This window comes from Noviluteimonas lactosilytica, from assembly GCF_020866925.1.
GTDB classification, from domain to species: domain Bacteria; phylum Pseudomonadota; class Gammaproteobacteria; order Xanthomonadales; family Xanthomonadaceae; genus Noviluteimonas; species Noviluteimonas lactosilytica.
Map to the genome: position 1 here is coordinate 302,966 of NZ_JAJGAK010000003.1, position 55,269 is coordinate 358,234.

The 55,269-nt window shown below is 68.3% G+C and carries 56 protein-coding genes and 1 pseudogene (1 of these 57 running past the window's edge); 22 read left to right on the forward strand and 35 right to left on the reverse strand.

The genetic code is table 11. From position 1 onward, the window contains the following. The 4 genes from LK996_RS13365 to LK996_RS13380 form a co-directional block, all read right to left on the reverse strand. On the reverse strand, positions 1-617 hold a 617-nt coding region (locus LK996_RS13365; RefSeq protein ID WP_230527855.1), incomplete at its 3' end, for a carboxypeptidase-like regulatory domain-containing protein. A 216-nt stretch (positions 618-833) separates the two neighbouring features. Beyond that, positions 834-3,677: a TonB-dependent receptor plug domain-containing protein gene (locus LK996_RS13370; RefSeq protein WP_230527856.1), complete on the reverse strand. Its 2,844-nt coding sequence runs from the start codon at positions 3,675-3,677 to the stop codon at positions 834-836. A 143-nt stretch (positions 3,678-3,820) separates the two neighbouring features. After that, positions 3,821-4,354: an alkylhydroperoxidase, AhpD family gene (ahpD, locus tag LK996_RS13375; protein ID WP_230527857.1), complete on the reverse strand. Its 534-nt coding sequence runs from the start codon at positions 4,352-4,354 to the stop codon at positions 3,821-3,823. Positions 4,355-4,438: 84 nt separating this feature from the next. Next, positions 4,439-4,975 carry a peroxiredoxin gene (locus LK996_RS13380; protein ID WP_230527858.1) on the reverse strand — a complete coding sequence of 179 codons (537 nt, stop codon included), beginning with the start codon at positions 4,973-4,975 and terminating at the stop codon, positions 4,439-4,441. 149 nt (positions 4,976-5,124) lie between these two features. Here LK996_RS13380 and oxyR point away from each other — a divergent pair, with 149 nt between their 5' ends. Together oxyR and LK996_RS13390 are read left to right on the forward strand one after the other, a co-directional pair. Continuing rightward, positions 5,125-6,087 (forward strand): DNA-binding transcriptional regulator OxyR, encoded by a 963-nt coding sequence (gene oxyR, locus LK996_RS13385; protein WP_230527859.1) that lies wholly within the window; start codon positions 5,125-5,127, stop codon positions 6,085-6,087. Then, entirely contained in the window at positions 6,084-6,716 is a 633-nt protein-coding gene (locus LK996_RS13390) for a hypothetical protein (protein ID WP_230527860.1), read from the forward strand. The genes oxyR and LK996_RS13390 overlap by 4 nt, the downstream gene beginning before the upstream one ends. Here LK996_RS13390 and LK996_RS13395 read toward each other — a convergent pair. From LK996_RS13395 to LK996_RS13410, 4 genes are all read right to left on the reverse strand, one after another. Continuing rightward, positions 6,689-7,609, reverse strand: coding sequence for a DMT family transporter (locus LK996_RS13395; protein ID WP_230527861.1), 921 nt, complete (start codon positions 7,607-7,609; stop codon positions 6,689-6,691). The two genes, LK996_RS13390 and LK996_RS13395, sit on opposite strands and share 28 nt — an antisense overlap. After that, positions 7,606-8,262 carry a glutathione S-transferase family protein gene (locus tag LK996_RS13400; RefSeq protein ID WP_255657058.1) on the reverse strand — a complete coding sequence of 219 codons (657 nt, stop codon included), beginning with the start codon at positions 8,260-8,262 and terminating at the stop codon, positions 7,606-7,608. The genes LK996_RS13395 and LK996_RS13400 overlap by 4 nt, the downstream gene beginning before the upstream one ends. A gap of 89 nt (positions 8,263-8,351) precedes the next feature. Then, positions 8,352-10,352 (reverse strand): GGDEF domain-containing protein, encoded by a 2,001-nt coding sequence (locus tag LK996_RS13405; RefSeq protein ID WP_230527862.1) that lies wholly within the window; start codon positions 10,350-10,352, stop codon positions 8,352-8,354. Between the two features lie 155 nt (positions 10,353-10,507). Continuing rightward, positions 10,508-10,777 carry a putative signal transducing protein gene (locus LK996_RS13410; RefSeq protein WP_230527863.1) on the reverse strand — a complete coding sequence of 90 codons (270 nt, stop codon included), beginning with the start codon at positions 10,775-10,777 and terminating at the stop codon, positions 10,508-10,510. 137 nt (positions 10,778-10,914) lie between these two features. Here LK996_RS13410 and LK996_RS13415 point away from each other — a divergent pair, with 137 nt between their 5' ends. The 5 genes from LK996_RS13415 to LK996_RS13435 all read left to right on the forward strand — a co-directional run bounded on the left by LK996_RS13415 (position 10,915) and on the right by LK996_RS13435 (position 15,314). Further along, positions 10,915-12,669, forward strand: coding sequence for a glutamine--tRNA ligase/YqeY domain fusion protein (locus tag LK996_RS13415; RefSeq protein WP_230527864.1), 1,755 nt, complete (start codon positions 10,915-10,917; stop codon positions 12,667-12,669). Beyond that, a complete protein-coding gene (locus LK996_RS13420) occupies positions 12,669-13,007 on the forward strand; it encodes a hypothetical protein (protein ID WP_230527865.1) in 339 nt (112 codons plus the stop codon). The genes LK996_RS13415 and LK996_RS13420 overlap by 1 nt, the downstream gene beginning before the upstream one ends. Beyond that, entirely contained in the window at positions 13,007-13,582 is a 576-nt protein-coding gene (locus LK996_RS13425) for a nucleoside deaminase (RefSeq protein WP_230527866.1), read from the forward strand. Before LK996_RS13420 ends, LK996_RS13425 begins: the two co-directional genes overlap by 1 nt. Before the next feature lie 13 nt (positions 13,583-13,595). Then, on the forward strand, positions 13,596-14,666 hold the full coding sequence (gene rlmM, locus LK996_RS13430; protein WP_230527867.1) for a 23S rRNA (cytidine(2498)-2'-O)-methyltransferase RlmM: 1,071 nt from the start codon (positions 13,596-13,598) through the stop codon (positions 14,664-14,666). 93 nt (positions 14,667-14,759) lie between these two features. Next, entirely contained in the window at positions 14,760-15,314 is a 555-nt protein-coding gene (locus LK996_RS13435; RefSeq protein ID WP_230527868.1) for an EF-hand domain-containing protein, read from the forward strand. An 86-nt stretch (positions 15,315-15,400) separates the two neighbouring features. Here LK996_RS13435 and LK996_RS13440 read toward each other — a convergent pair whose 3' ends face one another. The 4 genes from LK996_RS13440 to ubiH are packed head-to-tail and all read right to left on the reverse strand — an operon-like array spanning position 15,401 to position 18,517. Further along, the gene (locus tag LK996_RS13440; protein ID WP_230527869.1) at positions 15,401-15,757 is read right to left on the reverse strand and encodes a hypothetical protein; all 357 of its coding nucleotides are present in this window, start codon (positions 15,755-15,757) and stop codon (positions 15,401-15,403) included. A gap of 33 nt (positions 15,758-15,790) precedes the next feature. Further along, complete coding sequence (locus LK996_RS13445; RefSeq protein WP_230527870.1) at positions 15,791-16,117, reverse strand: hypothetical protein; 327 nt, start codon at positions 16,115-16,117, stop codon at positions 15,791-15,793. A 1-nt stretch (position 16,118) separates the two neighbouring features. Then, positions 16,119-17,312 (reverse strand): FAD-dependent oxidoreductase, encoded by a 1,194-nt coding sequence (locus LK996_RS13450; RefSeq protein WP_230527871.1) that lies wholly within the window; start codon positions 17,310-17,312, stop codon positions 16,119-16,121. Then, on the reverse strand, positions 17,309-18,517 hold the full coding sequence (gene ubiH, locus LK996_RS13455; RefSeq protein WP_230527872.1) for a 2-octaprenyl-6-methoxyphenyl hydroxylase: 1,209 nt from the start codon (positions 18,515-18,517) through the stop codon (positions 17,309-17,311). Before ubiH ends, LK996_RS13450 begins: the two co-directional genes overlap by 4 nt. A 70-nt stretch (positions 18,518-18,587) precedes the next feature. Here ubiH and LK996_RS13460 point away from each other — a divergent pair, with 70 nt between their 5' ends. From LK996_RS13460 to LK996_RS13470, 3 genes are read left to right on the forward strand one after another with little or no spacing between them, the layout of a single operon-like run. After that, on the forward strand, positions 18,588-19,187 hold the full coding sequence (locus LK996_RS13460; RefSeq protein ID WP_230527873.1) for a DUF6580 family putative transport protein: 600 nt from the start codon (positions 18,588-18,590) through the stop codon (positions 19,185-19,187). Between the two features lie 15 nt (positions 19,188-19,202). Beyond that, positions 19,203-19,769, forward strand: coding sequence for a cob(I)yrinic acid a,c-diamide adenosyltransferase (locus tag LK996_RS13465; protein WP_230527874.1), 567 nt, complete (start codon positions 19,203-19,205; stop codon positions 19,767-19,769). Beyond that, positions 19,769-20,695, forward strand: coding sequence for a histone deacetylase family protein (locus LK996_RS13470; RefSeq protein WP_230527875.1), 927 nt, complete (start codon positions 19,769-19,771; stop codon positions 20,693-20,695). Before LK996_RS13465 ends, LK996_RS13470 begins: the two co-directional genes overlap by 1 nt. On the opposite strand, the gene msrB is transcribed toward LK996_RS13470, so the two are convergent. After that, entirely contained in the window at positions 20,692-21,123 is a 432-nt protein-coding gene (gene msrB, locus LK996_RS13475) for a peptide-methionine (R)-S-oxide reductase MsrB (RefSeq protein WP_230527876.1), read from the reverse strand. The two genes, LK996_RS13470 and msrB, sit on opposite strands and share 4 nt — an antisense overlap. A 207-nt stretch (positions 21,124-21,330) precedes the next feature. Between msrB and lptD the strand changes: the two genes are divergently transcribed. The 6 genes and pseudogenes from lptD to LK996_RS13505 form a co-directional block, all read left to right on the forward strand. Further along, the gene (lptD, locus tag LK996_RS13480) at positions 21,331-23,694 is read left to right on the forward strand and encodes an LPS-assembly protein LptD (RefSeq protein WP_230527877.1); all 2,364 of its coding nucleotides are present in this window, start codon (positions 21,331-21,333) and stop codon (positions 23,692-23,694) included. Next, on the forward strand, positions 23,691-25,091 hold the full coding sequence (locus LK996_RS13485; RefSeq protein WP_230527878.1) for a peptidylprolyl isomerase: 1,401 nt from the start codon (positions 23,691-23,693) through the stop codon (positions 25,089-25,091). Before lptD ends, LK996_RS13485 begins: the two co-directional genes overlap by 4 nt. Before the next feature lies 1 nt (position 25,092). Continuing rightward, a complete protein-coding gene (pdxA, locus tag LK996_RS13490; RefSeq protein WP_230527879.1) occupies positions 25,093-26,070 on the forward strand; it encodes a 4-hydroxythreonine-4-phosphate dehydrogenase PdxA in 978 nt (325 codons plus the stop codon). Beyond that, entirely contained in the window at positions 26,067-26,879 is an 813-nt protein-coding gene (rsmA, locus tag LK996_RS13495) for a 16S rRNA (adenine(1518)-N(6)/adenine(1519)-N(6))-dimethyltransferase RsmA (protein ID WP_230527880.1), read from the forward strand. Before pdxA ends, rsmA begins: the two co-directional genes overlap by 4 nt. A gap of 31 nt (positions 26,880-26,910) precedes the next feature. Further along, positions 26,911-27,294 carry a Co2+/Mg2+ efflux protein ApaG gene (apaG, locus tag LK996_RS13500; RefSeq protein ID WP_230527881.1) on the forward strand — a complete coding sequence of 128 codons (384 nt, stop codon included), beginning with the start codon at positions 26,911-26,913 and terminating at the stop codon, positions 27,292-27,294. Between the two features lie 24 nt (positions 27,295-27,318). Further along, positions 27,319-28,167 (forward strand): annotated as a pseudogene (locus tag LK996_RS13505) (symmetrical bis(5'-nucleosyl)-tetraphosphatase); the annotation flags it as partial. 53 nt (positions 28,168-28,220) lie between these two features. Here LK996_RS13505 and LK996_RS13510 read toward each other — a convergent pair. From LK996_RS13510 to LK996_RS13525, 4 genes are all read right to left on the reverse strand, one after another. Next, on the reverse strand, positions 28,221-28,697 hold the full coding sequence (locus LK996_RS13510) for a dihydrofolate reductase (RefSeq protein ID WP_230527882.1): 477 nt from the start codon (positions 28,695-28,697) through the stop codon (positions 28,221-28,223). A gap of 25 nt (positions 28,698-28,722) precedes the next feature. Then, the gene (locus tag LK996_RS13515; protein WP_230527883.1) at positions 28,723-30,990 is read right to left on the reverse strand and encodes a patatin-like phospholipase family protein; all 2,268 of its coding nucleotides are present in this window, start codon (positions 30,988-30,990) and stop codon (positions 28,723-28,725) included. A gap of 95 nt (positions 30,991-31,085) precedes the next feature. Next, positions 31,086-31,541: a glycine zipper family protein gene (locus tag LK996_RS13520; protein ID WP_230527884.1), complete on the reverse strand. Its 456-nt coding sequence runs from the start codon at positions 31,539-31,541 to the stop codon at positions 31,086-31,088. Positions 31,542-31,554: 13 nt separating this feature from the next. Beyond that, entirely contained in the window at positions 31,555-32,298 is a 744-nt protein-coding gene (locus LK996_RS13525; RefSeq protein ID WP_230527885.1) for a hypothetical protein, read from the reverse strand. Between the two features lie 165 nt (positions 32,299-32,463). Between LK996_RS13525 and LK996_RS13530 the strand changes: the two genes are divergently transcribed. Next, positions 32,464-34,191: a PAS domain-containing hybrid sensor histidine kinase/response regulator gene (locus LK996_RS13530; protein WP_230527886.1), complete on the forward strand. Its 1,728-nt coding sequence runs from the start codon at positions 32,464-32,466 to the stop codon at positions 34,189-34,191. Here the strand turns inward: LK996_RS13530 and LK996_RS13535 are convergent. Together LK996_RS13535 and LK996_RS13540 are read right to left on the reverse strand one after the other, a co-directional pair. Beyond that, a complete protein-coding gene (locus tag LK996_RS13535; protein WP_230527887.1) occupies positions 34,178-34,801 on the reverse strand; it encodes a response regulator in 624 nt (207 codons plus the stop codon). The genes LK996_RS13530 and LK996_RS13535 overlap by 14 nt on opposite strands. Before the next feature lie 145 nt (positions 34,802-34,946). After that, positions 34,947-35,615, reverse strand: coding sequence for a response regulator transcription factor (locus tag LK996_RS13540; RefSeq protein WP_230527888.1), 669 nt, complete (start codon positions 35,613-35,615; stop codon positions 34,947-34,949). Positions 35,616-35,799: 184 nt separating this feature from the next. Between LK996_RS13540 and LK996_RS13545 the strand changes: the two genes are divergently transcribed. After that, entirely contained in the window at positions 35,800-36,489 is a 690-nt protein-coding gene (locus LK996_RS13545) for an Hpt domain-containing response regulator (protein WP_230527889.1), read from the forward strand. On the opposite strand, the gene LK996_RS13550 is transcribed toward LK996_RS13545, so the two are convergent. The 8 genes from LK996_RS13550 to LK996_RS13585 all read right to left on the reverse strand — a co-directional run bounded on the left by LK996_RS13550 (position 36,468) and on the right by LK996_RS13585 (position 42,348). After that, positions 36,468-37,100 carry a response regulator transcription factor gene (locus LK996_RS13550; protein ID WP_230527890.1) on the reverse strand — a complete coding sequence of 211 codons (633 nt, stop codon included), beginning with the start codon at positions 37,098-37,100 and terminating at the stop codon, positions 36,468-36,470. The genes LK996_RS13545 and LK996_RS13550 overlap by 22 nt on opposite strands. Positions 37,101-37,230: 130 nt before the next feature. Beyond that, positions 37,231-38,064, reverse strand: coding sequence for a thymidylate synthase (thyA, locus tag LK996_RS13555; RefSeq protein WP_230527891.1), 834 nt, complete (start codon positions 38,062-38,064; stop codon positions 37,231-37,233). 25 nt (positions 38,065-38,089) lie between these two features. Beyond that, on the reverse strand, positions 38,090-38,959 hold the full coding sequence (gene lgt, locus LK996_RS13560; protein WP_230527892.1) for a prolipoprotein diacylglyceryl transferase: 870 nt from the start codon (positions 38,957-38,959) through the stop codon (positions 38,090-38,092). A gap of 62 nt (positions 38,960-39,021) precedes the next feature. Continuing rightward, positions 39,022-39,507: a TPM domain-containing protein gene (locus LK996_RS13565; protein WP_343225883.1), complete on the reverse strand. Its 486-nt coding sequence runs from the start codon at positions 39,505-39,507 to the stop codon at positions 39,022-39,024. A gap of 8 nt (positions 39,508-39,515) precedes the next feature. Further along, the gene (locus tag LK996_RS13570) at positions 39,516-40,409 is read right to left on the reverse strand and encodes a TPM domain-containing protein (protein ID WP_230527894.1); all 894 of its coding nucleotides are present in this window, start codon (positions 40,407-40,409) and stop codon (positions 39,516-39,518) included. A gap of 4 nt (positions 40,410-40,413) precedes the next feature. Beyond that, on the reverse strand, positions 40,414-41,091 hold the full coding sequence (locus LK996_RS13575; protein WP_230527895.1) for a LemA family protein: 678 nt from the start codon (positions 41,089-41,091) through the stop codon (positions 40,414-40,416). A gap of 106 nt (positions 41,092-41,197) precedes the next feature. After that, complete coding sequence (locus tag LK996_RS13580) at positions 41,198-41,932, reverse strand: TerC family protein (RefSeq protein ID WP_230527896.1); 735 nt, start codon at positions 41,930-41,932, stop codon at positions 41,198-41,200. A 35-nt stretch (positions 41,933-41,967) separates the two neighbouring features. Beyond that, a complete protein-coding gene (locus LK996_RS13585) occupies positions 41,968-42,348 on the reverse strand; it encodes a diacylglycerol kinase (RefSeq protein ID WP_230527897.1) in 381 nt (126 codons plus the stop codon). A gap of 144 nt (positions 42,349-42,492) precedes the next feature. Here LK996_RS13585 and LK996_RS13590 point away from each other — a divergent pair, with 144 nt between their 5' ends. Both LK996_RS13590 and LK996_RS13595 read left to right on the forward strand, forming a co-directional pair. Then, positions 42,493-42,990, forward strand: coding sequence for a VOC family protein (locus LK996_RS13590; protein ID WP_230527898.1), 498 nt, complete (start codon positions 42,493-42,495; stop codon positions 42,988-42,990). Between the two features lie 71 nt (positions 42,991-43,061). Next, positions 43,062-43,715: a DUF998 domain-containing protein gene (locus LK996_RS13595; protein ID WP_230527899.1), complete on the forward strand. Its 654-nt coding sequence runs from the start codon at positions 43,062-43,064 to the stop codon at positions 43,713-43,715. Here the strand turns inward: LK996_RS13595 and LK996_RS13600 are convergent. The 6 genes from LK996_RS13600 to LK996_RS13625 all read right to left on the reverse strand — a co-directional run bounded on the left by LK996_RS13600 (position 43,679) and on the right by LK996_RS13625 (position 50,431). Continuing rightward, positions 43,679-44,701 (reverse strand): isoaspartyl peptidase/L-asparaginase family protein, encoded by a 1,023-nt coding sequence (locus LK996_RS13600; protein WP_255657076.1) that lies wholly within the window; start codon positions 44,699-44,701, stop codon positions 43,679-43,681. The genes LK996_RS13595 and LK996_RS13600 overlap by 37 nt on opposite strands. 145 nt (positions 44,702-44,846) lie before the next feature. Further along, complete coding sequence (locus tag LK996_RS13605) at positions 44,847-46,082, reverse strand: ABC transporter permease (RefSeq protein WP_230527900.1); 1,236 nt, start codon at positions 46,080-46,082, stop codon at positions 44,847-44,849. Next, positions 46,079-46,792 carry an ABC transporter ATP-binding protein gene (locus tag LK996_RS13610; protein WP_230527901.1) on the reverse strand — a complete coding sequence of 238 codons (714 nt, stop codon included), beginning with the start codon at positions 46,790-46,792 and terminating at the stop codon, positions 46,079-46,081. Before LK996_RS13610 ends, LK996_RS13605 begins: the two co-directional genes overlap by 4 nt. After that, positions 46,789-48,330, reverse strand: a complete 1,542-nt coding sequence (locus tag LK996_RS13615) for an efflux RND transporter periplasmic adaptor subunit (protein WP_230527902.1) — start codon at positions 48,328-48,330, stop codon at positions 46,789-46,791. The genes LK996_RS13610 and LK996_RS13615 overlap by 4 nt, the downstream gene beginning before the upstream one ends. A gap of 102 nt (positions 48,331-48,432) precedes the next feature. After that, positions 48,433-49,710 carry a sensor histidine kinase gene (locus tag LK996_RS13620; protein WP_230527903.1) on the reverse strand — a complete coding sequence of 426 codons (1,278 nt, stop codon included), beginning with the start codon at positions 49,708-49,710 and terminating at the stop codon, positions 48,433-48,435. Between the two features lie 7 nt (positions 49,711-49,717). Next, the gene (locus LK996_RS13625; protein ID WP_036170123.1) at positions 49,718-50,431 is read right to left on the reverse strand and encodes a response regulator transcription factor; all 714 of its coding nucleotides are present in this window, start codon (positions 50,429-50,431) and stop codon (positions 49,718-49,720) included. 123 nt (positions 50,432-50,554) lie between these two features. Here LK996_RS13625 and LK996_RS13630 point away from each other — a divergent pair, with 123 nt between their 5' ends. Together LK996_RS13630 and LK996_RS13635 are read left to right on the forward strand one after the other, a co-directional pair. Further along, a complete protein-coding gene (locus LK996_RS13630; RefSeq protein WP_230527904.1) occupies positions 50,555-50,899 on the forward strand; it encodes a DMT family protein in 345 nt (114 codons plus the stop codon). Positions 50,900-51,087: 188 nt separating this feature from the next. Next, complete coding sequence (locus LK996_RS13635; protein WP_230527905.1) at positions 51,088-51,639, forward strand: NYN domain-containing protein; 552 nt, start codon at positions 51,088-51,090, stop codon at positions 51,637-51,639. A 47-nt stretch (positions 51,640-51,686) separates the two neighbouring features. On the opposite strand, the gene LK996_RS13640 is transcribed toward LK996_RS13635, so the two are convergent. After that, positions 51,687-52,613 (reverse strand): TrmH family RNA methyltransferase, encoded by a 927-nt coding sequence (locus LK996_RS13640; RefSeq protein WP_230527906.1) that lies wholly within the window; start codon positions 52,611-52,613, stop codon positions 51,687-51,689. Continuing rightward, positions 52,610-55,269, reverse strand: partial view of an efflux RND transporter permease subunit gene (locus tag LK996_RS13645; RefSeq protein WP_230527907.1) — the 3' portion only. 478 nt of this gene lie beyond the right edge of the window; 2,660 of the gene's 3,138 nt are visible here — the last part of the coding sequence; its start codon lies off the right edge, out of view; the stop codon is at positions 52,610-52,612. The genes LK996_RS13640 and LK996_RS13645 overlap by 4 nt, the downstream gene beginning before the upstream one ends.

Genomic DNA, 55,269 nt, shown 5'->3' on the forward strand with positions numbered 1-55,269 from the left:
GTCTTGACCTGCTGTTCGGCGATGCCTTCGAACGGCACCTGCACGAAGTTGAGGTTCTGGAAGGTGTTGGTGATGTTGAAGCCGTTGAAGAAGTACTGGTTCTCGGCAACGGACGCGCCGCCGAACGAAGCCAGGTTGCCGAACGCCGCATCGCCACGCACGGTGCCCGGCGCGAGCAGCGCGACATCGGTGGTGTTGCGCGCGACGGGGATCTTCGCGATCTGTTCGGCGGTGAGGATCGTCGTGGATTCCACCGACGACACGTCGATCGGGTTGATCTGGCCGGAGCCGTACACGGTGATGCCGTCCAGCGTCTGCGCGGCGCTGGCGCCGGTGAAGTCGACCGTGCTCGCGGTGCCGACGTTCACCCGCACCTTGCGCGTGCTGCCGTCGCTGCGCGTCACCGTGTATTCGCCGACCGGCAATTGCGAAAGACGATACGTGCCATCGGCCCCGACGGTGATCGTGCGCGAGAAGCCGCGATCGGCATTGCTGACAGTGATGGTGTCGCCCGCTTCGGCGCGGCCCGAGATGGCGCCCGCCGTATTCGACTGCGCCTGCGCACCGCCCGCGATGCACAGCCCCAGCGCGATCGCCAGTGTGGTCTTCCTGATCATTCGTCACGTTCTCCGTAAGGGTTAAACCGCTGTTAAGCGGAAACGCGACGGTAGCGATTGGGTCCGTGCGTCAGACAGGCGCGCGTCGCGCGAAGCGCGCGCGATGCGTCGCCAGCGGCGCAATGAAAATTCGCCGTAGTCGAAGCGGCATCCGAAAAAAAGCGAAGCGGCCCCGAGGGACCGCTTCGCCGAGTTGCCGCGCGTTGCGACGGAGGATCAGAACTTCTGCTGGTACTGCACGTACGGGAAGCGCCCGATGTCGAAGCCGCCGTAGTACCAGAAGCTGCTGTGCGGCTGGCTGTACATCGTCGGGCCCACGCGATCGAACACGTTGTTCACGCCGACCGAGATCGTCGAGGTCCACGGCGTCGACCAGCGGTACTGCACGTCGTTGAACGTGTTGGACCCGACATGGTTGCGGCCGACCTTGCGCCCGCCCGTTTCAGGCGCCGCCCAGTCGGGATCGCTGCAACCGTTCGGCGTGCATGATTCGTACATGCCGGAGTAGTAGCGCGCGGTCCAGCGCACGCCGTGGTCGCCGAGCGACCAGTCGGCCCCGAGGTTGGAACGCAGGCGGAAGTGGCCAGCCCACCCGTTGTATTGCGATGGCACGCTCGCATCGCTGCTCGTCTTGCCTTCGAAATAGTCGACGTACGTCGTGTCCCAGCTGAAGCCGACCTGGCCCCACGCGTGTTCCGGCAGGCGATAGTTCACGCCGATGTCGTAGCCCGCGGTTTCCCAGTACGCGACGTTGCCGGTCGTGTAGCTGAGGCTCAGGACTTCGCCGGTGACGGGGTCGCGGACGAAGCGCGCGCAGCTCGTTGCGTTGTTGCGCATGTAGCAGTCGTTGAGGATCGCCGTCGGGCTGTCCGCGGCGATGGCATCGTCGATGCGGATCTTCCACCAGTCGAGGCTGAGGTTGAGGCCGCGCACCTGGTCGGGACTGAACACCGCGCCGATCGTCTGCGTGGTCGACGTCTCCGGTTGCAGGTCCGGGTTGGATCCCGAGAGGAACGGCTGGTTCGACTGCGAGTTCGGCCGTGTCGCGGGGACGCCGCCCTGCGCGACCTGGCGATAACCCTCGGGCACCGCGGCACGGCACGCGTCATTGCCGCGCCCCTGGCCGAACACCGAATCGCACGGGTCGGTGTAGAACACGAAACTCTGGTTGAGCGGACCGTAGAGATTCGCGATCGTCGGCGCGCGGAAACCTTCGCCCCACGTGCCGCGCACGAGCAGGTCGGCGATGGGGCGCCATTCGATGCCGACCTTGCTGTTGGTCGTCGCGCCGAACGAGCTGTAGTCCGAGTAGCGCGAAGCAAGGTTCACCGCGAGCCCGTACGCGAATGGCTTGTCGCGCAGCAGCGGGATGTTCGTTTCCGCGTACAACTCGTCGAGGTGGTATTCGCCGCCGCTGTTGCCGGAACCCAGGTTCGTCGACAGGCCCGTCTGTCGCAGCGCGTCGGGGGAGAACCCACCCGATTCGCGGCGATGTTCGTAACCGACGGCGAGACCCATGTCGCCCGCGGGCAACTCGGCGAGCACGCCCGCGGCGTTGGCGAACAGCGCGGTCGTTTCGGTTTCGCCGGCGTCGTGGCCGATCGGCATCAGGAAAGTTTGCAGCGCCGGATCGGCGAGCGTGTTGGACAGGCCGCTGCCGTGCGGCGCGAGCGGATTCCACGGGATGCATTGGCCGGCGCCCAGGTTGGAGCCGTAGTCGATCGGCGCGGCGGCGGTGCCGCATTCGACGCGGTTGGTGTCGGAGTTGAACCACGACGCGCCGGTCGCCTGCTGCACGGCGGGGATCAGCAGATCGCCGCGGCTGTCCTTCGACGTGCGCAGCGTGTTCTGGTACATGCCCGCGTCCCAGGTCCACGGCAGCTCGCGCAGATCGAGGCGGCCTTCGAGCTTCGCGCCGAGGCGCTGCGTCGTCGCGCTGCTTTCGGTGACGCGCGGCATCTCCCACGTGCGGCGGAAGTAGTGGACATCCTGGCCCGTCGGATTGAACCAGCTGTCGGCGGCGAGCAGGTTCGACGGATTGGATTGCCACGGATAACCCGCGATCTGCTGCATCGTGTCGCGATGGTTGTACAACGCGTCGAGGGTGAAGGTCAGGTCGTCGCGCAGGTCGACGCCCGCATTCGCGAAGATCGACGTGCGCTCCATGCCCGTCACCAGCGACATCTGTTCGTTGGGATTGGCGTAGTCGGCGCGCGTGTACGGACGATAGTCGTCGAGGTTGCGCGGATTGCCGCCCGCCTCGAGCGTGAGCCACGTGGACGGGTCGTTCGGAACGGGGCGCAGCACGCCTTTCTCCGATACCGCCGAACCGCTGCCCGTCGCGGTGAACGCGCGATCCTTCGCCCACACCGGATCTTCCTTCGCGTGGGTCGCGCCGATGGTCGCCCAGCTGCGTTCGTTGCTCACGCCGAAGGTCGCGTCGTACGACTGCTTGCGCCCGTCGCCGACGTCGAACTGGCCGAAGTAGACGTTGGCGTCCGCGCCGTCGAAGCGCTTGCGCGTGATGATGTTGACCACGCCGGCGATCGCGTCGGACCCGTAGATCGACGACGCGCCGTCCTTCAGCACTTCGATGCGTTCGACCACGGCGGTGGGGATCTGCGACACGTCGGCATAGCCCGCGGTCGTGATGCCGAGACGCTGTCCGTCGACGAGGATCAGCGTGCGCTGCGGACCCAGGTTGCGCATGCTGATGTACGAGCCGCCGACGTTCTCGCCGCTCGCCAGTGCGTCGGCGCGGCTGATCGCCGGCGAACCCACGGCGCTCGACGCCTGCAGGATGTCCGCCACCGACTGCAGGCCGGTGCGCTGCATTTCTTCGCGCGTGATCACCTGCACCGGCTGCACGGTCTCGGTGTCGACGGCGCGCGCGATGCGCGAACCGGTGATGGTGACGGTGCGCAGCGTCGTCGCGGCGGCGACGCCTTCGGTGGATTCGGCGGGCGCCGCATCCTGCGCGTGGAGCGGCAATGCGATGGCGAGTACGGCGCTCGCGAACAACGCGCGACGGACAGCGTCGCGCAACAAGGTGTGCTTCATGGGGTTTGTCTCCGTTCGGGAAGTACCGCGTTTTCAGCGGTGACCGGACGTTACAAACCCGTTTGCATTACAGGCGGCGGATAGTTGCGCGCCGCGTCGAGGAGCTTTCACCGAAGCTGGTAGAAAGCTCCTGCGACGATTGCTTAGCTGGCCGATTGCTCCAGCGTCACGGCGACCGCATGCACCACCGCGGCGATCTTCAGCGCGCTCTGCACGCCCTGCGCGGTGACTTCGTGCTGGCGCAACGTGCGTTCGTGCGAGTCCATGCACGCACCGCAACCGTTGATGGCCGAGACGGCAAGCGAGGCGAGTTCGAACGTCATCTTGTCGACGCCCGGGTTGGCCATGACGTTCATGCGCAGGCCCGCGCGCAGCTGGCCGTACTCGTCGTTGTGGATCAGGTGCGTGGCGCGGTAGTAGATGTTGTTCATCGCCATGATCGCCGCGGCCGAGCGCGCGCCGTTCATTTCTTCGGGCGACAGCTGTTCGGCGGCGAAGCCTTCGATCGCCGCGACCAGCGGCGCATGGCGCGAGGCGATCGCGCACGACAGCGCGATGACGCGGATCTGCTTCGCGTTCAGGCCGGCCGCGCCGGTCTCGCTCAGCACCGAGTCGAGGTTGAGCTTGAGGTCCTTCGCGTAGTCGGGGATGGCGTTGCGCAGGTCTTGCAATTGCATTTCGTGTCTCCGATGGAATCGTGGCCGGGGGATACCCGGCCACGATGGATCCGCTTCATGGGGGAGGCGGTATGACTTCGGCGATCAGGCGACCTTGAGCGTGTCTTCGCCCTGGCGCCAGTTGCACGGGCACAGCTCGTCGGTCTGCAGCGCGTCGAGCACGCGCAGCACTTCTTCCGGGTTGCGGCCGACGGAACCGGCGGTGACGTAGACGAACTGGATCTCGCCGTTCGGATCGACGATGAACGTCGCGCGCTGCGCCACGCCGTCGCTGCCGAGGATGCCGAGCGCCGAGGTCAGCTCGCGCTTGATGTCGGCCAGCATCGGGAACGGCAGGCTGTTGAGATCCTTGTGGTGCGTGCGCCACGCGTGGTGCACGAACTCGCTGTCGGTCGAACCGGTCAGCAGCTGCGCGTCGCGGTCCTTGAAGGCCTGGTCGAGCTTGGCGAAGCCGGTGATCTCGGTCGGGCACACGAAGGTGAAGTCCTTCGGGTAGAAGAACACGACCAGCCACTTGCCCTTGTACGTTTCGTTGGTGATATCAACGAAGGCGTTGTTCAGGTCGTTCGAGACGGTGGCCTTGAGGTTGAACTGGGGAAACTTGTCGCCGACGGTCAGCATCAACTAACTCCTGCTTGATGGGAGGTGGGGAAGGATTGCGAAGGGTGCCGCCAGGAGCGTTCCCCCGGCGAGAACGCAAGAATGAACGCGCGGACTGAATACAGCAAGTCGATTGATTCGATACGACCAATAGGCGTAGGCTATCGCCCATGAACCTCCGCGACCTGCGCTATCTCGTCGCCCTCGCCGACCACAAGCACTTCGGCCGCGCCGCCGAGGCCAGCTTCGTCAGCCAGCCCACCCTGTCCACCCAGATCCGCAAGCTCGAAGAAGAACTCGGGGTGGCGCTGGTCGAACGCGCGCCGCGCAAGGTCATGCTCACGCCGGCCGGCCGCGACATCGCCGAGCGCGCGCGGCGCATCGTCGGCGAGGTCGAGCAGATGCGCGAAGCCGCGCGCCGCAGCCGCGATCCGGAAGCGGGCACGGTGCGCCTCGGCATGTTCCCGACGCTCGGCCCCTACCTGTTGCCGCACGTCGTGCCGCGCATCCGCGAGCGCTTCCCGAAACTCGAACTGCTGCTCGTCGAAGAAAAGAGCGACGTGCTCCTCTCGCGCCTGCGCGAAGGCAAGCTCGACGCCGGCCTGCTCGCGCTGCCGATCCACGACGACCAGCTGCACACCGAATTCCTGTTCGAAGAACCCTTCCTGCTCGCGGTGCCGGAAACGCATCCGCTCGCGCGCCGCGATCAACTCGCGTTGTCCGACCTCGCCGACCAGCGCCTGCTGCTGCTCGAGGACGGCCATTGCCTGCGCGAACAGGCGCTCGACGTGTGCCAGCTCGCCGGCGCCGGCGAGATGCGCGACTTCCAGGCGACGAGCCTGGAGACCCTGCGCCAGATGGTGGCGGCGAACGTCGGCGTAACCTTGTTGCCGACGCTCGCGGTGAAGCCGCCGGTCGCGCGATCGAAGGACATCCACCTGCTCGGCTTCCGCGACTCGCATCCGAGCCGCAGGATCGCGATGGTGTGGCGGCGCAGTTCGGCGATGGGCGCGTTCCTCGAGCGCCTCGCGCAGGTGTTCCGCGACCTGCCGCCCGAACTGTTCACGCCGACTTCCGACCTCCTCCCCGCCAAATCCCCGCGAGCGACGGCCTCGAAAGGGAAACGTGCATGAAACCGCGGACCTGGGTGGTGATCGGATTGGTCGTCGCGCTGGGTTGGTGGTGGTTCCAGCGCGTGCCCGATGCGCCGGCCGCGGCGCAGGGCGCGGCCGTGCAGTGCCCGCCCCCGCCGGGCGTGACCGATGGCGACGTGCCGTTGCAAAGCCCGGTGCCGGGCGACTTCGCACAGATCCGGCTCGCACCCGCGACGCTGCGACCGCTCGCCGGTTTCAGCCTCGACGCACGCGTGCTGTCGCGCGAGGACTATGCGATCGGCCGTGAAGCCGACCTCTCGCCCACCGACCTCGCGCTCGGCTGGGGCCGCATGCGCGAGGACGCCGTGCTCTCGCAACTGTCGATCTCGCAATCGAACCGCTGGTACCACTATCGCTGGCAGGGCGAGCCGCCGATCCCCGTCGGGGAGATCGTGCGCTCGAGCGCGAACATGCACATGATCCCGGCCTCGCCCGAAGCGGCGAAGCAACTCGCACGCGTGCGCGAAGGCGATCGCGTGCGCATCGATGGGTGGCTGGTCGAAGCCGACGCACCCGACGGTTGGCGCTGGCGCAGTTCGACGACGCGCGAAGACAGCGGCAGCGGCGCGTGCGAAGTCGTCTACGTCTGTTCGATCTCGCGCGAGTGACGCGCGGTGCCGCGCGTCAGCCCGAGGAAGATGCCGGCCAGCGACAACACGAGGCCCAGCATCCCGAGCGCCGATAGCCGGGTGCCGAACAGCGCCGCGTCCCACACGTAGGCCAGCAACGGCTGCAGCAACAGGCACAGGCCGAGCACGCCCGCGGTGAGCTTCGGCATCGCGCGTCCGATCACCAGCCACCCGCAGACCTGCGCGATGAACGCGTAGGCGAGCAGCGTCGCCCAGTCGATCGCGCGCGTCGGCGGCAACGCTTCGCCGCCGAGCAACGTCATCGGCAACAGCAGCGCCGCGGTGACCAGGCACATCCACCACAGCAGCGATTCGTTCGATGCACCGCCGCGCTCGGCCTGCGCCTTGCGGAATGCGATGAGGAAGCCCGCGTACGCGACACCGGTGCCGAGGCCGAACCCGATGCCCGCATGGAAGCGCGCATCGAAGCTCGCCCAATCCGGCACGAGCATCAATGCGAGTCCACCGATCGCGAGCAACAGGCCGCTCCACAATCGCCAACCGCCATGTTCGCCGAGCACCAGCGCACCGTAACCGGCGAGCATGAACACCTGGAAATTGCCGAGCAACGTCGCGAGCCCGACACCGACGTACAGGATGCTCCGGTGCCACATCCACAGGTCGAGCGAGAAGAACACCGCCGCGAGCGCGACGAGACCGAGCACGCGGCGCGTCGGTCGCAGGCGAGACGCACCCCGCACCGCGCCGAACCACGCGATCGGCAACAACATCGCGGCCGCCAGCGCCATGCGCCAGAACGCCGATGCGGTCGGCCCCATGTCGACCCACTTCACGAACACCGCCGACGTGCTGATCAGCAGCGCGCCGAGCAGCATCGTCGCCAGCGGGCCGCGCGGGGCGGCGGCGGTCATGCGCGGAAGTGTTCCGTGTCCACGAGGTATTCGACCTCGGCGAACGCGGCGTCGCGCCACCGGTTCCATGCGGGCAGCGACTGGATCGCGTCGGCGAAGGCGCGCGCGTTGTCGTCCATCGGCACGCCGTAGGAGAGGAAGCGCGACACGACCGGCGCGTACATCGCATCGACGATCGAGAACGCGCCGCACAGGAACGGGCCGCCCTGCCCGTGCGCTTCGCGCAGCTCGCGCCACATCGCCTGGATGCGCGCGGCGTCGCGTGCGGCGGCGTCGTCCCAGCAGTACTTGTCGGGCGTGCGGCGCATGTTCATCGGCATCTGCGCGCGCAACGCGCCGAAGCCCGAATGCATTTCCGCCGCCGCCGAACGTGCCTGCGCTCGCGCGGCCACGTCGACGGGCCAGCCGCGACCATCGAGGTAACGCTCGTTGATGTACTCGCAGATCGCGAGCGAATCCCAGATCACCAGCCCGTCGTCGTGCAGCGCCGGCACGCGCCGGTTCGGCGCCCAGCGCGCGACGTCCTCCTGGAAATGGGGCGTGTCGAGCAGGATGCGCACTTCGTCGAAGGCGATGCCGAAGGTCTCGAGCACCAGGTACGGGCGCAGCGACCAGGAGGAGTAGTTCTTGTTGCCGATGACGAGGGTGAGCATGCAGATGGCGACTGCGCGAGAAGAAAAACAGGGGTCAGAGTACCTTTTCCGCGGAAAAGGTACTCTGACCCCTGTTTTGCTTTTCCGGCTTACGTAAAGACGGCGGGCGCCACGTTGACCCGGTTCCGCCCGCCCCGCTTCGCCGCGTACAGCGCCTGGTCCGCGCGTGCGACGGCGGCGGCCGGCTCGCTTTCGCGCGGCAGGCGCGTGGCGACGCCGACGCTCACGGTGATGCGGATCGGCTTGTCCTCGTATTCCAGGCGCACGAGCTCGATCGCCAGGCGGATGCGTTCGCCGAGCTGGCGCGCGTCGTCGCCGTTGCGGCCCGGGAGCACGATGACGAATTCCTCGCCGCCGTACCGACCCAGCAGGTCGGTGGCTTGCAGTTCGCGACGCAACACGTCGGAGACCTGACGCAGCACGGCATCTCCCGCCGCGTGGCCATGGGTGTCGTTGATCGACTTGAAGTGGTCGATGTCGACGAACAGCACCGACAGCAATCCATCCTGGCGATGCGCTTCGGAGAACGTGCGCGAGAGCCACAGGTCGATCGTGCGGCGATTGAACGTGCCGGTGAGCGCATCGAGTTCCGCCGACCGGCGCAGGCTCAGTGCGGCCGCGGCTTCGTCGGCGTGCTGCACGGCGAGGCGGCCGAAGTCGCTGGCGAGCGCGAGTTCGTCGTCGGTGAAGCTGGTGCCGTCGCTGCGCTGCAGGAGCAGCACGCCCCACGCCGGCGCGCGGATCGGCAGGGGCACCACGCCGTGCAGCAGGTGCAGCGCATCGCCGTTGCCGAGCTGCAACTGCACCGGCGCCTGCGTGCGCGCCAGGCCCTTCATCATGCCCATGCGCGCCTGCAGCAGGTCGGTGTAGTGCGCCTTGCTGGAGATCGGTTCGGCCAGCAACAGGTCGAAGCCGTGGAAGCCGTACGCGACCAGCGCGGCGGACTCGAGCCGCAACAAGGGCAGCAGGCGTTCGAACAAGCTGCGGAACGCGGCCCATTCGAGGTCGCCCGCGGGGAGTTCGCGCAGGCGTCGCTGCAGTTGTTGCACGAGTTCGACGCGCGCGGCTTCGCGTTCCAGGCGACGTTCGCTGTCGCCGCGCGCGAGGCGTTCGCGGTCGCGTTCGTCGCGCACGTGGGCGATGCGCCCGATCATGCCGACCGCGACCAGCAGGATGCAGACCGTCAGCGCGAGTTGCGGTCCGTAGCGCACCCAGAAGCCGTGGACGCCGAACGCCATCAGCGCGCGCATCGCGAACGCGAAGGCCACGACCAGCACCACCGTCAGCACCGACAGGCTGTTCCAGATGCGATGGCGCACCGCGACGTATGCGCTGGCGATCGCGAAGGCCAGCGTCAGCGCGCCGATCGCCATCGCGACCCACGCCATCGTCGTCGACAAGGCATCGAGGTGCAGCAGCGCGATCGCCGCGCAGCCCAATGCGGTGTAGCGCAATCCGTTGCCGAGGCGATGGATCCGCCGCGCGCCGAGATCCAGTTCCGAATACCGCTGCGCCAACCACGTCGCCGCCGCGCAATGCAGCATCTGCAGCGCGAACACGCCCTGCACGCCCCACAACGCGACCCAGCGCACGCCCGCCCAGCCGTACACGTGCCCGTTCGCGGCGACGAACCAGGCGAAGGCAGTCGCCGACAACGCGAGCAAGGCGAGATACACGCGATCGCGCACCGCGGCGAACAACGACAGCGCGACCAGCGACAGCACCGCGAGGCTCGCGTAGTTCGCGCCCGCGAGCGCACTGCCGCGCTGCTGCAGATCGGTGATCCCTTCCGGCGACATCGCGCCCGGACGCACCACCACCGGCGCGCGCGCGGACACCATCAGGTCCACGTCCTTCACGCCGTCGGGCAGGTCGAACACGAAGCCCGCGGGGAACGAAGGCCCGTCCATGTCGCCGGGCCGGAAGAACGATTGCGACGGCGAGCGCCACGCACCGTGCTCGACCCAGATCTCGTCGACCATCGCGCGCTGCACCCACAGGCGCGAGGCCGCGTCGCCGTTATCGAGTGTCAGCGGAATGCGCACCGGCGTGGCGGACGCGGGCACGCGGATCGATTGGCCTTCGGCCATGCGCGGGGCTTCGGGCCGATGCGCCACCGCAATGGCATCTCCCGGCCAGGTCGCGCAACACCACGCGACGACCCACGCGAACAGGCACAGCACGAGCAGGCGCGCGTCGCCGCTGGCTGCCCGGGCCGACCTTCCCCCCCTGGAAGGCCGCGTACTCAGGCGAAGAACGCCGGCGAGAGGGGATGCGGAGGCGCCTCCTGCGCCTGCGCATCGCCGGAGGCGAGGGGCAGACCCTCGACCACCGACCGCGCGTCCATCCATGCCGACTCGGGCACGCAAACCTGCACCAGGCCGAAGACCCCGAGTTCGCCCAGTCCGCCGAGCAGCGCCTCGCCGCGCACGAACGCCGGAATCCCCGCGTTTTCCAGCGCATGGCGCACCAGGTGCGCGTCGATCACGTGCTCGGCTTCGTAGACCACCCGCATTTCCGGGACTCCGACTCTTTTGTGAACTGCATCGCAACTTTCATGCCATTCAACGTAAACAGGAGGCAGGACAGGCCGTCGGCTAAACTCGCAGGCCGTCACATTGCTTCCGCCGACCAGGCCGGCTCCGAACCCACGTGTCCACCGTCCCCGCCCCCCCGGCCCCCGAGGCCGTCGACGCTCCGCGCCCCACCGACTTCATCCGCCAGATCGTCCGCGAGGACCTGGCGACCGGGAAACATGCGTCGATCAAGACCCGATTCCCGCCGGAGCCCAACGGCTTCCTGCACATCGGCCACGCGCGCGCCATCTGGACCGACTTCGGCATCGCCGCCGAATTCGGTGGGTGGTGCAACCTGCGCCTGGACGACACCAACCCGGTGAAGGAAGACCCGGTCTACGTCGAAGCCATCAAGGACGACGTGCGCTGGCTCGGCTTCGACTGGCACGACCTGCGCCACGCCTCCGATTACTTCGAGGTGCTGTACCGCGCGGGCGAGAAGCTGATCGAACAGGGCGATGCGTTCGTCTGCGACCTCACCGCCGAACAGGTGCGCGAATACCGCGGCAGCCTGACCGAACCTGGCCGCAACTCGCCGTTCCGCGACCGCAGCGTCGAGGAGAACCTCGACCTGTTCCGCCGCATGCGCGCCGGCGAGTTCCCCGACGGCGCGCGCACGCTGCGCGCGAAGATCGACATGGGCAGCGGCAACATCAACCTGCGCGACCCCGCGCTGTATCGCATCAAGCACGCCGAACACCACCAGACCGGCAACGACTGGCCGATCTACCCGATGTACGACTACGCGCACTCGCTGAGCGACGCGGTCGAAGGCATCACCCATTCGCTGTGCACGCTCGAGTTCGAAGACCACCGTCCGCTGTACGACTGGTGCGTCGACAAGGTGGACCTGAAGAACTCGCCGGCGCTGGTGAAGCCGCTCACCGACAAGGGCCTGCCCTTCGAAGCGAGCAAGCCGCGCCAGATCGAGTTCTCGCGCCTAAACATCAACTACACGGTGATGAGCAAGCGCAAGCTCATGGCGCTCGTGCAGGACGGCCTGGTCGATGGCTGGGACGATCCGCGCATGCCGTCGCTGCAGGGCATCCGTCGCCGCGGCTACACGGCGAGCGCATTGAAGCTGTTCGTTTCGCGCCTCGGCCTGTCGAAGCAGAACTCGACGATCGACTTCTCGGTCCTCGAGAACACGCTGCGCGAAGACCTCGACGCGCACGCGCAGCGCCGCATGGCGGTGCTGTCGCCGCTGAAGTTCGTGCTGACCAATCTCGACGACAACCACGACGAAACGCTGCGCTTCTCCAACCATCCGAAGGACGAAACGCAGGGCGAGCGCGAGATCCCGTTCTCGCGCGAGCTGTGGATCGAACGCGACGACTTCGCCGAAGTCCCGCCGAAGGGCTGGAAGCGCCTCGTGCCCGGCGGCGAGATCCGCCTGCGCGGCGCGGGCATCGCGCGCGTCGACGAAGTGATCAAGGATGCCGCTGGTGAGATCGTCGAACTGCGCGGCTGGCTCGATCCGGAATCGCGCCCCGGCATGCCCGGCGCGGATCGCAAGGTGAAGGGCACGATCCATTGGGTCAGCGCGAAGCACGCGGTGCCGGCGGAAGTGCGCCTGTACGACCGCCTGTTCAACGTGGCCGATCCGGACGACGACAGCGACGGCAAGACCTACCGCGATCATCTCAATCCGGATTCGCGCAGCGTGGTGCGTGCCTTCATCGAACCCGCGGCGGCGACGGCCGTGCCGGAGCAGAGCTTCCAGTTCGAGCGCATCGGTTACTTCGTCGCCGACCGCCGCGATCATCGCAGCGACGCGCCGGTGTTCAATCGCAGCGTGACGCTGCGCGATACCTGGACGAACAAGGCGTGATGGTGCTGCGCGCCCTCGCGATGGTGGCGATGCTCGCGCTTGCCGCGTGCGTTGCGCCGGCGTCGCAGCAGGGCGCGCAGGATTCGTCGACGGAAGCGCAGGTCGCGCAGGTCGAGACGCCTGCGACGCCATCGACGCGACCGGTGCAGCATCGCCTCCGCACCGGCGGCCCGAATCCACCGCAGCGCGTCCCCGCGCATTGCGCGGTCGACGCCGACTGCGCGGCGAAGCCGCAATGCGCCGACGAACAATGTCGCTGCGTGAAGGACACCTGCATCGTCCTGCGCGACGCCATCGATCCGTCGATCGATCCCGCACCGGCGACGTCGGTGCGCTGATGCTCTACGCGCAGGTCCACCTCACGCTGCCGGCCTGGGTGCACGATGCGGTCGACATGTCCCGCGCGTACACGAACGACGCGGACAAGGTCGCGCTCGCGATCGAACTCTCGCGCACCAACGTCGAGGCGCGCACCGGCGGCCCGTTCGGCGCGGCGATCTTCGGGCCCGACGATCGCATCGTCGCGGTCGGCGTGAATCGCGTGGAGCCGCACAACTGCTCGGTCGCGCACGCCGAGATCATGGCGTTCATGCTCGCGCAGCAACGCCTGCAGCGCATGCGCCTCAACGAATCCGCGCCTGGCGAAGGCGCCGGTCCCATCGTGCTCGCCACGTCCTCGCAACCGTGCTGCCAGTGCTACGGCGCTTCGTTCTGGGCCGGCATCGACGCGCTGCTGATCGGCGCGCGCAGCGAAGACGTGATGCGCCTGACCGAGTTCGACGAAGGCCCGTTGCCGAACGACTGGGTGCGCGAACTCGAACGCCGCGGCATCGCGGTGACGCGCGACCTGCATCGCGACGCGGCGTGCGACGTGTTGCGCGCGTATGGCGAACTCGGCGGCCGGTTCTACTGAGCATGCGCGACCGATGACCGTCGAAGCCACGCGCGAAAACGGCTTGCTCTGCTATTGCCGCCCCGGCTTCGAGCCGGAACTCGCCGCCGAACTCGGCGAGCGCGCCGCGCAGGCGGGCGACGCGGGTTGGGCGCGCGCGGAACGCAACACCGGTTACGTGCAGTTCTTCACCCCGCAGGGCCACGCGCTTGCGCAGGCGTTGCCGTTGCGCGAGCTCATCTTCGCGCGACAGAAGCTGCGCCTGCTCGCCGAGTTGCGCGAACTCGACGCGAAGGACCGTATCACGCCGATCCTCGCGGCGTTGTTCGAACGCGCGGCCTTCGGCGACCTGGTCGTCGAACATCCGGATTCCGACGAAGCGCGACCACTCGCGGGCCTCGCGCGCAGCTTCGGCAACGCGTTGCGGCCTGCATTGCGCAAGGCCGGCCTGCTGACCGCGCAACAGGACGCGACCCTGCCGCGCCTCCACGTCTGTTTCCTCGCCGGCGACCACGTATTGCTGGCGAGCGGACACCCGCGCGATTCGTCGCCGTGGCCGTCGGGCATCCCGCGCCTGCGCACGCCGCCGGATGCGCCTTCGCGCTCCGCGCTCAAACTCGACGAAGCCTTCCTCGTGTTGCTCGACGCCGACGAACGCGCGCGCTGGCTGCGATCGGGCATGCGCGCCGCGGATCTCGGCGCCGCGCCCGGCGGATGGACATGGGTGCTCACGCGCCACGGATTGAAAGTCACCGCGATCGACAACGGACCGCTGCGCCAGCACGTCCTCGACACGGGCCTGGTCGAACACCTGCGCGCAGACGGCTTCCAGTGGTCGCCGCCGAAGCCGCTCGACTGGATGGTGTGCGACATGGTCGAGTCGCCGAAGCGCGTGGCCTCGCGCATGGCGCAATGGTTCAGCCAGGGCTGGTGCCGCCACGCCGTCTTCAATCTCAAGTTGCCGATGAAGAAGCGTTGGGACGAAACGCGCGAGTGTCTTGCGCTGTTCGAACAGCAGAGCCAACGCCCGTTGCGCATCCGCGCGAAGCAGCTCTACCACGACCGCGAAGAGATCACCGTCTTCGCGATGGCGGCGCAGCACTAGCTGAATGCTGGCGATCGACGGTCGCGTGAATTGACGGTCGTTTGATCCCCGCGCTCCTACGGTCCCTGCGTCCAATGCAGGGAGAGCCCGCTCATGACCCGGAAGACCCCGCTGTATCTCGCGTTGCTCGCAACGCTGGCGATCGCGCCCGCGTTCGCGCAGACCGCGACGACGCCGACACCCGATCCGATGCAGGAGCAGGTGCCGCCGACACCGCCGACACCGCCGACGCCACCGGCGCCGCCCACGCCTCCTACCCCGCCGGTGCCGCCCACCATGCCGCCGACGGATCAACCGCCGATGCCGCCCGCACCGCCGATGCCGCCGCCGCCCGGTGCGCCGCAGCCGCCGGATGCCCCGATGCCGCCGGAGGCACCGATGCCGCCCGCAGCACCGACTGAAGCACCGCCCGCGGCGCCGATGCCGCCCAGCGGATCACCGGTGACCGTGCGCGAACAGCAGCCCGATTCGATCTCGTCGAACTACAGGATCGACTTCGCTGCCGTCGACAAGAACGGCGACGGCAACGTCTCGCGCTCCGAAGTGCGCACGAGCGGCAACGCCGACCTGGAACGCGAGTTCCATGTCGTCGATGCGAACCACAACGGCCGACTGACGAAGGAAGAGATGAAGGGCTGGCTGGACTGATCGCCTGCCCGGTTCCTCGCTGCAATGAAAACGCCGGCAAACGCCGGCGTTTTCATGCGTGCGCATCTCTCACGCGAGCCCGTCGGTCAGGGCGACACCAGCAGCCACGGCTTGCGCTTGCGGAACCAGCGCCCCTGGAACCCCAGCTTGATGCGCTCGACCATGCCGATGCGAAAGAACTTGAAACCCTCGTCGCGTCCTTCGCATTCGAGGAAGCGTTCCTCGGTGATGTCCCACACATCGTGCGCCCAGAAATAACTCTCCGCGCCTTGCTTCACGCCGTGCTTCGACATCCGCTCGGACAGCATCGCGCGCACGCGGTGCATGGCGTGCGGCGCGTTGTTCGCCTGCAGGAAGAACGTCGCGTGGAAACCGCCGCACTTGCCGTGCAGTTCGGGTGCGTCGACGAAGACGCCTTCGATCATCACTTGGTAGGACTTCATGGCCGGCATTGAAACATCGGAGCGGCGTGCAGGCTATCGATCCTTGTCGTTGCCCGTCGTCGGAAACTGCTCGAACGGGACGCCGGTGGAACAACACACGACGTAGCCTTCGACACCCTCCCGAGTGCGCACTTCCGACACGAGGAATTCCTTGTCGGTGAAGGTGTCCAGCACTTCGACCTCTTCATCGTGCAGCTTGCGGATCAGGCGATTGGGCATCGGTCTGGAACTCGGATACCCCATGGGATACGGTTCCTCCAGGAGCGCCAGTTCGCCCTCGATGAACACGCGTTCGCGCTCGCGGGCGCAGCCAAGCGTCACGACCGAGGCCAGCACGGCGATCCACGCGAGCCGCGTCATTTCAAACCCCCGCCGCGTGCCGCCACAACGCATGCGCCAGCGGCGGCAACTTGCCCGCGAGGCCCAGCAACGGTCCGCGCAACAACGTCGTCGTCATCGCATCGTTCGAGAACAGCGTGTTGATCGCGCTGAACGCGTGCGCGTTCGTCGCGTTCTCGCTGCGGCGCGTGCGGGCCCAGCGCGCGATGCGGTGCGGTGCGGTCCAGTCGGCGCGCTTCGCGGCGGCGTCTTCGATCGACTTCACGAGGTCGGCGACATCGCGCAGGCCGAGGTTCACGCCCTGCCCTGCGAGCGGATGCACGACGTGCGCCGCATCGCCGAGCAGCAGCACGCGGCCCTTCGCGTATTCCTTCGCGAGTTGGCGACGCAACGGGAACGCGGCGCGATTGGAATGCAACGACAGGCGGCCCAGGCGGCCTTCGAAGGCATTCGTCAATTCGATCGCGAACAGGTCGGGATCGAGCGCGAGGACGCGTTCGGCTTCGGCGTCGGGTAGCGTCCACACGATCGAGCTGAGGTGCGCGCCATCCGCGCCGCGCGTGCACGGCAGCATCGCGAGCGGGCCGGTCGGCAGGAAGCGCTGCCACGCGGTGTCTTCATGCGGGCGTTCGCTGGCGATGTAGGCGACGACGCCCTTCTGCGCGTAGTCGTGGCGCTCGATGTCGAAGCCCGCCATCGTGCGCACGGCGGAGTCGGCGCCGTCGGCGGCGAGCACGATGCGCGCGTCGAGCGACGGACCTTCGGTGAGGCGGACGCGCACGCCTTCGTCGTGTGGTTCGATCGCTTCGGCGCGCGCGGGTGCGTGCACGCGCACGCCTGCGGCGGGCAGCGCATGCCACAGGCGATCGACGAGGAGCGAGTGTTCGACGATCCAGCCGAGTTCGGCGCGTGCGAGCGTGTCGGCGTCGAACGCGAGTTCGTCGCTGCCGCCCGCATCCCACACGCGCATGCGGCGATACGGTTGCACGCGCGCGTCGCGCACCGATGTCCACGCGCCGACACTGTCGAGCAACGCGGCGTTGTCGGGGGCGAACGCGTAGACGCGCAGGTCGCGTTTCGCATCCGACCAGGCAGGCGGGACCGACGCTTCGAGCAGCGCGACTTCGAGCCCCTGCTTCGCGAGTGCGAGCGCGGCGGCGCAACCGACCACGCCACCACCGACGATCACTGCATCCAGACGACCGCGACGGCTCATGCGCCACCCCTGCACAGGCGCGGCACGTCGCCGCGATAGCCGAGCGCGCCGCCGACCAGCTGCGCACGCAAGGCGGGAAGATGTTGCACCGCGCCGAAGCCGAGGCTACGCCACGGACGCACGCCGTCGTCGTCGTTCGCGGTGAGCCTGGCGAGGCCGCCGGAGAATTGCAGCGTCTGCGCGCGGTCGTCGGCGCGGCGAAGCGCGTGCGCTTCGAGTAATCCCGACGCGCCCGGATCGTCCGTGGCCTCGATCAACTCCGCGAGCGTCAGCGCATCGCGCAGACCGAGGTTGAAGCCCTGCGCACCGATCGGATGCAGCGTCTGCGCCGCGTTGCCGACGATGACCGCACGTTCGGCGACCAGCGCGCGCGCGACGACCTGCACGATCGGATACGCGCTACGCGCGCCGCTCGACAGGAACCGGCCGACGCGCCAACCGAAGGCCTGTTGCAAGCGATCGAGCCACGCCGCTTCGTCGAGTGCCGCGACGGCGTCGGCTTCATCGCGCGGCACGCCGTGCACGACGCCGAAGAACCCGTCGCCGCGCGGCAGCAGCGCGGTGGGGCCGTTCGGGCCGAAGCGCTCGTACGCCGTGCCGTCCGGCGCGCGCTCCGTGCGCACGCGCGCGACGAACAGCGTCTGCCCGAAATCGTGGTCGTCCGCACCGATGCCCAGTGCATCGCGCACGCCGCTGCGCGTGCCGTCGGCGCCGACCAGCAGGCGCGCGGCGATCCGTTGTTCGTTGCCTTCACCGTCGCGCAACACGAGCACGCGCGCATCGCCATCGACCGTCGTGCCTTCGAAGCGCATCGGCCGGAATCGCGTCACGCGCGTGCATGCGTCGAGGCGCGCTTCGAGCGCGAGTCCGAAGTCGCGCGCGACGACGACCTGTCCGAACTGTTCGCGCCCATGGTCCTTCGCATCGAGCAACACGCGGCCGAAGTCGCCGTTGCGGCTCACGTGGATGCGCCGGATCGCGCCCGACGGCGTGCGCAGGTGCTGCAGCACGCCGAGCGCGCGCAGGCCGTGCACGGTCGCCTCGGCGAAGCTCAGGTTGCGTTCGTCGAACACCGCCGGCAGCGCGCCGGGCGGTGCGGCTTCGACCAGCGCGACGTCGCGGCCGATGCGTTCGAGCGCGATGGCGAGGCTCGCGCCGACCAGGCCGCCGCCGACGATCGCGACATCGAAACGGGGGATGGGCATGGGTGTGACCGGACCGGCGGGACGGGTGGAGTATGCTAGCGGCCTCTCCGTTCGATCGCCCGTCATCGCAATGAACCGCGCCTCCGAGAACGCCTCCCAGGTTTCCGCCTCCTTCGCGCCCGGTCCGGTCGCCCTCGCCGCCCTGATCCTGGTCGCCGCGCTGACGCGCCTGCTGCCGCATCCGCCGAATTTCTCGCCGGTCGAAGCCATCGCGCTGTTCGGCGGCGCCTATTTCGCCTCGCGCACCTGGGCGGTGCTCGTGCCGCTGGCCGGCATGTTCATCTCCGACCTCGTGCTCGGCGCGGTCATGGGCGGCACGTACTTCGAGTACTTCGCGACGCCGAGCTTCTGGGTCGTCTACGCCTGCATCGCGCTCACGTCGCTGATGGGCTTCGGCCTGCGCGGCAAGGTGACGGCGCCGCGCGTGCTGGGCTACTCGCTCGCGGGCAGCGTGCTGTTCTTCCTGCTGAGCAACTTCGGCGTGTGGCTGAGCGCGCAGATGGTGCCGAACTACCCGGCCTGCACCACCGGCCTGGTCCCCTGCTACGTGCAGGCGCTCCCGTTCTTCCAGTGGACGGTGCTCGGCACGCTGTTCTATTCGGCGCTGCTGTTCGGCGGCTTCGCGCTGCTGCGCCGCCATGTGCCGGCGCTGCGCGCGCAGACGGTCTGACGCACGCGCCCCACGATGGGCAACCGCCTCAGCAAGATCTACACGAAGACCGGCGACGACGGCACGACCGGCCTCGGCGACGGCACGCGCGTGGCGAAGGATTCCGCGCGCGTCGCCGCGTACGGCACGGTCGATGAAGCGAACTCGGCGATCGGCGTGCTGCTCGCCGCCGCGCCGTTGCCCGGACCGCAGGGCGAGGCGATCGCCTCGCTGCTGACGACGATCCAGCACCAGCTCTTCGACCTCGGCGGCGAGCTGTGCATCCCCGGCCATGCGGCGATCCACGAAAGCGACGTCGAAGCGCTCGAAAACCAACTCGATGCGTTCAACGCCCCGCTTCCGCCGCTGAAGGACTTCATCCTCCCCGGCGGCGGCGAAGCCGCGGCGCGTTGCCATCTCGCGCGCACCATCGTGCGACGCGCGGAACGCGAGACCGTCACGCTCGCCCGCCACGACGCGGTGCGCCCGGAAACGATCCGCTATCTCAACCGCCTTTCCGACCTGCTGTTCGTGCTGGCCCGCGTGCTGGCGCGCGATTCGGGCCACGGCGAGGTGTTGTGGAAGCACGAGCGCCGCAAGTGATGCAGGCGTGGACCCACCCGGCGTGCCTGGCGCACGACACCGGTCCCGGCCACGCCGAACGCCCCGAACGCCTGCGCGCCGTGCTCGACGCGCTGCACGCCGCATTCCCTTCGCTCGCCTGGTTCGAGGCGCCGCGCGCGTCGCGCGGACAACTGCTGCGCGTGCACACGCCCGAGTTGCTCGCGACCGTGCTCGAAACGCGCTCGCCCGTGCGCGTGCAACTCGATCCCGACACCGTGCTTTCGCCCGCATCCGCCGAAGCGGCATTGCGCGCCGCGGGCGCCGCGGTCGCGGCCACCGATGCGGTCCTGCACGGCAAGACGCAACGCGCGTTCTGCGCGGTGCGCCCGCCCGGCCACCACGCGACCGCCGACGTCGCGATGGGCTTCTGCCTGTTCAACAGCGTCGCCGTCGCCGCCGCGCATGCGCTCGACCACGGCAAGCTCGCGCGCGTGGCCATCGTCGATTTCGACGTGCACCACGGCAACGGCACGCAGGCGATCTTCGAACACGACACGCGCGTGCTGTTCCTGAGCTCGCACCAGTCGCAGCTGTATCCCGACAGCGGCGCGCTCGACGAACGCGGCGACGGCAACGTGTACAACGCGCCGCTCCCGCCCGGCGCGGGCAGCGATCGCTTCCGCGCCGCGTGGCGCGATCGCCTGCTGCCCGTGCTCGACGATTTCCGCCCGCAACTGGTGTTCGTGTCGGCGGGCTTCGACGCGCACTGGCGCGACCCGCTCGCGCAGATGCAGTTGCAGGCCGACGACTACGCGTGGGTGACGAACGAACTCATCGCGGTCGCCGGCCGCCACGCGGGCGGCCGGATCGTGTCGATGCTGGAAGGCGGATACGACCTGGAAGCGCTGCGCGAATGCAGCGTCGCGCACGTCGCCGCGCTTGCGGGCCTGCCCGCGCCGGCCTAGCCCCCGCCGACTTCGGCGACGGGGTGGAAGTCGAGCGCCGCGGAATTGATGCAGTAACGCAGGCCGGTCGGCGGCGGGCCGTCCGGGAACACGTGGCCCAGGTGCGACTCGCAGCTCGCGCAACGGATTTCGACGCGGCGCATGCCGTGGCCCTCGTCGGCGTGTTCGGTCACCGCGCTGGGCGACACCGGTTCGAAGTAGCTCGGCCAGCCACTCCCCGAGTCGTACTTGGCCTCCGACAGGAACAACGGCGTGCCGCACGCCACGCACGTGTAGACACCGTCGTCCTTGTGGTCCCAGTACTTGCCGGTGAACGCGCGCTCGGTCGCCGAGCAACGGCACACCGCGTATTGCTCGGGGGTCAGGTGCGCACGCCATTCGGCGTCGCTCTTGCCCGCGGGGTGGGTGCTCGTGGACGGCTTGGTCATACGGGCTCCTCTCATTGCAGGGTTGCCACACGGCACAGTGTGGACGGAGTGCGCATGCAGGGTGTTCAGGGGAAGTGAAACGGTGGGGAGGCTTTCCCTGCCTCCTGGTACAAGGTACGCAGGGGCATTCGCGGGCGGATTCGCTTGGCCTTTGCGAAGCCATGCGTCATCCTGCCCGCCGACTTTGTGCAACGACCGGATGTCCGCGTGCGATCCACCTTCCGCCTCGCCCCCCTCGCCCTGTGCATCGCGCTGTCGCTCTCCGCGCAGGCGCGGGCGCAGGACATGGAGGACATGCCGGTCGAATTCGAACTGTGTCCGATCGTCGACGCGGTGCCGATGTTCGAGAACGTGCCCGAGCAGTCGGGCATCTTCATGGGCGATCGCGCGGCGGCGCCGACCGACATCGAAGGCGACATGCTCTCGGGCACCGACGTCGCGCCGCAGTTCTCCGGCAACGTCGCGCTGCGCCGCGGCGACCAGTTCCTCGGCGCCGACAAGCTGACCTACGACAGCGAGCTCCAGAAGTACATCGCCGAAGGCAACATCCGTTACCAGGACAGCACGATGCGGCTGACCGCGGAGCGTGCCGAGGGCAACCAGGCCGAGGACCGGCACCGGATCGAGGACCTGCGCTACCAGCTCGTGTCGCGTCGCGGCAACGGCGAGTCGGACATGATCGAACTGCACGGCGCGCAGGGCGTGCTGCACGGATCGACCTATTCGACCTGCGATCCCAGCGACCGCCACTGGGAACTGCGCGCCAGGCGCATCGACGTGGATTCGGCCGAAGGCTTCGCCACCGCGCACGGCGCGACGCTGCGCATCGGCAAGGTGCCGGTGCTGTACATGCCGTGGTTCATGTTCCCGATCGACGAGCGCCGCCGCACCGGCCTGCTGTTCCCGTCGATCTCGAACTCCGACCGCAACGGCTTCGACTACAAGCAGCCGATCTACCTCAACCTCGCGCCGAACTACGACATGACGCTGTACCCGCGGATCATGACCGACCGCGGCACGCTGCTCGGCACGGAGTTCCGCTATGTCATCGACAAGGGCATGGGCACGATTTCCGGCGCCTACATGCCGAGCGACGACCTGCGCGACGACGAACCCGGCTTCGGCGCGCGCGGGCACTTCGCGTTCAACGGTTACCAGAACCTGTCGCGCCACTGGCAGGCGCGCGCGAACCTGATCCACATCAGCGATCCGCGCTACTTCGAAGACTTCAACAGCTCGATCCAGGGCATCGCGGTGTATTCGGCGCACAGCGTCGCCGGGCTCTACGGCCGCGGACGTTCCTGGACCGCGAGCCTCTCGGCGGACACGTACCAGCTCGCCGACTACACCCTCAGCGAAACCACGCTGCCCTTCGACCGCCTGCCGCGCGCGTCGGCGACGTGGGACTGGCGCGAGCTGAAGTGGCTCGAGGCGGGCGTCGAAGCCGAAGCGGTGCGTTTCGAGAAAGACGCGGCGGTGCCGATCCGCCTGCCGGGACAACCGACCACGTTCGACCGCGCCGGCGGCTCGCGCCTGGTGGTCAAGCCGTACGTGACGATGCCGCTGCGCGGCGCGTTCTGGTTCGTGCAGCCGACGTTCGCGTGGCGCTACAACGCCTACCAGGTCGATGCCGACCTCGCGCGCAGCACCCGCACCGCGCGCTCGCCGTCGCTGAGCGTGCCGATCTCCAGCGTCGACATGGGCCTGTTCTTCGACCGCGCGACGACGCTGGACGGAGAGTCGTACCTGCAGACGCTCGAACCGCGCATGTACTACTTGAACGTGCCGTATCGCGACCAGACCGACCAGCCCGTGTTCGACACCGGCGAGCTCACCTTCAGCTGGGGCCAGATGTTCCGCGACAACCGCTTCTCCGGCGCCGATCGCCAGGCGGACGCGAACCAGCTCACCCTCGCCCTCACCTCGCGCCTGTTGCGCGAGCGCGACGGCAAGGAGCGCCTGTCGGCGAGCATCGGCCAGATCCGCTACTTCGACGATTCGCTGGTCACGCTGCCGGGCAAGCCCCCGATCGAACAGGGGCGATCGGCATGGGTGGCCGATGCGACCTGGGCGCCGACCGACCGCTGGAACTTCGGCGCTTCCTACCAGTGGAACCCGACCGAGCGCGAGAAGGACCTGGTCAGCGTCCGCGGCCGTTACCTGCTGCCCGACGACGGCATCGTGAACCTGTCCTACCGGTTCCGCCGCGACGTCTCCGAGCAGGCCGACTTCTCGTTCCTGTACCCGATCAACCCGACCTGGTCGGTGGTCGGCCGCCACTACTACTCGATCCTCGATTCCAAGCCGCTGGAGCAGATCCTCGGCGTGCAGTGGGACAGCTGTTGCATCGCCGTTCGGCTTGTCGGCCGGCGATACGTGCAGAATCGCGAGGGTGATCTCAGCCGCGGCTTCATGCTGGAGATCGAACTGAAAGGCCTCGGGTCGGCCGGCCAGGACACCCGGAAGACGCTGCGCAGGGCCATCCTTGGCTACAATCGCGGCGATCTCTACCTGGTGCCGCCGGAAACGGCCACGGGCCAGCCCCCTGAGGACCCGGATCCCACTCCATGACCCATCGCTTCGTTTCCGCCGGCCGCCGTTTCGCCGGCACCCTGGCCATCGCCCTCTCGCTCGCCGCGACCCTCGCGCATGCGCAGGCACTTGTGCCGATCGACCGCCCCGTCGCAGTCGTCGATGAAGACATCGTGCTGCGCAGCGAGCTCGACAACGCGATCGCCAATATCAAGCAACAGTACGCCGACAAGGCGAACCAGTTGCCGCCCGACGACGTGCTCGAGCGCCAGGTGCTGGAGCGCCTGGTCCTCAATCGCCTGCAGGTCGCGCGCGCCGAATCCAACGGCATCCGCCTCACCGAGCAGGATATCGACAACGCCATCTCGCGCATCGCACAGGGCAACAACCTGTCGGTCGACCAGCTGCGCGCCCAGGTCACGCAGACGCAGACGTGGGAAGAGTTCCGCCGTTCGATCCGCGAGGAAATCCTGATCCAGCAACTGCGCCAGAGCTTCGCGCAGGGCCGCATCTCGGTCAGCGAAGCGGAAGTCGACGCCGCGGTCGCCTCGGAGGCCAACAACACGCAGTACCACCTCGCCAACCTGCTGGTCGCGCTGCCCGATGGCGCCACGCCGGAACAGATCGCCACCGCCCAGCAGAAGATCGAGGGCATCAAGGCGATGATCGACAAGGGCGAGATGGACTTCAGCGCCGCCGCGGTGCGCTACTCCGAGGCGCAGAACGCGCTCGAAGGCGGCGACCTCGGCTTCCGCGGCCTCGACGAGATCCCGCCGACCTTCGCCAACATGATTCGCCAGATGGAACCCGGCCAGGTCATGGGCCCGGTGCGCGGCCCGAGCGGCTTCCAGCTCGTGAAGCTGATCGAATCGAAGGACGCGACCGGCGATGCGCCGCGCGTGATCGAATTCCACGCGCGCCACATCCTCGCGCGCGTCGACGACAAGCATCCGGACAACGTCGCACGCCAGCGCATCGACACGCTCGCCGCGCGCCTGGCCGGCGGCGCCGATTTCGAGACGCTCGCCAAGGCCGAGTCGGAAGACGAGGTCACCAAGGCGCAGGGCGGCGACCTCGGCTGGTTCGCCTCCGACCGTTACGGCACGACCTTCGGTTCGCAGATCGCCACGCTCGCCGACGGCGGCGTGTCCAAGCCGTTCCGCACCGACGCCGGTTACCACATCGTGCAGCGCGTCGGCATGCGCGAGGGCGCGGCGGACCAGAGCCGTCGTACGCAGATGCGCGAAGCGATCGGCCGCCGCAAGCTCGAAGACGAGTACGCGCGCTTCCTGCGCGAGATGCGCGGCGAAGCGTTCGTCGAAGTGCGCCTCACGCCGGTCGCCGGCGAGCAGGCCGCGCCGGACGACACCATCGTCGATCCGACTGCCGCGCCAGCCGATCCGCTGCCGGCGACGCCGCCCGCCAACGGCGGCTGACGTGATTCCGCGGCTGGCGCTGGTGCCGGGCGAACCGGCCGGCATCGGCCCAGAACTCTGCGTGCGCCTCGCACAGGCGCCACGCAGCGATTGCACCCTCGCTGTCTTCGCCGACCCGGCCGCGCTGCGCGCGGCCGCCGACGCACTCGCCTTGCCGTTGCGCGTGCTTGCGCCGGGCGCGAGCGTCGAACGTCCCGGCGACATCGTCGTGCATCCGATCGCCAACGACGCGCCCGTGACGTTCGGGCAGGCCGATCCGCGCAACGCGCGCGCGGTGATCGAAGCGCTGCACACCGCCGCGCAGCATTGCCTCGACGGCACGTTCGACGGTCTCGTCACCGGGCCGGTCCACAAGGCGACCATCAACGCCGGCGGCATTCCCTACAGCGGCACGACCGAGTTGCTCGCGCAACAGGCCGGTTGCGACGTGGTGATGATGCTGGCGAACGCCACCGTTCGCGTCGCGCTCGCCACCACGCACCTGCCGCTGCGCGACGTCGCCCACGCGATCACGCAGGAATCGCTCGAACGCACGCTGCGCATCCTGCATCGCGCGATGCGCCGCGACTTCGGCCTCCAGCATCCGCGCATCGCGGTGCTTGGCCTCAATCCGCATGCAGGCGAAGGTGGGCACCTCGGCCGCGAGGAAATCGAGACGATCGCGCCGGTCGTCGACGCGCTGCGCGACGAAGGCATGGCGCTCACCGGCCCGTTGCCCGCCGACACCGCGTTCCTGCCGGCGAAGCTGCGCGACGTCGATGCGGTGCTCGCGATGTACCACGACCAGGGATTGCCCGTGCTCAAGTTCAGCGGCTTCGAAGACGCGGTGAACCTCACCCTCGGCCTGCCGTATCCGCGCGTCGCGGTCGACCACGGCACCGCGCTCGACCTCGCCGGTCGCGGCATCGCCGATCCGTCGAGCCTGTTCGCGGCCGTCGACACCTGCGCGCGGCTGTCGCGCATGCGGGTGACGGCATGACCAGCGATGCACCACGCTTCCAGCGCGAGGCGAAGAAGCACCTCGGCCAGCACTTCCTGCACGAGCGCGGGATCATCGACAAGATCGTGCGCGCGGTGGATCCGAAGCCGGGCGATCGCCTCGTCGAGATCGGCCCGGGCCAGGGCGCGATCACCTTCCCGCTGCTCGATCGCCATCGTGAGTTGACGGTCATCGAGTTCGACCGCGACCTGATCGCACCGCTCACCGAAGCTGCGAAGGCGCACGGCGAACTGACGATCGTGCACGGCGACGTGCTCGCAGTGGATTTCACGGCGCTCGCTGCCGGCATGCCGTCGGACGACGGCAAGATCCGCCTCGTCGGCAACCTGCCCTACAACCTTTCCTCGCCGATCCTCTTCCACGCGCTCGACCACGCAGCCGCGATCCGCGACATGCATTTCATGCTGCAGAAGGAAGTCGTCGATCGCATGGCCGCCGAACCCGGCAGCAAGGTGTACGGCCGCCTGAGCGTGATGCTGCAGGCCTATTGCCGCGTGACGCCGCTGTTCAAGGTGCCGCCTGGTGCGTTCCGGCCGCCGCCGAAGGTCGACTCGGCGGTCGTACGCATGGTGCCGCGCGCGCCGGACGAGATCGGCGTGAAGGACGGCAAGCGCTTCGCCAATGTCGTGCGCGCCGCGTTCGGCCAGCGCCGCAAGACGCTGCGCAACGCGCTGAACGGCGTGGCCGACACCGCGCTCATCGAAGCCGCGGGACTGCGGCCCGACGCACGCGCCGAACAGATCGACGTGGGTGGCTTCGTGCGCCTGGCAAACCTGCCTCACGCCTAGCATTCAGGGGCGCTCCGGCTACACTGTCGGCATGAACAGCACGGCCGATTACGCGTTCGACATCGATGTCGCCACCCGATTCCTCGACGAGGAGTCCGCACCCGACGAAGGCCGCTTCGTCTTCGCCTACACCATCCACATCCGCAATCGCGGCAAGGTGCCCGCGCGCCTGCTCCATCGCCACTGGGTGATCACGGATGCGAACGGCAAGGTCGAGGAAGTGACGGGCGAAGGCGTCGTCGGCGAACAACCCTGGCTGCGGCCCGGCGAGGATTTCGAGTACACCTCGGGCGCCATTCTCGAAACCAGCCTGGGCACGATGCGCGGCAGCTACGACATGCTCGCCGACGACGGCACGCGCTTCGCCGCGCCGATTCCCGCGTTCACGCTCACCACGCCGCGTACGCTGCACTGACGCCGGCGCAAGGAAGCGACGCGCATGACGACCTGGGCCATCGGCGACCTCCAAGGGTGTTACGACCCGCTGCAGCGACTGCTCGAACGCATCAAGTTCGACCAGGCGCGCGATCGCCTGTGGTTCTGCGGCGACCTGGTGAATCGCGGCGGGCAATCGCTGGAGACGCTGCGCCTGGTGCATTCGCTGCGCGCGCAGAGCGTGGTGGTGCTCGGCAACCATGACCTCTCGCTGCTCGCGATCGGCGAACGCCGGCCGGAAGAACAGCGCAAGGTGAACCCCGACCTGCAACGCGTGCTGTTCGCCGACGACGCGCGCACGCTGCTCGACTGGCTGCGCACGCAACCGCTGCTGCACGCCGACCGCGAGCTCGGCTGGATGATGGTCCACGCGGGCCTCGCGCCGAAGTGGACGACGCAACTCGCGCAGAAACACGCGGCCGAAGTCGAAGCGAAGCTGCGCAGCGACGATTACCGCAAGCTGCTCAAGAACATGTACGGCGACCGCCCCGCGTGGTCGCCGCGCCTCACCGGCATCGAACGCGACCGCGCGATCATCAACGTGTTCACGCGCCTGCGGTACTGCTCGCCGCGCGGGCGCATCGCGTTCGAAGAGAAAGGCTCGCCGGGCTCGCAGCAGCCGGGCCTGTACCCGTGGTACGCCGTGCCGGGCCGCGCGCAGCGCGACCTGAAAATCGTGTGCGGACACTGGTCGACGCTCGGCCTGTTCATCGGCCACGGCGTGCATGCGATCGACACGGGCGCGGTGTGGGGCGGCAAGCTCACCGCATTGCAACTGGACACCGACGAACTGCGCGTCGTGCAGGTCGCGGGGCGCGATGTGCCGGTGCAGCCGCCGAGTCCGCGTCCGCCGTAAAACAGGGGTCAGAGCACCATTTCCGCGGAAATGGTGCTCTGACCCCTGTTTTACGCGCGAACGTAATCGACGAAGTCGAACGCCAGCGCGTGCTTTTCGTCGGTCGCGTGGTGTTCGCGCGATGTCACGCGCCACGCGCTGGCATCGAACTCCGGGAAGAACGCATCCGCCCCGTCGACCACCGTGTCGACGTGCGTGAGGTTCAGGTGCGTCGCGCGCGGCAGGGTCAACGCGAAGATCTCGCCGCCGCCGATGACGCAGACGTCGGCGATGGCGAGTGCCTCGTCGAGCGACGCGATCGCTTCCATGCCGTCGAACGGCACGCGTCCGCTGCGCGTCAGCACGAGATTGCGGCGGCCGGGCAGCGCGCGCCCGAGCGACTCGGCGGTCTTGCGTCCCATCAACACCGGTTTGCCAAGCGTCAGCGCCTTGAAGCGCTTGAGGTCGGCGGGCAGGTGCCAGGGCAACGCGTTGCCCTTGCCGATGGCGCGATGGCGGTCGATGGCGGCGATCAGCGAGAGCGTCATGCCGTGCAGTATCGCAAGCCGGCGCTCAGAACGTACGGCCGATTTCGAGGAACAACACGCCGTCCCCGCCCTCGCGCCAGCCGTAACCGAACAGCATCGGCCCGATCCACGAGTCGAAGCCGAGGTAGAGGCTCGCGTTGAGGATGCCGTCGTCCCACGCCATGTTCCTGCGCAGCTCCCAGGCGTTGCCGTATTCGATCGTGCCGCCGACGAGCGCGGAGCGGCCCAGCACTTCGGCGAGCTGGTACGTGTAGCCCGCGAAGACGAGCGCGTAGTTCTGCCCGGTCAGCTCGTTGATGCGGAAACCGGCGAGCTTGCCGCGGCCGCCCAGGCGATAGCGATCCTGCACCGGCAGCACGCCGTCGATGGTCGCGTGGTAACTCGCGCCGTACTGGACGGCGTTGTGCCCGAAGGGCGTGGCGCCGACGAAGTCGAAGTCGACGGTGTCGTAGTCGGTGTCGCTGCCGATGGACTTGCGCGCCGCGGTGTAGGAGAGATTGCCCCAGTAACCGTCGCGCGGGAAGTACAGGCTGTCCGCGCGATCGAGCGACACGAAGGCATACGCACGCCCGGTGTCGAAGTCGAAACTCGGCAACGCAGGGTCGCCCGTTTCCACTTCCGCGCGGCCGGTCGCACGCTGGTAACCGATGCCCGCCGCGCCGTAGTTGCCGAACTCGCGGCCGAACTGGAAGTCGCCGACGACCGAGCGCACGTCGTACTCGGCGATGTCGTCGCCCGCGTCGTTGAAGATGTGGTAGTTCGGATTGAAGTAACCCACGCGCGTGTACGTCATCCAGCGGTTGGTCGCGCCGAAGGGATGGTAGTACTCGCCCATCAGCGACGGCTCGGTGCCGACGGTCGCGGTGACGCGCGCTTCCGCGCCGTTGTCCGACACGGGCGTGACGAGGATGGCGGCGCGCAACGAGGTTTCGAACGTCCCCTGGAAGTCGCTGCTCAACGTGAAGCCGAGCTGGAAGTAGTTCGGGCCCTGCGGCTTTTCGCGTGCGTGCACCTTCAGGCCGGTCTGCTCGCCGTCGCGCACGATGTCGTAGGTGATGCTGGCCAACGTCCCGTAGCTGTACACGCGGATCAGCTTTTCTTCCATCGCCTGCGTGTCGAGCCGCTCGCCCACCGGGATGTCGAGCTGCGAGAGCAGGAACTCGTCGGAGTACGGCGTTTCGTTGTCGAGCTGCACGAACGCGATCATCGGCGCTTCCGTCGCCGGAAGCGGGCGGTGCTGCTTCCACGCCAGGTACGCGTCGGGCGACACCGACAGGCGCGCGAGTTGCGGGCGCGCGGCGGCCGCGGCTTCGTCGCCGATTTCCAATGCGCGTTCGGCCTTGTCGAAGTCGCTGGTCTTCACGTCGACGCCGAGCTTCGGCACGATCAGCACATCGTCGCCCTGGATCGTGGCGAGCATGCGCTTCGTGTTGCCGACGGTGAGCATGCCGCTCATCTGCGAGATGACCTGCAGCAGGCTCGCATTGCGGTCCAGCGTTTCCAGCGGCGTGCCCACGTCGACCGCGATCACGACGTCCGCACCCATCGCGCGCACGACGTCGATCGGCACCTGGTTGGCGACGCCGCCATCGATCAGCACATGTCCGTCGATTTCCACGGGCTGGAAGATGCCGGGCAACGACATGCTCGCGCGCATCGCCATCGGCAGGCTGCCGGAAGCGATCACCACCGCTTCGCCGGTGTTGAGGTCGGTGCCGACGGCGCGATACGGGATCGGCAACTTGTCGAAGTCGTCGATCTCGCTCACGCCGAGCGTCTCGTGCTCGAACATCGAGAGGATGCGCTCGCCCTGCAACAGGCCCGGGCTGACGCGGACGCGACCCCCATTGAGGCCGACACCGACGGTGGCGAGGCCGTCGCGGTCATCGTGCTTGCGGCGGTACGAGCGTTCCTGGCGTTCGAGCGTGTCGTCGAACAGGCGCTTCCAGTCGGTGGTGCGGATCAGGTGATCCATGTCGTCGACCGAACGGCCCGATGCGTACAGGCCGCCGGCGAGCGCGCCCATCGACGTGCCCGCGATGCAGTCGATCGGCACGTGCAGGGCTTCGAGTTCGCGCAGCACGCTGATGTGCGCGACGCCGCGCGCGCCGCCGCCGCCGAGCGCGAGGCCGATGCGCGGGCGCGTGTCGCCGGGCTCGCGCACGCCGCACGAAGGTTGCGCGGGTGCCGCGGAGGTCGTCTCGGTTTGCGGAGCGGGCGCTTGCGCGAACGCATGCGCGCAAGCCAGGGAAATCGCCAGTGCGGCGATGCATCGTGCGCGCAAGGTGCGCATGCGGCCTCCCTTCGCCGTCGGGCGCTGGTGTGGCCCGATGGTATCCCCCCGATGCTGCGATTTGTCGTCGGTACTTCTACTGGACCGGCGATCGGTTACTGGACGCTGTAGCCCTTGCCCGCCATGCACGCGCCCCACGCGTTCCAATACGTGCCGACCGAAGCGGATTGCGCCTGTTGCGCCTGCTGCGCACGCGCGGCCTGGTTGCGGCGCGCGCGATGACCGCCGGCGAGGACACCCGCGGCCGCGCCGACCTTCGCACCGTCGGAGGCGTCGTCGTTGGCGATCTCGCCCACGATCGCACCGGCGGCGGCCCCGCGCGCGGCGCCCGCGAGGCGTTCGCCCTGCGGGCCCGTCGCGGGCGCCGGGGTCGCGGCGACCGCCGCCGGATCGATCCCGGTGTCCTGCTTCGCCCAGGCCGCGCACGCGGCGTCGTCCTGCGCCTTCTGTTCGGCGGACTGGTCCTTGGCGGGATAGGCCGCGGGCTTCTGCGCGGCAAGCGGAGCGCTGGCGAGCGCGAGGATCACGGCAATGAAGAGCGTCGTGCGCATGGGCTGTGTCGACTCAGAAGTGGAAGGCGTAGCCGATCACGGGGCCATCGAGGCTGACGCTCAGCGTGTTGCCGGCATCCTCGAGATCGACGTCGAAGTAGCGGTAACCGAACACCCACGCACCGCGCGTCATGCGGTACTGGCCGACGAGGCTCGCGTTCCAGGTGCCGTCGGTGTCGCCCCACGAGCCGTCGCCGCGCAGCGTGAGCGACCAGCGGTCCGAGAGCTTCCACGTGTAGCGCGCGCCGATCATCGCGTCGTAGAACGTCTCGCCGATGTGGCGCGAGCCGCCGGTGAACACCGGGTTGTGCGGAATGAACTGGATCGTCGTGTCGACATCGATCACGCGCACGCCCGCGAAGGTTTCCAGTCCGGTGAAGCGCTCGGTGCCTGGACTCCACACCGCGGCGAGTTCGAACAACCGCAGGTCGAGGTCCGACTCGGTGCGCAGGAAGCGATGGTCGTCTTCGTCCGCGAGCCCGAAGTAGGTCGCGTCGAAGAACACGCCGAACGCGTCGCCCTGCCCTTCGGCATGCACTTCGGCGACGCCGTCGAGTTTCTCGAGCACGTCGTCGAAGTTCAGGTCGTTGCTGGCATCCGACGGCGGCGTCGAGGTGCGGATGTCGGTGCCGACGCTGGCGGCCCAGACGTACGGCGCGACCATCCAATCCCAGGTGCCGTCGCTCGGCGCGGCGTTCGCGGCGAAGGGAGCGGCGGCAAGCAGCAGTGCAACGAATCGGCGGCGCGTCGGCGTCATGGCGGTTCCTCTGTCGTTGGGCCCTGATTCTTCCCAACGCAGGAAGCGACGGACAGTGGCCCTTGGGGCAACGCCCGACGGAATCCTGCCGCGTGGCTGCGCGAGGTTTCGCGAGTGCACTTTTTCCGCTGCAACGCCGTCGCGTGCACGCCTATGCTCGCCGGCATGCCGACCCTGCGACACCGATTGCGCCGGCAGTTCGATGCCGGCGTGCTGACACCGATGCTGATCTGCGCGATGGCGGTCGTGTTGTGGTTCGTTTCGCACCACTGGCACGAACGCACCTTCACGATGGTCGGCATGGCGTGCCTGGCCGTGCTCTCGCTCGCCGACCTGCGCCGCCGGCGTCGCCACGACGCGAACGAACGCACGCTCCAATCGATCCTCGACGCCGTGCCCGACATCCTGTTCTTCAAGGACACCGCGCTGCGTTACCGGCGCGTCAATCGCACCTTCGCGGAGACCTTCGAGATCGGCATCGACGACGTGGTCGGGCGCAGCGATCGCGAGTTGTTCGGCGCGCAGTTGCACGATCGTTTCGTCGCGCAGGATCGCGACCTGCTCGCAAACGGCGAGGCGCGCAGCTACGACGAGCGCATGCGTTTCGGCGGCGAGGTGCGCGAGGTGCGCGCGCGCAAGCAACCGGTGTTCGACGCGCGCGGTCGCGCGATCGGGATCGTCGGCATCGCCATCGACATGACCGAGGAGCGCCTGCTCCAGCAGCGGCTCGCGGACGCGCTGCACGCGGCGCAACAGGCCGCGGAGGCGAAGAGCCGCTTCCTCGCGATGATGAGCCACGAGATCCGCACGCCGATGAACGGCGTGCTGGGCATGATCGACCTGCTCGGGGACACGGCGCTCGGCGAGGAGCAGCGACGCTTGCTCGCGCGTTGCCGCACGTCGTCGGTCGCGTTGCTCACGATCCTCAACGACATCCTCGACTTCTCGAAGATCGAAGCGGGCAAGCTGGACCTCGAACGCACGCCGGTCGTGCTGCGCGCGCTGATCGAGGACGTGTGCGCGTCGCTGGCGCCGCAGGCCGCGGCGTGCGACGTGCGCATTGGCGTGCACGTGGACGCCGCGTTGCCCGAGGCGATCGTCGGCGACGCGGTGCGGCTGCGGCAGATCCTGCTGAACCTCGCGGGCAACGCGGTCAAGTTCACCCGCAATGGATGCGTCGACGTCGAGGCCCGCGCGGACGGCGGGACGCTCCGCCTGTGCGTGCGCGATACCGGCATCGGCATCGCGCCCGATGCGCTGGCCCACTTGTTCCGGCCGTTCGAGCAGGCCGACGCCGCGACGACGCGCAGGTTCGGCGGGACCGGGCTCGGCCTGAGCATCGTGAAGCGGCTGGCCGAACTGATGGGCGGCGACGTCGCGTGCGAGAGCACGCCTGGCGTGGGCAGTCGCTTCACGGTCGCGTTGCCGCTCGAGGCCGCGACGATCCCCCGCGGCGTATCGCAGCCTGCGCGCCGCGTCCCGCCGCGCGGATTGCGCGCGCTGCTCGCGGAGGATCATCCGATCAACCGCGAAGTGATCGGCGCGCAATTGGCGAAGCTCGGATGGTCGTGCGATTTCGCGGAAGACGGCGAGGAAGCTTGGTCACGGCTGCGCGACGACGCACAACGCGCGCGTTACGCCGCGCTCGTCACCGACTGCCACATGCCGCGGCTCGACGGCCATGGCCTCGTCGAGCGCCTGCGCGCCCACGAGCGCGCGGCGGATCTTGCGCGCCTGCCTGTCCTCGCACTTACCGCGAATGCGCTGCAGGGCGAACGCGAGCGTTGCCTGGCGTCCGGCATGGACGCGTACTTGCCCAAGCCGTTCCAGGTGGACGAGCTTGCGCACGCGCTGGCGGAGTTGCTCGGCGAGGCGGCGCTCAGTCCACCGTAACGTGGTTCACCCGCGCGAACAGGATCAGCGCCGGCAGGTTGGGCAGCGAAAGCTTGCGCATCAGCTTGTTGCGGCAGGCGCTGACGCTCTTCGGCGTGAGCGCGAGGTCGAGTGCGATCTCGCCGTTGCTGCGACCTTCGGCCAGGCCCTTGAGCACGCTGAACTCGCGATCGCTCAGGCTTCCGAGCAGCGCATCGTCGTTGCTGTCCGCACTCGCGACGCCCTCGGTGACCAGCGGACGGAAGCAGCGCTTGCCGCGCGCCACGAGTTCGATCGCATGGGTCAGGTCCGCAGGCGAAGCGGTCTTCGGCAGGTAACCGTCCGCGCCGGCGCGAAGTGCGCGCAGCCCGCCGACACGCTCGTCGTCGCCCGACAGGACCAGCACGCGCACCCGCGAACCCGCAGCGCGCAATCGTTGCAGCAAGGTCAGGCCGCCGCCAGGCAGATGCAGATCGAGGATCAGCGTGTCCGGCGCGTAGGCACGGATGGCCGCCAGCGCCGCCGATGCCTCCATGCATTCGGCGACGATGCGGAAACCGACGCGCGGCAACGCATCGCGGATCGCGTGGAAAACGATGGGATGGTCGTCGGCGACGACAAGTCGATGCATGCGCTACGTCCATGGCAGCGGGGCTGGGTGCGCGCGTGGACGCGCATCGCCAGACTGCCAGCGGGGGACCGTGCAGGACAATCGACACCGGGCGCATTCCGCCGCAACGACGCGGGGAAATTGCCCATCAGGCCAACGTTGTTGCTCAGGCGGCGGCTTCGGCTTCCGCTTCCAGGTGGATCGCGATGCGCACGAGCTCGGCGACCGAGTGCGCCTGCAACTTGTGCATCACGTTCGCGCGATGCGCCTTGACGGTGCGCTCGCACGTGCAGAGCACGGAGGCGATCTGCTTGTTGAGGCGGCCCGCCGTCACTTGCTCGAACACGGCGCGCTCGCGCGTGGTGAGCGTGTTGAAGCGCGCGCGGATCTGGCGGCGCCGATCGTCGAGCGCCTGTTGCGCCTGGCTGCGGGCGACCGCATTGCCCACCGATGCGAGCAGGCGTTCGCGCTGCACCTGCTTCGGCAGGAAATCGGCGGCGCTGCGCCGGATCGCCAGCACGCTCAACGGAATTTCGCCGCCGCCGCTGAGGAACACGACGGGCAACGCATCCGGCCGATGCGCGAGCGCGAGTTGCAGATCGAGGCCCGACGGTCCCGGCATGCCCACGTCGAGCAGCACGCAGCCGGGGCCGCCCATCGGCCATTGCATCAGGAAGTCCTCGGCGGAGCCGTGGCAGCGCACGTCGTAGCCATTCGGCTCGAGCATCGCGCGCAACGACTCGCGGACCTCCGCATCTTCATCCACCACGTGGACCACAGCACGAGTCGCGTCCATCGCAAAGCCACCTTTCGCGTTGTCGGTTAACCAGTTCATTGCCGTCTCCCTGCTTGTTCGTCCCAGTAGTGACGACGGTTCCAAACTACGCGCGATTAGGTGGAAACAGCTATTGGGAAACTTCCCCGATTTCCCTGATGTTTTCCCTGTTGCATCCATTCGTTGCCTTGCATGGACTTGGATCGGCCACGATGCTGCGCTCCTGCCCTGCATCGGAACACGCATGCCGCATCGCATCCTCCTCGTCGACACGCATCCGTTGAATCGCCTCGTCATCGCCGAACAACTCGCCACGCTCGGCCATGCGGCAATCACCGCGGACGATGGCGAGGACGCGCTCGCGCTGATCGAATCGGGACGCTTCGATCTCGTGCTGGTCGAATGCCGGATGCCCGGCATGAGCGGATTCGCGCTCGCGACGCGTATTCGCGAGCTTGCGTGGGCGCGTGGAGAGGATGCGTGTCCCATCATCGGGTACGCGGAGGATCCGACGCTCGACGCGGCGCTCGCCGCGTATTGCGGCATGCGTGCATGCCTTCCGATGCCGATGTCGCTCCCCGCGCTGGTGCGCGCGTTGCGCGAAGCGTTGCCCGCGAACGCCAGCGTGGCGCGCGTGCGCGACACCGCGCAGTGGGACCTGTTCGTCGCGACGTCGCGCGAGGACCTGCGCCAGGCGCGCGAGTGCGCGCGCGATGGACGCACGGTGCAACTGCGCGACATCTTCCATCGCATCAAGGGCGCGGCATTGATGATCGGGGAAACCGATCTTGCGGCCGCGTGCGCACGCGGCGAGGCCGGCTGCGAGGACTGGAGCGCGGCCGCGCTTGCCGGCGCGATCGACCTGGTGCAGGCGCAACTCGACGCTGCCGACGCGCGCGTCGGCGGCGGCGCTCAGTGGGAACCGAGCAGGTAGCCGAGTCCGATCTGCGAGAGGTAGTGCTTGAGGTCGGTCTTCGAGTTGAGCTTCAGCTTGCGCAGCGCGTTGTACTTGTGCGCGGTGACCGTCTTGTAACTGCGGTCGCTGTCGATCGCGATGCCGTGCAGGTGCTGGCCGCTCGCAAGCGCCACGATCACGCCGCGCTCGCCCGGCGTGAGCGTGTGCCACGGATGATGGCGCGCGGCTTCGAGGTCGATGCGCGGATCGACATAGACCTGTCCGGCGAGGACGGCGCGCACGGCATCCATCGCCGATTCCGGGCCGCTCGCCTTCGACACGAACGCACGCGCACCGGCCGACAGCGCCTGTTGCGCGAGCATCGGCTGGTTCGCGCCGGTGTAAGCGACGATCGGCAAGCCGGGACGCAACGCGACGACGCGTTCGAGCAGCGGAATGCTGCCGAGCGCGCCTGGCATGAACAGGTCGAGCACCAGCAGGTCGCACGGTGCGTCGGCGAGCGTCGCGAGCAGCGTGTCGCTGTCCTCGACGGTCGCCACGCCTTCGAGCGTGTCGGGAAACGCCGCGCGCAACATTTCGCCGAGCGCGACGCAGATGATCGGATGGTCGTCGGCAACCAGGATGCGCATGCAGTAAGGGCTCGAATTCGCCAGCGGCGCGAGCATACGCCCGCCCCAAGGACGGACATAGGGGCCCTTTGGGGCAATGGCCGCTTCGCAGCGATCGATGGCGCGATCCGCCGGGTGCGCCTTCGCGCGCTCAGACTGCGATTGGCGCCTTGATCGCGGCGTGCGGGGCGTAATCGCGGATCTCGAAGTCCTCGAAGCGATAGTCGAAGATCGACGCCGGCTTGCGGTGGATCACCAGCTTCGGCAGCGGGCGCGGTTCGCGCGAGAGTTGCAGGCGCGCCTGTTCGAGATGGTTGTTGTACAGGTGCACGTCGCCGCCCACCCAGACGAATTCGCCGACGTCGAGGTCGCACTGCTGCGCGATCATGTGCACGAGCAGCGCATAGCTCGCGATGTTGAACGGCGTACCGAGCAGGAAATCCTGGCTGCGCGCCATCAGCATGCACGACAGGCGGCCTTCGGCGACGTAGAACTGGAACAGCGTGTGGCACGCCGCGAGCGCCATGCGGCCGTTGCGGACGTTGTCCTGCGGGCGAAGCGATTCGTCGGGCAAGTACTCGACATTCCACGCGCTGACGATGTGGCGGCGCGAATTCGGTTTCTTCTTCAGGCCTTCGATCAGCGCGGCGATCTGGTCGATCGAACCGCCGTCGCGCGTGGGCCAGCTGCGCCACTGCGCGCCGTACAACGGGCCGAGGCTGCCGTCCTCGGTCGCCCACTCGTCCCAGATGCTGACGCCGTTGTCCTGCAGGTATCCGACGTTGGTGTCGCCGTCGAGGAACCACAGCAACTCGTGGATCACCGACTTCAGGTGCAGCTTCTTCGTCGTGACGAGCGGAAAGCCTTCGCGCAGGTCGAACCGCATCATGCGACCGAACACGCTCAGCGTGCCGGTGCCCGTGCGATCGCCCTTCGGCGTGCCGTGTTCGAGGATCTCCCGCATGAGGTCGAGGTACTGGCGCATGGCGGTCTCCGGTCGAACGACGTTGTCAGGCGGTGCGCGGTTGCAGCGTCGGCGCGCGGCGCGACATCCACAACCACACGAGGCCGAGCACGATCAGCGGCAGGCTCAGCACTTGTCCCATCGTCACCCAGCCGAATGCGAGGTAGTCGAGTTGCTGGTCGGGCACGCGCACGAATTCCACGATGAAGCGGAACACGCCGTAGAGCAGCGTGAACAACCCGGCGACCGCGTAGCGCGGACGCGGCTTGCGCGAATACAGCCACAGCACGAGGAACAACACGAGGCCTTCGAGCAGCGCCTGGTACAGCTGCGAAGGATGGCGCGCGAATGCGTTCAGCGCGCCGCGTTCGAACTCCGCGCGCAGCGCGGTCGACGACATCGAATGGAACGGTTCCGGCAGCGATGCGGGAAACACCACGCCCCAATCGCCGCGCGTGAGCTTGCCCCACAGTTCGCCGTTGATGAAGTTGCCGATGCGGCCGAACCCCAGGCCCGGCGGCACCAGCGGCGCGACGAATTCCAACGTGTCCATCACGTGCAGCCCGCGGCGACGCGACCACCACCACACCGCCGCGACCACGCCGAGCAGGCCGCCGTGGAAACTCATGCCGCCCTGCCACACCTTCAGCATCTGCAGCGGATGGTCGATGTAGGTCGGCAGGTCGTAGAAGAGGATGTAGCCGATGCGGCCGCCGAGGACGACGCCGACCATCGCGTAGAACATCAGGTCGCCGAATCCATGCTGGTCGACGCCGGGCAGCCGCCCGGCCTGCACGCGACGGTGGCCGAGCCACCACGCGACGCCGAAGCCGAGCAGGTACATCAGGCCGTACCAGTGGATCTTGAGCGGGCCGATCGACAACGCGATGGGGTCGATCTGGAGCAGGTACGTCATGTCGTGCAAGGCGGGGTTCCGTCGTCGCGGCTTCGAGGCATTGTGCCTCAGGGGATCATGCCTCAGAGAATCCGCGGGCGGTTCGAAAGTTCGTCGCGATCCTCGCGACCTTCGATGCGCGGCGCTTGCCCGGCCAGCAGGTCGGAGATCGCGTCGATGCCGTGGACGATCGCGGTGGCCGGATCGTCGGCGCGCAGGCCGGCCTCGATGGTTTCGCACACCGCGCGCCATTGCGCCGGGTCGATGCCGCGCAGGCCGCGGTCGGCGACGATCTCCAGCCGATGGTCGGCCAGCAGCACGTACAGCAGCACGCCGGTATTGCCCTCGGTGTCCCACACGCGCAGCTTCGCGAACGCCTGCTCGGCGCGTTCGCGGACCGGCGTGCCGCGCAGCACGTGGCGCCAGTGCAACGCCGGCTCGACCGCGAAGCAGATTTCGCCCGAATGCCGCAGCTCGCCCGCGTCGATCGCGGCGGTGATGCGTTCCATCGCCTCGGCCGGAAGCCAGGCATCCGCGGAACGTGCGAAGAGATGTCGGAACAAGCGCATGCGCCGCCTCACCAGCTGCCGGAGGCGCCGCCGCCCCCGCTCGAACCGCCGCCGCCGGACCAGCCGCCGCCACCGAAGCCGCCGCCACCCCAGCCGCCACCACCGCCGCCCCACCCGCCGGGCATGCCGCCCCAGCCGCCGTGGCGTGCGAAGCGGCCGCGCGGACCAAGTCCCGCGAGGCCGATCACGAGGCCGATCACGGCGCCGAGGCCGGCGGCTAACAGGCTCGCGCCGATGAGCCAGGCAACGGCGCCCGACGCCGCGCCGCCAAACAGGGCGCGCACCCCGGACGGCAGGAACGAGAAGATCCCGCGCGCCACCTGCGCGACGATGAAGGCCGCGAACAACGCGAACAGCCAGCCACCGCCGCCGCCTTGGCCACGCGCGGGCGCGTTGTCCGCCATCGGCGCGGGCAGGGCTTCGCCGTCGATCAGTTTCACCAGCGCCGCGGTCGCATCGATCAACCCGCCGCCGAAATCGCCGGCGCGGAATTTCGGCACGAGGTATTCCTGGATCACGCGGTTGGCGATCGCATCGGGGATCGCGCCTTCGAGGCCGTAGCCCGGTTCGATGCGCACGCGGCGGTCGTTCTTCGCGACCACGATCAGCACGCCGTCTTCGATGTCCTTGCGCCCGAGCTTGTACTGCTCGAACGCGCGCACGGTGTATTGCTCGATCGTCTCCGGCTGCGTCGTCGGCACCATCAGGATCTGCAACTGCGCGCCCTTGCGCTTCTGCAGCGCGCGCGCCTGCGTGTCGAGCGCGGCGACCTGCGTCGGATCGAGCGTGCCGGTGGTGTCGATCACCGGCTTGTCGAGCGGCGGGATGGGCGCCAGCGTCTGCGCGAACGCCGGCGCGCACGCGAGCATGCACGCCAGCACGAATCCCGCGAGCTTGCGCATCGCGTCAGTTCGCGGGCGCCACCGCGGGATTCGCGGCGGTCGACGCGACCGGCGGCGGCACGGCGGCCGGCGCGGGCGCGGCCGGCGCCTGCGACGCGCCGAAGTCGACTGCCGGCGCTTCCTGGATCTGCTGCTCGTTCTCGACCGTGAAGTTGGGCTTCTGCTGGTGGCCGAACGCCATCGCGGTGAGGTTCTGCGGGAACTGGCGGATGTAGGTGTTGTAGTCCTGCACCGCCTCGATGAAGCGGCCGCGGGCGACGGTGATGCGATTCTCCGTGCCTTCGAGCTGCGCCTGCAGATCGCGGAAGGATTGGTCGGACTTCAGGTTCGGGTAGTTCTCGGTCACGACGAGCAGTCGCGACAGCGCCTGCGACAACTCACCCTGCGCTTGCTGGAACTGCGCGAGCGAGGCGGCGTCGCTGGCGTTGACGTTCATCTGGCCGACCTTCGCGCGCGCTTCGGTCACGCGGATCAGCACTTCCTTTTCCTGCGCCGCGTAGCCCTTCACCGTGTTGACGAGATTGGGGATGAGGTCGGCGCGGCGCTTGTACTGGTTCAGCACTTCGGACCAGGCGGCCTTGGTCGCTTCGTCCTTCTGCTGGATCTGGTTGTAGCCGCAGCCCGAGAGCAGCGCGAGGGCCAGCATCAGCAGCACGACGCGCAGGAACGACATCGAACGCATGGGGGGAGCTCCGCGGTGGGGGTCGCGGCGCATTCCAGCACCGGCCGCGACAGCGCGCAATGAAGACGCCGGCGGGCGCCTTCCCCCGCGGGGGAAGCCCTGGGCGCTACGGCGCCAGCGACCGCCGCGCGGCGCGGCGGCGGGCCCAGAGGTTCAGGCACTCGACCATGGCGGAGAAGCCCATCGCACCGTAGAGGTAGCCCTTCGGGATGTGCAGCTCGAAGCCATCGAGGATCAGGTACGCGCCGACCAGCACGATGAAGGCCAGCGCCAGCATCTTGATCGTCGGGTTGCGTTCGATGAAGTGGCCGAGCGGCGTGGCCGCGAGCAGCATCACCGCGACCGCGAGCAGGATCGCGCCGACCATGATCGTCGTGTGGTTGGCCATGCCGACCGCGGCGATGACCGAGTCGAGCGAGAACACGATGTCGATGATCGCGATCTGCGCGATCACCATGCCGAACGAGGCCATCGGCTTGGTGTGGATGTCCTCCGACTCGTCCTCGCCGGCGACGAGGTCGCGGATTTCCATCACGCCCTTCACCACGAGGAAGACGCCGCCGAGGATCAGCACCAGGTCGCGCACCGAGATGCCCTGGCCGAGCAGCGTGAACAGGTCGCTGGTCAGCCCGGCGAGCCAGGCAAGCGTCAGCAGCAGGGCGATGCGCGTCAGGCACGCGACCGCGATGCCGAACTTGCGTGCCTTCTCGCGCTTGTCGTGCGGCAGCTTGCTGACCGCGATGGAAATGAACACCAAATTGTCGATACCGAGCACGATCTCGATCGCGCTCAGGGTGAACAAGGTGAGCCAGGCCTGCGGGTCGGCCAACCAGTCGAACATCGTGATCCTCTATCTCGTTTGCTTCGCCAACAGCCTTACAGGTAACGCGGCCCCAGGATCAGGCCCCACACGAGCAGGAAGTTGAGCATCAGGACGAACACCGCCGCCGAGCCCATGTCCTTCGCGCGGCCGGCCAGTTCGTGGAATTCCGGGCCGTAGCGCTCGATCACCGCCTCGATGGACGAATTGAGCAGCTCCACGCCCATCACCAACAACCCGCAGCCGACCAGCAACGCACGCTCCACGCCATCCTGTCCGAGCCACAGGCCCAACGGGCCGAGCACCGCGAACAGGTAAACCTCGAGCCGGAACGAGGACTCGTGCAACCACGCCGCACGCAGGCCCTGCAGCGACCAGATCGTGGCCTTCATGATCCGACCCGGGGCGCGAGGCAAGTGTCCGAAATGGTCAGCCATGGGGAGGTGGGTGGCGGCAGGCCGCAAGAACCCCGGATTCTGCCACGTGCCCCCCTGCCGAGGCGAACGTCGCGGATCGGTCACCGGCGCATAACGGCGCGCGGCGCACGTTGCGCCTCTGCTTTTTGCTGGAGGTTCGCCGCCATGGCCGTCAATCCCGTTCCCGAGGGCTATCACACCGTGAATGCCTACCTGATCGTCGACGACGCGGCCCGCGCCATCGATTTCTACACGGCCGCCTTCGGGGCGAAGGAGCTGTTCCGCCTGGAGGTCCCCCGCCCCGACGGCACCGAGCGCGTGGGCCACGCCGAAATCCGCATCGGCGACACCAACCTGATGCTCTGCGACGAATGGCCCGACATGGGCGCGCTCGGCCCGAACCGGCGCGGCGGCGCGACCAGCAGCTTCGTCATCTACGGGCCCGACGCCGACGCGGCGTTCGAACGCGCGGTGCAGGCCGGCGCGAAAGTGGTGAAGCAGGTCGCCGACCAGTTCTGGGGAGACCGCATGGGCACCGTGGCCGATCCCTTCGGCCACCAGTGGACGCTGGGCACGCACATCGAGGATGTCGCGCCCGAGGACCTGACGTTGCGCATGAAGGAATGGGCGAAGGCGCAGAACGCGCAAGCGACAGTGACCTGACGGAAGCACGACGCTTCCCGCGTGCATGCGCGGCCATTGACGATGGCGACGCATCCGCGACACTGGCGCGCATGTCTCGCCTGCTTCCGCCGCCGCATTCCACGCTCGTCGCCAACACGTCGCTCGCGGGCGTCGGCATGTTCTTCGTCGCCGCGGTCGCGATGCACGCCGTGCGGCCCGATCTGCAGTGGATGCTCGCGCCGCTGAGTTTCTATCTCGTGGGCGAATACGCCGGTTGGCTGAAGGCGGCGTACGTCGCGCTCGCGGTCGCATTGATGCTCGTGGGCCTGCAGTTCCGCCATGCGTTGCGGCCGGGGGCGCGCAGCGATCTTGCGCCGTGGTTGTTCGGCACCGCGTCGCTCGCGGTCGTGGTCACCGCGTTCGCGGACACGCAGTTGCCCGGTGGACCGAAGACGACCGAGGCGTTCGTGCACATGGTCGCCGCGCCGATCGCGTTCCTCACGGTCAGCTTCGCCATGCTGCTGCAGTCGTGGCACATGCGCATGGATCCGGCGTGGCGGCATCGCTTCGCGGTCGCCTTCGCGCTCGCGCTCGCGTGCTTCGCGAGCCTGTGGGTGCATGCGCTGGTGCGCGAATGGCCGCGCGGCCTCACCCAGCGCGGCGTGATCTTCCTCGTGCTTGCATGGCTCGCGCTCGCCGCGACGTGGTTGCGTGCGGCGGCGCGCGCTCAGTCCTTCGCGGCGGCGCCGGTTTCGTCTTCGTAGATCGCGGTGCCGCGCGAACCGTCGGGCTTGATCCACGCGCGGTACATGCCGGACGTGTTGAACGGCATCGCGATGTTGCCGTCGCGATCGAGCGCGACCACGCCGCCGTCGCCGCCCATCTTCGGCACGATCGTGTCGATCACCTCGCCCGCCGCCTGCGCGAGCGTGTCGCCCTTGTAGGCCACGCGCATGCAGATGTCGTGCGCGACGGCGGCGCGGATGAAGTATTCGCCCCAGCCCGTGCCCGACACGCCGCAGCGCGCGTCCGCCCACGTGCCCGCGCCGATGATCGGCGAATCGCCGACGCGGCCCCACCGCTTGTCGGTCATGCCGCCGGTGCTCGTGCCCGCCGCGATGTGGCCCTGCGCATCGAGCGCGACCACGCCGACGGTGCCGAAGTAACTGCCGGGCGCGGTGACGCCGGCCTGCTTCTTCGCCTGCGCGTCCTTCCATTGCTCGAGGCGGCGCTCGGTGTCGAACCAGGTGTTCGGCACGCGTTCGATGTCGGGCAGCGTATCTGCGAACTGTTCCGCGCCCGCGCCGGCGAGCATCACGTGCGCCGAACGCTCCATCACCGCGCGCGCGAGCTTGATCGGGCTGCGCACCGTGGTCACGCCGGCGACGGCGCCCGCACGCTGCGTGTGGCCTTCCATGATCGACGCATCGAGTTCGTGCTTGCCCTGGGCGTTGAACACCGCGCCCTTGCCGGCATTGAAGTGCGGATCCTCCTCGAGCACGCGGATCGTGGCCTCGACGGCATCGAGCGCGGCGCCGCCCTTCGCCAGCACCGCGTTGCCCGCGTCGAGCGCCTGGTTCAACGCCGCGCGCACCTCCTTCTCTTCCGCCGCGGTCATCGACCCACGCTCGATGACCCCCGCGCCGCCATGCAGGACGAGTGCGGTCTTCGGCTTCGCAGGTTCTTCAGCGTGCACGGCCGGCGCTGCGAACGCGCAGCAGATGGCGATGGCGAGCAGGGCTTGGCGCATGGCGTGGTCCTCCGGACATTCGACGGAGGATAACGCCTCCGGTGGAACAGGCGAAAACAGGGGCAAAAACAGGGGTCAGAGCACAATTTCGATTCGCGAAATTGTGCTCTGACCCCTGTTTGTGCTCTGACCCCTGTTTTTGTTTTTACTGCTGCCGCAACGCCTCGATCGGATCCAGCAACGACGCCTTGCGCGCCGGGTAGTACCCGAAGAACAACCCCGTCGCGATCGAGAAGGCCGCCGCGAGTCCGACGACATTCGCGTTCACCTCCACGGGAAGCTCGCTGAACTTGCCGACGAGCAACGCACCGGCGATGCCGATCACGATGCCGATGACGCCGCCGACCATCGAGATCAGCATCGCCTCGGCGAGGAACTGCCGGCGCACGTCGCTGGGCCCCGCGCCCACCGCCATGCGCAGCCCGATTTCGCGGATGCGCTCGGTCACCGACACCAGCATGATGTTCATGATCCCGATGCCGCCGATGACCAGGCAGATCGTCGCCACCGCGCCGAGCAGCTTCGACATCAGGTTGGTCGTCGCGGTGCGCGTGCTGATGATCTGCGCGATGTTGCGCACGGAGAAGTCGTCGTCGGCGCCGGGCTGGAGCTTGTGCCGCTGGCGCAGCAACGCTTCCACTTCGCCCTGCACGTAGTCGAGGTCGTTCGCATTCGCCACGCCTAGCGCGATCTGCATCACCGCACCCGGCGGCAGGCCCATCGCGCCCATCAGGCGGCGACGCGCGGTTTCCAGCGGCACCACGACGATGTCGTCCTGGTTCTGGCCGAACCCGCCCTGCCCCTTCGGCTGCAACGTGCCCACCACGGTGAACGGCACGCGGCCGATGCGGATCGTCTGCCCGAGCGGATCGTCGTCGCCGAACAACTCGCGCCGCACGGTCTCGCCGAGGATCACTTCCTTCGCGGCGCCCGTGTAAGCGCGCGCGTCGAAACCGTCGCCGCTGGCCATCGACCAACCGTTGATGTCGAACCAGTCCTGCTGCACGCCCTGCCAGCTGCCCGACCAGTTGTTCTCCGCGTACACGAACTGGCTGCTGCCGCGCAGGCTGCCCGCGACGAATTGCACTTCGGGGATTTCGCCGCGGATCGCGTTCGCATCGTCCTCGCTGAGCGTGAACATGCTGGCGCCGCCGATGCGCACGCCGCCGAAGCCGCGACCCGAACCGGGGCTGATGTCGAGGCGGTTGGACCCCAGGCCCGCGACGAGCTTGTCGATCTCCGCCTGCGTGCCCTGTCCCACCGACACCATCACGATCACCGCCGCGATGCCGATGATCACGCCGAGCGAGGTGAGCGCGCTGCGCATCCAGTTGCCGCGCAGCGCATGGAACGCGGTGCGCAGGACTTCCATCGGGTTCATGCGCGCGGCTCCTCGGACAGGCGCCCGTCGCGCATGGTGAAGATGCGGTCGCAGTGGTGCGCGACATCCGGGTCGTGCGTGATCAGCACGACGGTGTGGCCGTCGCGTTGCAGCGCCTTGAACAGCGCGAGGATCTCCTCGCCCGTTTTCGAATCGAGCGCGCCGGTTGGTTCGTCGGCGAGCAGGATCGGCGGACGGTTGATCAGCGCACGCGCGATCGCGACGCGCTGTTGCTGGCCGCCCGACATCTCGCTCGGACGATGATGCGCGCGATTGCCGAGGCCGACCGCTTCCAGCGCGGCTTGCGCGCGGCGCCGGCGTTCGTCGCGGTGCACGTTCGAATAGCCCATCGGCATCGCGACGTTTTCCAGCGCGTCCATCCGCGGCAACAGGTTGAAGCCCTGGAACACGAAGCCGATCTTGTCCAGGCGCAGGCGCGCGCGGCCTTCCGCATCGAGCGACGCGACGTCGACGCCGTCGCACAGGTAGGTCCCGTCGCTCGGCGTGTCGAGGCAACCGAGCAGGTTCATCAGCGTCGACTTGCCCGAGCCCGACGGCCCCATGATCGCGACGAACTCGCCGGCCGCGATGCGCATCCCGACGTCGTGCAGCGCGACGACTTCCGCTTCGGTGCCGGCCGCGTAGACCTTGCCGAGCGAGCGCGTTTCGATCACCGCGGCGGGCGCGGCGTCGCGTGCGAGCGCATTCATTGCGCGGCCTTCGGCTGCGCCGCGCGCTGCGCGCCGACGATCACCGCATCGCCCGCGGCGATGTCGCCGGAGACTTCGGTGTTCGTTCCATCGGAGACGCCGATGCGCACCATCGCCAGGCGCGGCTGGCCGTCGACGAGCTTGTAGACCGGCGCGCGGCGTGCTCCGACGAGCGCGTTCACGCCCGCATCCCACTTGCCCTGTTGGGCGGCATCGAGCGTCGCGCGGAACGCGGCGAATTGCTGGTTGAAACGTTCCTGCATGCGCTGGCGCATCGCGCCGCTCATGTCGCCGCCGCTGTTGCCGTTGCCCGCGCCCGGACCACCGCCGGGACCGCGACCGAACAACGCGCTGCCGCCGCCCTGCGGCACGTTCGTCGGCGCCATGCGCGCGGCCATGCGTTCGCGCATCTGCTTCAGCGCATCGTCGAACGCGGCCTGCTGCGTCGGGTTGAGTTGCAGCGACTGCGCGAGCTTCGGCACCTCGCCCGCGAGCGAACCGCGCGGTTGCGCCTGCGCGCCGTCGGCCGGCGCCGCGTCGTCGGCGGGCTTGAAGCGCAGCGCCGCGTTCGGCACCTTGAGCACGTCGTCGCGGCGGCTGACTTCGATCTCCGCATTCGCGGTCATGCCGGGCAGCAGCACGCCGTCGGCGTTGTCCACCGACACGACGACCGGATAGGTGATCACGTTGTTGGTGTTGGTCGCCGACAAGCGCACCTGTTGCACCTTGCCGCGGAATGCGCGGTCGGGGAACGCATCGACGGTGAAGTTCACGCCCTGCCCCGACTTGACCTGGCCGATGTCGGCCTCGTCGATCTGCAGCACGATCTCCATCTTCGACAGGTCTTCGGCGATCTGGAACAGCACCGGCGCCTGCAGGCTCGCGGCGACCGTCTGCCCCGGCTCGATCGAACGCGTCAGCACGACGCCGTCGACCGGCGAGCGGATCACGGTGCGTTCGAGGTTGAGCTGCGAGGTCTGCGTCGACGCCTGCTGCTGGGTGATCTGCGCCTGCGCGGCGGCGACCTGCGCGAGCGCCTGGTCGCGCGCGGCCTTCGCGAGATCGACGTCGCTGCGCGCGATCAGCTGTTGGCCGACGAGTTCGGCCTTGCGCTTGTAGTCGACCTCGGCGTTCGCGAGCGTCGCCTTCGCGGTCGCGAGGTTGGCGCGCGCGCTCGACACGGCGGCCGAGCCCTGCGCGATCTGCGCCTGGTACGTGCTCGGATCGATGCGCGCGATCACCTGGTCGCGGCGCACGCGATCGTTGAAGTCGACCAGCACGTCGGTGACCTGGCCGGAAATCTGGCTGCCGACATCGACGGTGGAAATCGCGGCGAGCGTGCCGGTGGCGGAGATCGCCACGCGCAGGTCGCCGCTTTCGACCGTGGCCGTGCGGTACGCGCCGACGGCGGCCGCGGCATCGCGCTGGCTCCACCACCAGCCGGCGATGCCGATGGCGAGGAGACCAAGAACGAGGGCAGAGGAGCGCAACGAGGGGAGCGCGCGCTTGCGCGCGGTCGCGGATCGGGAAGCAGCCATGCGGAGAGGTCGCGGTCCGTGGGTGTGGAATCGGCGGGAACGCGCGCCCGTGGGCGGCGTTGACGCTCGGACCGTGCGGGCGTGCGTTCGTTCCGCCCGCGGTCAGCGAACGAACTGGATCGTCGCCAGGGTGCCGCTGCCGGGCACGCTCTCCAGCACCACCGGCCAGCCGAAGCGTTCGCCCAGGCGGCGCACGACCGACAGGCCGAGGCCCATGCCGCCGGTGTCCTGGTCGGCGCGATAGAACGGATCGAAGGCGCGCTGCAGGGTTTCGCGCGACATGCCGATGCCGGTGTCGCGCACGCTGACGCGGTCCTTCTGGATGCGCACCTCGATGTCGCCCTTGTCGGTGTACTGGCAGGCGTTGCTCAACAGGTTGCCGAGCATCACCGACAACACGCGCGAGGGCGCGTGCAGTTCCGGTTCCGCATCCTTGACCACGTGCAGCGCGACCGGCTTGCCTTCGAGCAGCGGCTGCACCTTGTCGACTTCCTCGGCGACGATGTCGGAGACCGCGAAGTGCTCGGCCTGCGGTTCGATGTCGGCTTCGCGCGCGAGGATGAGGAACGCGTCGATCACCTGCTCCATGTCGCGGCTCGCGCGCTGGATGCGGCGCAGCGATCGTTCGCCGCGCGGGCTGAGTTCGCGTTCTGCTTCGAGGAGATCGGCCGCGACGCGGATCACGGTGAGCGGCGTGCGCAGTTCATGGCTCGCATCGCGGGTGAAGTTGCGTTCGCGCGCGACGAAGGATTCCACGCGTTCGCCGAGCGTGTGCAACGCCTTCGCCAACTGCCGCGCTTCGCCGCTGCCGATGTCCGGCGGCAGGCGATGCGGCGCGAGGGCGCCGATGTTCGGCTGGCGCGGATCCCACGCGGCGACTTCGCGCGCCAGCCAGTTCACCGGCGTCACAAGGCGCTTCGACACGCGATAACTCAGCAGCGACACCGCGAACACCGCGCCGAGCCCGAGTGCGACCGGCAGCACCGCATAGGCGTACATCAGCCGGTCGATGCGCTCCTGGTCGTACACGATGAAGAGCGTGCCGCCGTCGCCGTGCGCCACGCGCACCTGCATGTCGCGCTCGCGCAAATCGTGGTGGCCGACCGGCAGGCTCGCGATGTTCGCGGGCAGGCTCGCCGGCGCCTTCTCGCCATCCGGCACGAACCAACTCTTGAAGTTGCGTCCGTGCGGCAGCGAGTACCCCACGTCCATCGACTTGCGCGCAAAGTAATCCGCCGCCTCGGCTTCCGAGGCGGAGCGGATGAAACCAACCCGGATCACCAGCGATACCAGCCAGCCCGCGACGATCACCGCGAGGCTGACGAGGACCACCTGGAGCAGGAACGCTATCCGGATCTTGCGGGGCAAGCCTTGGGGCACTGTGTCCTCAGGCCGGCGGTTGTTCGATGTCCGCGATCCTGTAGCCGGCGCTCTGCACGGTATGCAGCAGCGGCTTCTCGAATGGCTTGTCGATGGTCTTGCGCAGGTTGTAGAGGTGGCTGCGGAGCGTGTCGGAATCCGGCAGCCCGTTGCCCCAGATCTCGCGCTCGATTTCCTGGCGGCTCACGACGCGCGGCGATTCGCGCATCAGGATCGTCAGCAGCTTCAGGCCGATCGGCGAGAGCTGCAGTTCGCTGCCGGCGCGCGTGGCGCGCAGGGAGGCCGGGTCGAGCACGAGGTCGGCGACCTTGAGCACTTCGGCGCCCACCTGGCGGCGCTCGCGGCGGATCAGGGCGCGCAGGCGCGCTTCGAGTTCCTGGATCGCGAAGGGCTTGGTGAGGTAGTCGTCGGCGCCGGCGCCGAGGCCGGTGAGCTTCTCGTCGAGCGTGTCGCGCGCCGTGAGCATCAGGACCGGCGTCGACTTGCGCGCTTCCTCGCGCAGCCGCTTGCACACTTCCAGGCCGTCGAGGCGCGGAAGCATGAGGTCGAGGACGATCACGTCGTAGCTGTTCTCGGCGGCGAGGCGATAACCGTCGAGCCCGTCGGAGGCGTAGTCGACTTCGAAGCCGCGGCCTTCGAGGTATTCGCCGACCATCTCGGAAATGTTTCGGTTGTCCTCGACGATGAGGACGAGGCCAGCGGGTTCTTCACTGCTGCGCATGGAGAGGCTCCTGTCGGGGTCTTCAGGTTCGTGAAGGTGCCGATCCGCCGGTCTAGGCTCCGTGAAGACCCCCGAATGGGTCAATATTCGTGCCATTCACCGCCTCGCCCGGCCGCCTGCCCCATGCCCCTCGACCGCTTCGCCCCGATCCTGCTCCTGCTGGCTTCCAACGTCTTCATGACCTTCGCCTGGTACGGGCACCTGAAGTACCGCTCGGCCCCGCTGACGCTGGCCATCATCGCGAGCTGGGGCATCGCCTTCTTCGAGTACACCCTGATGGTCCCGGCCAACCGCATGGGCGCCGCGGTCTACTCCGCCCCGCAGCTCAAGGGCATGCAGGAAGTGATCACGCTCGTGGTGTTCGCCGGCTTCTCGGCCTGGTATCTCGGGCAGCCGCTGAAGTGGAACCACTGGGCGGGGTTCGCGTTGATCGCGGTGGCGGCGTGGTTGATCTTTCTGGAGAAGTGATGACGACCACGTTCGTGATCGTTCTGGCCTCTGAGCCGAAATGACTCAACGTATGAATCGCCTCTGGCAAGGCGATGCGCTCAACCCATAGGCTCGTGCTACGCTCACTCCACCTCTCCGGATGCCCATCGTGACTCCGGACCGCAGCGGCCCCTCCGAGGGCCGTTTGCCTTTTTGGGATCCGTCGAATGCGAACGGCCATCTACGTCGACGGATTCAATCTCTATCACTCCGCGCTGGAAGCACGTCCGCAATATCGTTGGCTGGACCTGCATGCGCTTGCTTCGAATGCGCTCGGTGCAGGTCACGAGATTGTTCGAATCCGCTACTTCACTTCCCGCATCAAAGGCGAGGACGGAGACCACGACGGTCCGCAACGACAGGATGCATACACGCGTGCACTCTGCTGCGCATGCCCGAACTTGACCGTCCACTGGGGGCGGTTCGTGCAACGTGAGAAATGGAGGCGCCTCGTCGAACCGATGACGCGATGCTTGTCGCCCGCGCCCACCAAGGTGCTGACATGGCATCGGGAAGAAAAGAGATCCGACGTCAATCTCGCCGACCATCTCCTCAACGATGCTTGGCGCGACGAGTACGACTGCGCCGTGCTGCTATCCGATGACTCGGACCTTGCGGAACCACTGGCGATGGTGCGCGCGATGGGCAAGCAGGTCATCCTGCTGACCCCGATCAATCTCCGGGAGAACGGTGAGCGCGCAGATGCCGGACCTGGTTAGGAATCAGCGCAACGGCAGGCATTACAGACGGCCGTCAACCTGGCGCGTCAGGGATGCCGGACTACGCGGCGCGACCACTCCGCCAGCAGCACGGCCGTCGCCGCGGCGACGTTGAGGCTTTCGACTTTCCCGCTGCCGGGGATCGAGACGCGCGTGTCGCACGCCTGTGCGAGTGCGGGCGACATGCCTTCGCCTTCGGCGCCGAGGACGTAGACGAGGCGTTGCGGGAGGTCCGCTTCGAACAGCGGCGTGCCGTCGCGCACGACGGTCGCGGCCAGCGCGAAACCGGCGCCGCGCAGTTGCGACAGCGCGTTGTCTTCGCGGCCGAGGCGCACGAAGGGCACGGCTTCGGCGCCCCCTTCGGCGACGCGCGCGGCGGCGCCGGACATGGTGAGCGTCGAATGCTTCGGCAACAGGATCGCCGACACGCCGAAGTGCGCGGCCGAACGCAGGATCGCGCCGAGGTTGTGCGGGTTGCCGACGCCATCGAGCCACAACGCGCACACCGGACCCGCGGGCACGTGCTGCAGCCACGTGGTGAGCGTGGCCTGCGGCTCGCGCAGCATGTCGGCGACCACGCCTTCGTGGTGCGCACTGCCGGTCAGGCGTTGCAGGTCGGCTTCGTCTTCGACGACGCGATAGCCGAGGCGATGCGCGACGCACCAGCGCAGCATCGGTTGCAGCTGCGGGATGCGCGATTCGACGAGATACAGCTTGCGTAGCGCATCGGGGCGACGGTGGAACGCGGCGCGCACGGCATTGACGCCGTACAGGCGCAACTCGGTGTCGCGATGTTCGCGCGCGTGGGCGTGTTCGTCGGCGCCGGTTTCATGGTGCGGCGCTTCGTGATGCGGCGCCTCGTTGCGTGGGCGATGCTCGCGCGGCGGGCGCGCGCCGCGCGTCTCGCGCGGTGCGCGTTCGTCCGGCGGGCGTGGACCGCGCTTCGACTTCCACGGCGATTCGCGTTCGCTCACGAGGCCTCCGGCGTGTGGTGGTCGCCCACGGGGCGAACGTTCGTTTCCTGTTCGAGCAGTTCGTGCGCCACCGCTTCGGGCGAGCGCGTGTACGGCGCGAGCAGCGCGTAGAACGCGGGCACGACGAACAGCGACAGCAGCGTCGAGAAGCCAACGCCGAAGATCACGACGATGCCGATCGTCGCGCGGCTCGCCGAGCCGGGGCCGCCCGCGAGTACCAGCGGCACCGCGCCGACCATCGTCGCGATCGACGTCATCAGGATCGGGCGCAGGCGCACGCCCGCCGATTCGACGATCGCCTGGTGCACGTTGCGGCCTTCGTCGCGCAGCTGGTTCGCGAACTCGACGATCAGGATGCCGTTCTTCGCCGCAAGGCCCACGAGCATCACGATGCCGATCTGGCTGAAGAGATTCAGCGTGCCGCCGGTGATCCACAGACCGATCAGCGCGCCGAGCACGCCGAGCGGCACCGTCAGCATGATCACGAACGGATGGATGAAGCTCTCGAACTGCGCGGCGAGCACGAGGTACACGACGAGCAACGCGAGCGCGAACGTGAGCAGCACCGCACCGCCCGCCGCCTGGTATTCGCGCGACTCGCCCTTCCAGTCGATCTGCGCCTGCTCCGGCAATTCTTCCTGCACGACCTGTTCGAGGAACTTGATCGCATCGCCCATGCGGTAGCCGGGCGCCAAGCCCATGTTGATCGTGATCGCGCGCAGGCGGTTGAAGCGGTTGAGGCTGCCCGGCTCGGCGGTGTCCTGCAGGGTGACGAGGTTCGACAGCGGGATGAGCGCACCGTCGCGCGCGCGCACCTGGATGGCCGCGAGGTCGGCGGGCGTCGCGCGACCGGACTTCGTCGCCTGCACGACGACGTCGTATTCCTCGCCGCCGCGCACGAACGTGGTGACGCGGCGCGACCCCATCATCGTTTCGAGCGCATGGCCGATCGACTCGACGCTCACGCCGAGATCCGACGCGCGCTGGCGATCGATCTGCACGCGCATCTGCGGCCGCGTTTCCTTGTAGTCCGAATCCGCGCCGGTCAGGCCCGGGTTCTGTTCGATGCGCTCCAGCAGGCGATCGCGCCACTGCGCGAGTTCCGCGTAGTCCGGGCCGCCGAGCACGATCTGCACCGGCTGCCCGCGCGTGCGCACCAGGCCGCCGCTGACCTGCGTGGCCACGCGCATGCCCGGCATGGTGTCGAGCTTCTTCTTGAGTTCCTGCGCGACGTTGGCGGTCTCTTCGTCGCGCTCCGACCAATCCTTGAGGAACACGCTGAAGCGCGCGGTATGCATCTCTTCGCTCGCGCCGAAACCACCGGGCGCACGCGCATTCGCGCGTTCGATCGGGCCATGGCCGATCTCCGGCGCGATCAGCTTCTCGGCCTGCTGCACCTGCTGCACGGTGTAGTCGTAACCCGCGCCTTCCGGCCCGGTGAGCGTGACCTGGAAGTTGCCGCGATCTTCCGGCGGTGCGAGTTCCGACGGTACGATCTTGAACAGCACGAAGCTCGCCGCGAGCGAGACGAGCATCAACACGCCGAAGTACACCGGACGGTCGACGTTGCCTTCGAGGAAGCGCTTGTAACGCGTGGTGATCCAATCCAGGCGCTTGTTCACCCAGCGATGCACCGGATTGCCCTTCTCTTCCGAGTGCGGGCGCACGAGCTTGGACGACAGCATCGGCGTGAGCGTCAGCGCGACGAACGCGGACAGCGCGACCGCACCGGCGAGCGCGACCGACAACTCGCGGAACAACCGGCCCGTGTTGCCTTCCATGAAGCCGATCGGCAGGAACACCGCGACCAGCACCGCGGTCGTCGCGATCACCGCGAACGCCACCTGGCGCGTGCCGCGCGCGGACGCGACCAGCTTCGGCTCGCCCAGGTCGGCGCGGCGCTGGATGTTCTCCAGCACCACGATCGCATCGTCGACGACCAGGCCGATGCACAACACCAGCGCGAGCAGCGTCAGCAGGTTGATCGAATATCCGAACAGGTACAGCGGCAGGAATGCGGCGATCAGGCACACCGGCACCGTGACCGCCGGGATCAGCGCGGCGCGCACGCTGCCGAGGAACATCCAGATCACGATCAGCACGAGGATGATCGCTTCGGCGAGCGTGTGGTACACGCGTTCGACCGCGGCGTCGATGAAGGTGGTCGAGTCGAAGGCGACGAAGATCTTCGTGCCTTCGGGCAGGGAAGGTCGGATGCGGTCGGCTTCGGCGCGCACGGCGCGCGCGACGTCGAGCGAGTTCGCGGTCGACGTCTTCGCGATGCCGAGACCGATGTTGTTCTCGCCGTTGGAGCGGTAGTAGGCGCGGCGTTCGGCGGAAGCGAGTTCGATCTTCGCGACGTCGCCCAGGCGCACGACGTAGCCATCCGGCCCCTTGCCCAGCGGGATCTGCGCGAAGTCCTCGGGCTTCTGGTACTCGCGGGCGACGCGCAACGTGAAATCGCGTTCGGCCGATTCGATGCGGCCCGCAGGCAGCTCGACGTTCTCTCGCTGCAGCGCGTTTTCCACGTCCTCGACGGTGAGCGCACGCGCGGCGAGTGCGTCGCGGTCGAGCCAGATGCGCATCGCGTAGCGCTGCTGGCCGCCGATGCGCACCTGCGCGACGCCGTCGATGCTCGACAGGCGATCGACGACGT

Bases quoted from the DNA above. Each gene is read 5' to 3' on its own strand.
- thyA (WP_230527891.1), bottom strand. From the start codon at position 38,064: ATGCGCCAGTACCTCGACCTCATGCGGGAGATCCTCGAACACGGCACG.
- LK996_RS13445 (WP_230527870.1), bottom strand. From the start codon at position 16,117: ATGACGCGGCTCGCGTGGATCGCCGTGCTGGCCTCGGTCGTGACGCTT.
- LK996_RS13530 (WP_230527886.1), top strand. From the start codon at position 32,464: ATGCCGACCCTGCGACACCGATTGCGCCGGCAGTTCGATGCCGGCGTG.
- LK996_RS13625 (WP_036170123.1), bottom strand. From the start codon at position 50,431: ATGCGCAGCAGTGAAGAACCCGCTGGCCTCGTCCTCATCGTCGAGGAC.
- LK996_RS13470 (WP_230527875.1), top strand. From the start codon at position 19,769: ATGCAGGCGTGGACCCACCCGGCGTGCCTGGCGCACGACACCGGTCCC.
- LK996_RS13615 (WP_230527902.1), bottom strand. From the start codon at position 48,330: ATGGCTGCTTCCCGATCCGCGACCGCGCGCAAGCGCGCGCTCCCCTCG.
- LK996_RS13520 (WP_230527884.1), bottom strand. From the start codon at position 31,541: ATGCGCACGACGCTCTTCATTGCCGTGATCCTCGCGCTCGCCAGCGCT.
- oxyR (WP_230527859.1), top strand. From the start codon at position 5,125: ATGAACCTCCGCGACCTGCGCTATCTCGTCGCCCTCGCCGACCACAAG.
- LK996_RS13515 (WP_230527883.1), bottom strand. From the start codon at position 30,990: ATGCGCACCTTGCGCGCACGATGCATCGCCGCACTGGCGATTTCCCTG.
- LK996_RS13395 (WP_230527861.1), bottom strand. From the start codon at position 7,609: ATGACCGCCGCCGCCCCGCGCGGCCCGCTGGCGACGATGCTGCTCGGC.
- LK996_RS13405 (WP_230527862.1), bottom strand. From the start codon at position 10,352: ATGGCCGAAGGCCAATCGATCCGCGTGCCCGCGTCCGCCACGCCGGTG.
- LK996_RS13580 (WP_230527896.1), bottom strand. From the start codon at position 41,932: ATGTTCGACTGGTTGGCCGACCCGCAGGCCTGGCTCACCTTGTTCACC.
- LK996_RS13590 (WP_230527898.1), top strand. From the start codon at position 42,493: ATGGCCGTCAATCCCGTTCCCGAGGGCTATCACACCGTGAATGCCTAC.
- LK996_RS13425 (WP_230527866.1), top strand. From the start codon at position 13,007: ATGCTCTACGCGCAGGTCCACCTCACGCTGCCGGCCTGGGTGCACGAT.
- LK996_RS13635 (WP_230527905.1), top strand. From the start codon at position 51,088: ATGCGAACGGCCATCTACGTCGACGGATTCAATCTCTATCACTCCGCG.
- LK996_RS13595 (WP_230527899.1), top strand. From the start codon at position 43,062: ATGTCTCGCCTGCTTCCGCCGCCGCATTCCACGCTCGTCGCCAACACG.
- ubiH (WP_230527872.1), bottom strand. From the start codon at position 18,517: ATGCCCATCCCCCGTTTCGATGTCGCGATCGTCGGCGGCGGCCTGGTC.
- LK996_RS13410 (WP_230527863.1), bottom strand. From the start codon at position 10,777: ATGCGGGTGGTCTACGAAGCCGAGCACGTGATCGACGCGCACCTGGTG.
- LK996_RS13370 (WP_230527856.1), bottom strand. From the start codon at position 3,677: ATGAAGCACACCTTGTTGCGCGACGCTGTCCGTCGCGCGTTGTTCGCG.
- LK996_RS13525 (WP_230527885.1), bottom strand. From the start codon at position 32,298: ATGACGCCGACGCGCCGCCGATTCGTTGCACTGCTGCTTGCCGCCGCT.
- rlmM (WP_230527867.1), top strand. From the start codon at position 13,596: ATGACCGTCGAAGCCACGCGCGAAAACGGCTTGCTCTGCTATTGCCGC.
- LK996_RS13545 (WP_230527889.1), top strand. From the start codon at position 35,800: ATGCCGCATCGCATCCTCCTCGTCGACACGCATCCGTTGAATCGCCTC.
- LK996_RS13535 (WP_230527887.1), bottom strand. From the start codon at position 34,801: ATGCATCGACTTGTCGTCGCCGACGACCATCCCATCGTTTTCCACGCG.
- LK996_RS13380 (WP_230527858.1), bottom strand. From the start codon at position 4,975: ATGCTGACCGTCGGCGACAAGTTTCCCCAGTTCAACCTCAAGGCCACC.
- rsmA (WP_230527880.1), top strand. From the start codon at position 26,067: ATGACCAGCGATGCACCACGCTTCCAGCGCGAGGCGAAGAAGCACCTC.
- LK996_RS13465 (WP_230527874.1), top strand. From the start codon at position 19,203: ATGGGCAACCGCCTCAGCAAGATCTACACGAAGACCGGCGACGACGGC.
- LK996_RS13540 (WP_230527888.1), bottom strand. From the start codon at position 35,615: ATGAACTGGTTAACCGACAACGCGAAAGGTGGCTTTGCGATGGACGCG.
- apaG (WP_230527881.1), top strand. From the start codon at position 26,911: ATGAACAGCACGGCCGATTACGCGTTCGACATCGATGTCGCCACCCGA.
- LK996_RS13565 (WP_343225883.1), bottom strand. From the start codon at position 39,507: ATGCGCTTGTTCCGACATCTCTTCGCACGTTCCGCGGATGCCTGGCTT.
- LK996_RS13420 (WP_230527865.1), top strand. From the start codon at position 12,669: ATGGTGCTGCGCGCCCTCGCGATGGTGGCGATGCTCGCGCTTGCCGCG.
- LK996_RS13605 (WP_230527900.1), bottom strand. From the start codon at position 46,082: ATGAACCCGATGGAAGTCCTGCGCACCGCGTTCCATGCGCTGCGCGGC.
- ahpD (WP_230527857.1), bottom strand. From the start codon at position 4,354: ATGCAATTGCAAGACCTGCGCAACGCCATCCCCGACTACGCGAAGGAC.
- LK996_RS13550 (WP_230527890.1), bottom strand. From the start codon at position 37,100: ATGCGCATCCTGGTTGCCGACGACCATCCGATCATCTGCGTCGCGCTC.
- LK996_RS13630 (WP_230527904.1), top strand. From the start codon at position 50,555: ATGCCCCTCGACCGCTTCGCCCCGATCCTGCTCCTGCTGGCTTCCAAC.
- LK996_RS13460 (WP_230527873.1), top strand. From the start codon at position 18,588: ATGAACCGCGCCTCCGAGAACGCCTCCCAGGTTTCCGCCTCCTTCGCG.
- LK996_RS13400 (WP_255657058.1), bottom strand. From the start codon at position 8,262: ATGCTCACCCTCGTCATCGGCAACAAGAACTACTCCTCCTGGTCGCTG.
- LK996_RS13510 (WP_230527882.1), bottom strand. From the start codon at position 28,697: ATGACGCTCTCGCTGATCGCCGCCATCGACCGCCATCGCGCCATCGGC.
- LK996_RS13610 (WP_230527901.1), bottom strand. From the start codon at position 46,792: ATGAATGCGCTCGCACGCGACGCCGCGCCCGCCGCGGTGATCGAAACG.
- LK996_RS13390 (WP_230527860.1), top strand. From the start codon at position 6,084: ATGAAACCGCGGACCTGGGTGGTGATCGGATTGGTCGTCGCGCTGGGT.
- LK996_RS13575 (WP_230527895.1), bottom strand. From the start codon at position 41,091: ATGCGTTCGATGTCGTTCCTGCGCGTCGTGCTGCTGATGCTGGCCCTC.
- LK996_RS13570 (WP_230527894.1), bottom strand. From the start codon at position 40,409: ATGCGCAAGCTCGCGGGATTCGTGCTGGCGTGCATGCTCGCGTGCGCG.
- LK996_RS13600 (WP_255657076.1), bottom strand. From the start codon at position 44,701: ATGCGCCAAGCCCTGCTCGCCATCGCCATCTGCTGCGCGTTCGCAGCG.
- LK996_RS13450 (WP_230527871.1), bottom strand. From the start codon at position 17,312: ATGAGCCGTCGCGGTCGTCTGGATGCAGTGATCGTCGGTGGTGGCGTG.
- LK996_RS13440 (WP_230527869.1), bottom strand. From the start codon at position 15,757: ATGAAGTCCTACCAAGTGATGATCGAAGGCGTCTTCGTCGACGCACCC.
- msrB (WP_230527876.1), bottom strand. From the start codon at position 21,123: ATGACCAAGCCGTCCACGAGCACCCACCCCGCGGGCAAGAGCGACGCC.
- lgt (WP_230527892.1), bottom strand. From the start codon at position 38,959: ATGACGTACCTGCTCCAGATCGACCCCATCGCGTTGTCGATCGGCCCG.
- LK996_RS13585 (WP_230527897.1), bottom strand. From the start codon at position 42,348: ATGGCTGACCATTTCGGACACTTGCCTCGCGCCCCGGGTCGGATCATG.
- LK996_RS13435 (WP_230527868.1), top strand. From the start codon at position 14,760: ATGACCCGGAAGACCCCGCTGTATCTCGCGTTGCTCGCAACGCTGGCG.
- LK996_RS13485 (WP_230527878.1), top strand. From the start codon at position 23,691: ATGACCCATCGCTTCGTTTCCGCCGGCCGCCGTTTCGCCGGCACCCTG.